The sequence below is a fragment of the Prevotella sp. AM34-19LB genome (genome assembly GCF_003468525.1).
Taxonomy (GTDB): Bacteria; Bacteroidota; Bacteroidia; order Bacteroidales; family Bacteroidaceae; genus Prevotella.
Window position 1 is genome coordinate 1 of sequence record NZ_QSIG01000019.1, and the last position, 57,671, is coordinate 57,671.

The following is a 57,671-nucleotide window of genomic DNA, read 5'->3' on the forward strand; positions in this document are numbered from 1 at the left end:
AGGGCAAAAGCTTTAAAAATATTAAGAAAGCTTTTGCCCTTACAGGGCGGTATTGTATATGTCCATAATACCCAGGGTGTTACCCTGGGCTGGGAGCTTCTGCCCTTTCAGGGCGTATGGGATGTGGCTTATGACACACCCTCTTGCTGTATCTGTTAGAAGCGGAAGCAGAACTCTGCATCTGCCATGGAGTAATTGTGCTTGGCGAGGGTCTTGTCATTCACCAATGCATACTCGGTGAGGATGCTGATTCGCTTGCCGATGTGGAAGTTCAAGCCAGCCTCATACTGGGTCTTCTGCATATTGTTCTTGCCGTTAGGCTGATACATGTCGTAACGTGCCTTGATGTCGATTCGGCTGTTCTTTGGCAGCTGAGCCAATGGGGCAATCACTAATCCGTAAACACCCTGTGCCTTATCGCCGATTTTTGCATTCAGATTGCAGTCCTTGGCGTTGGCATCGTTGAAATTAGTGATGCTCTTGGCAAAAGCTTTGCCGGTAGAGTGGATATACTCTGAACGTACGGTCCAGCCGTCTTTCTTATATTCGAAAGAGAAGGCATAGCGGTTCTGTGAGAGCTTGCGGGTGCCAGAGAAATTGCCGACAACAGGTTTGCCACCTTCTTCGCCTACAATAACTTGCTGTCCGTGTTCATCATCGTTCCAAGTTCCCTTTCTTGCGTAAGAACCGGTCCATCCGAAGGCTCCGATGCGCATGCCGCTTACTGGCATTACCCATACACCACCAATCACATTCTTCTGATTGTCAACGTCCTTGGTGTTGGTGCCCTGACCGTTGAACACTCCAATCTGATAATGCAGCAGGTTGCGGCCGTTGGCATTCTTGAGGAAATCACCCTGAAGCTGCAGACCGATGTCACGACCATTGGAAGCGTGTTCGCCGGCACGGTCGCTGAAACCCGCCAACTTGCTCACGTTCTGTGAATAACCCATGAAGCCCTGGTCGATAGGATGCATCGGATTCTCGAAGGTAAATGGGTTCTTGAACTGACCAATCTTCACCTTGAAATAGTCATACTTCTGCCATTCAGCAAACAGATCCACCATTCTTGGGCTTGAACCCAGGTTGGAAGTGTTGCCGTTAAACTGGATCTGGGTCTTCCAGTAGAAGTCGTCGGCAATGCGACCTTCCAGGGAGATACGCGCCATACGGATGTTGAACGAATTAGATTCCGCATTCTTTTGCCCGCTGTACTGATACTGGGTCATTCCATAACCCGACAATTTCACATTGCTCAACCATGAAGGCAATTCGATGGTCTGCTTTTTCTGGGCGCTGGCTGACACTGCAGTCAAAGCCATGAGCGCCAGGATGATACCTTTTTTCATCTTATTTCTATTTTGTTTTTAGGTTTATTTCTTGGCAGCGAGTTCCTCTGCTGTGAGGTCTTCTGCTTTGGCTGCTTCCTGGGCGAGCTTCTCTGCCTCCTTGGCAGCCTTGGCTTCTGCTATCGCCTTCTCTCGCTCTCTGCGCTCCTTCTTCTTCTGCTTGATTTCAGCATCACTGCGCTTCTCGAGCAAAACGACGTTCTCTACGTGAGGAGTATGAGGGAACATATCTACCGGCTGAACGGCAGCCACCTTGTAGTGGTCGTCCATCAGCTGCAGGTCGCGAGCTTGGGTAGCTGGGTTGCAGCTTACATATACGATGCGGTTAGGTGCTGCGTTCAGAATCACGTTCACTACATCAGGGTGCATGCCGGCACGTGGAGGGTCGGTGATGATGACGTCTGGACGACCGTGTTGGGCGATGAATTCGTTGGTCAGAATATCCTTCATGTCGCCTGCATAGAAGAGGGTGTTCTCGATGTTGTTTACCTGGGAATTCACCTTGGCATCCTCGATAGCCTCTGGTACGTACTCGATACCGATCACCTTCTTTGCCTTGTGAGCCACGAAGTTGGCGATGGTTCCGGTACCGGTGTAGAGGTCGTAAACCAACTCGTTTCCGGTGAGGTTGGCAAACTCGCGAGCCACGCAATAAAGGTGGTAAGCCTGCTCGGTGTTAGTCTGATAGAAACTCTTTGGACCCACCTTGAACTTCAAATCTTCCATCAGCTCGAAGATGTGGTCGTTGCCCTTGAAGAGGCTGAGCTCTAGATCGTTGATGGTATCATTTCCCTTCTGGTTATCTACATACATGAGTGAGGTAATCTGAGGGAACTTGTCTGCCACCTGCTGCATCAGTTCCAAGGCTCTCTGCTCATCTCCCTCCTCATCGTAGTGGAACTGGAATACGAGCATCCACTCGCCTGTGTTCGAATTGCGGATCATCATGTCGCGGAGCAATCCGTGCTGCTCACGAAGATCGTAGAAGGTATAGTTGTGAGAATCTGCGTATTCGAAGACGAAGTTGCGGATTTCGTTGCAGAGGTCATCCATCAGCCAGCACTTCTTGATAGGATAAATCTTGTCGAAGGCACCGGTGATATGGAAGCCGATGGCATTCTGGGCGTGGCGTTCCTTGAGCGAAGTTACGGTATCATCCTCTTTCTGAGGAAGTTGAGCCAACTCTTCTGAAGTAAACCAGCGCTTGTTACTGCATCCGAACTCAATCTTGTTACGGTACTCCTGGGTCTTCACGCTGCCCATGATAGGGCGGAATTCAGGGAGTTCGATCTTGCCGATGCGGGTGAGCTGGTCTTCCACCTGCTTCTGCTTCGCCTTGATCTGTTCCTCGTAAGGGAGGTTCTGCCATTTGCAACCGCCACAGATGCCGAAGTGCTCGCACATAGGCTCCTGTCTTACGTCGCTCTTCTTGATGAAGCGAACTACTTTCGCCTCGCAATACTTATGTTTTTTCTTAACTACCTGCAAATCTACCACATCGCCAGGTACGCAGAAAGGCACGAAGATGACCTGGTCATCTACGCGGGTGATGCACTTACCCTCGGCTGCTACGGCCTCGATGGTGATGTTCTCCAAGAGAGGTAATGGTTTACGTTTTCTTGCCATAATTCAAATTTGTTTTTTTATGGCTGCAAAGTTAATACATTTTTGCGAGAAACGAAAGAGTTGTCCCGGATTTTTTCAGTCTTTGTCCTGGATGTTGGGATGGTGAAGGTGGAAAAGGCAGAATAGTGGAAAGGCAAAAAGTGAAAAGGTGAAAGTGAAAAGGTGAATTTGGTGAATGGTGAATAAGTCAAAAGGTCAAAAGAAACTTTTCCCTAAAAGACGAGTTACTGATGCTTTGCTATTGTATATAGTATAGTTTGCTATTATAAAAAGTAGTACTTACGCGCGTACATTATTATATAAGATTTTTATCTTTCTTATCTTGTAATTTCAGTCTTCCATATCTTGAAATTTATAGCTTATATCTTATATCTTTTCAGTGCATTCACCAAAATCACCTTTTCACTTTCACTTTTTCACTTTTGTCAAATGTGACTTTTGACCTTTTGACCTTTCCGCTAGGCGTCCCGCCGGATTTGCAATCTGGCGTTAAAAAATGTCCTAACCTATTTCGGCTCTGCGGATTTGTAATCCGCAGCAAAGGAGTATGCTTTTTCTTTTATAGGGGGATTACAAATCCCCCGTTGTCTATAGGTCGAACCTTTTTTAACGACGGATTGCAAATCCGCCGGGACGCCTGCCGGGGTCAAATCCGCCGGGACGCCTGGCGGAAGACTTTCTTATGACACACCCTCACCTTTCCTCTCCCGATGCCCTTTTTCCTACGTCGCGACGTAGCAATTCCTGCGTCCCGACGTAATAATTCCCGCGTCGCGACGTAGGAAAAGGCAGTCTTGAAGGGAGCTCTGCCTCTCAGAGTGTCAGAATCTCTTTCTTCGCCAACTTATAATTTCTTCTCAATACGGTCATATTAGTAGGGGATTGTTAAAAATAGCCTAGTGTGTGCGACAACAGTGTGAAATGTAATCTCGAGATAGCAAAAAAGAGTATAAAAGTTTGGTAGTTTCAGAGAAATGTTGTATATTTGCATCATCAACAAAAAATTGATAATAACTAGAATTATATAATATTTTTGAACCTATAACAAAATGAACGAAAAAAGAGTTTATACGTTCGGCAATGGACAAGCCGAAGGAAATGCGAAGATGCGCGAAGTTCTTGGCGGTAAGGGTGCGAACCTCGCCGAGATGAACCTTATTGGTGTACCTGTTCCTCCAGGTTTCACCATCACAACTGATACCTGTAACGAGTATTATGAGGTAGGTGAGGAAAAAATCAAGGAACTTCTTCAGGATGAAGTAATGGCTGCTGTAGCTCATACAGAGGCTTTGATGAACAGCAAGTTCGGTTCCGTAGAGAATCCTCTCCTCGTTTCAGTACGTTCAGGTGCTCGCGCATCTATGCCAGGTATGATGGATACCATCCTCAACCTTGGTTTGAATGATGAGGTGGCTGAGGGTATGGTCAAGAAGACCGGTAATCCTCATTTCGTTTACGATTCATATCGTCGTTTCGTACAGATGTACGGTGATGTTGTTATGGGTCTTAAGCCAGTTAACAAGGAAGACATCGATCCATTCGAGGCTATCATCGAAAAGGTGAAGGAAGAGCAGGGGGTTACTCTCGACAAGGACCTCTCTGTAGAGTCTCTCAAGAAACTCGTTGAGCTCTTCAAGGCAGCTATCAAGGAGCAGACTGGTCAGGATTTCCCTACTAACCCAATCGAGCAGCTCTGGGGTGCTATCTGCGCTGTGTTCCGTTCTTGGATGAACGAGCGCGCTATCCTCTACCGTAAGATGGAAGGTATTCCTGATGAGTGGGGTACAGCTGTTTCTGTCATGGCGATGGTATTCGGTAACATGGGCGAGACTTCTGCTACTGGTGTTTGCTTCTCTCGTGATGCAGGTAATGGTGAGAACCTCTTCAATGGTGAGTATCTTATCAATGCACAGGGTGAGGACGTAGTAGCTGGTATCCGTACACCACAGCAGATTACAAAGATCGGTTCTCAGCGCTGGGCTGAGCGTGCTGGCATCTCTGAGGAGGAGCGCGCAGCTAAGTATCCTTCTATGGAAGAGGCTATGCCTGAGCTTTACAAGGAACTCGATGCTCTCCAGGATAAGCTGGAGCACCACTATCACGATATGCAGGACATGGAGTTCACCGTACAGGAAGGTAAGCTCTGGTTCCTCCAGACACGTAACGGTAAGCGTACAGGTACCGCTATGGTGAAGATTGCTATGGATCTCCTCCACGAGGGTATGATCGATGAGAAGACTGCTATCCTGCGCTGTGAGCCTCAGAAGCTCGATGAGCTTTTGCACCCAGTATTCGATAAGCTGGCGCTCTCTAAGGCTAAGGTCATCACTCAGGGTCTCCCTGCTTCTCCAGGTGCTGCCTGCGGTCAGATCGTATTCCACGCTGACGATGCTCAGGAGTGGCACGAGGATGGCAAGAAGGTCATCATGGTTCGTATTGAAACATCTCCTGAAGACCTCGCTGGTATGTCTGCTGCCGAGGGTATCCTTACCGCTCGTGGTGGTATGACTTCTCACGCTGCCGTTGTAGCTCGTGGTATGGGTAAGTGCTGCGTTTCTGGTGCTGGCTCTATCAACGTTGACTACAAGTCTAAGACTGTTGAGATCGAGGGCGTAGTTTACAAGGAGGGTGATTACATCTCTCTGAACGGTACTACTGGTCAGGTTTATGCAGGACAGATTGAGACAAAGGCTGCAGAGCTTTCAGGCGACTTCAAGGAGCTGATGGACCTCTGCGACAAATATACAAAGATGGAGATCCGTACCAATGCAGATACTCCACACGATGCTGAGGTAGCTCGTGCTTTCGGTGCAAAGGGTATCGGTTTGACACGTACAGAGCACATGTTCTTCGATGATCAGAAGATCGTTGCTATGCGTGAGATGATTCTGGCAGGTACTGTAGAGGGGCGCGAGAAGGCACTTGCCAAGCTCCTCCCTTATCAGAAGGCTGACTTCTACGGAATCCTCAAGGCTATGGATGGCTGCCACGTGAACATCCGCTTGCTCGACCCACCTCTCCACGAGTTCGTACCACACGATAAGGCTGGTCAGGAGACTATGGCTAAGGAGATGGGCGTAAGCGTAGAGGAAATCAAGAAGCGTGTGAACTCTCTGGCAGAGAACAACCCTATGCTCGGTCACCGTGGTTGCCGTCTCGGTATCACATTCCCTGAGATTACAGCTATGCAGACTCGTGCCATCCTTGGTGCAGCTTGCGAGTTGAAGAAGGAAGGTTACAACCCATGTCCAGAAATCATGGTTCCTCTTATCGGTACTGTTCAGGAGCTCAAGCAGCAGAAGGCTATCATCCTCGCTACTTCTAAGGAAGTATTCATCGAGTACGGTGTAGAGGTTGAGTTCGAGATCGGTACAATGATTGAGATTCCTCGTGCTGCCCTTACAGCAGGTCAGATTGCAGAAGAGGCTCAGTACTTCTCATTCGGTACTAACGACTTGACACAGATGACCTTCGGTTACTCTCGTGACGACATCGCTTCATTCCTCCCTGCATACATGGAGAAGAAGATCTTGAAGGTTGACCCATTCCAGGTTCTCGACCAGGAGGGTGTTGGTCAGCTCATCAAGATGGCAGTAGAGAATGGTCGTGCTACCCGTCCTAACCTCCGCACTGGTATCTGCGGTGAGCATGGTGGTGAGCCTTCATCAGTTAAGTTCTGCGCTAAGGTTGGTATGAACTATGCTTCATGCTCTCCATTCCGCGTGCCAATCGCACGTTTGGCTGCGGCACAGGCTGCTGTCGAAGAATAAAGAATATTTGTTGATTATCAGTTAATTAAGAGGAAAGTCCTTTAAACAGGGGCTTTCCTCTTAATTCGTTTTTAGCAATAGTAGCACTAAAATGCTAAAAATGAAACGAAATGTTTAGAAAAGTTTTAGAGTAATTTTGTTTAACGTTTAGAGCGTGTTTAGAAGTTTTATGGCTACATTTAAGGTAATTGTTCAGAAACAGAGAAATGATGGCTTTTGGCCAGTTTACATCCGTATCACTCACAATCGTGGAGTGAAATATATAAGGACGGATAAGATTGTTGATTCTAAAGGTGTGGACAAGAAAAACAGAGAGGTTAAGGATCCTTTTGTCCTTCAGTCTTGTTCTGCAAGAATCGCAAAGTTTGCAGAGTTGTTGAATAAGGTGGAGATTAGAAAGTGGAGCGTCCATGATGTTGTGGCATATTTGGAGAAAGGTACTGCGGACATATGTTTTTCTGACTACGCTAGAAAATATCATGATGAAATGTATAATGATGGGCATGAGCGAAATGCAAGAAACTACGAATTGGCTTATCAGCATTTGGAAAGATATGCCGGAAGCAACAAGGTTATGTTCTCCCAGCTTACTACCCAGTTTATCAATGGTTGGATAAAAACTCTATCTAAGACAGCTAGAGCCAAGGAGATGTACCCTGTTTGTGTGAGACAGATTTTCAAGCAAGCATTGGCTGAGTTCAATGATTATGATAATGGTATGATTCGAATCACTACAAATCCTTGGCTAAAGGTGAAAATACCAAGTTCTGATGTTCCTGAGAAGAAGGCCATCACCATGGAAGAAGTTCGGGCGTTCTTTGCTGCCCCACTTCCAGAGAGCGACAGAGTCTTTCCTTTGCCAGAATTAGGCAGGGATGTTGCTATGATGGTCATGTGCTTGGCTGGTATCAATACCGTTGATATTTACAGGTTGAAGAAAAAGGACTATCATGATGGAATAATTGGCTATGAGCGAGCAAAGACAAGAAATGCCCGACGAGATAATGCTTATATCGAGATGCGAGTGCCTGGAATCATCCTGCCTTTATTTGAGAAGTATTTGGATAAGACCGAGTCGCCTTACTTGTTTAATTTCCACCAAAGAATGACTTCCAGTGACTCTTTCGGTGCCAATGTCAACATTGGCATAAGAAAAGTTTGCGAGAAATCACTTGGTATGAAGCATGATGAAACTTATTGCGTCTATACTTTTCGCCATACGTGGGCTACTGTGGCTCAAAATGAATGTGGGGCTACGTTGGCAGAGGTTGGCTTTGCAATGAACCACTCTGATCGCTATAGAGTTACGAGAACTTATGTGAAGCTAGATTTTACGCCAGCCTGGGAACTCAATGAAAAGGTGGTGGAGAAGATTTTCTTCACGGAAGATCGCTCTACTACTCATGTTTCAGATGAGAAAGGTGACCATTTCGAAAGATTCTCATATAAGCAGCTCATCAAAGGTACGCTGTATTATAGAGGCAAGGCTCTAGTGAAGGTGGAAGATGTCGGCTTCAATAATGTAAATGATGTTATTGAATATCTTATGGCTAGAATGCCAGATACCATCCCTGCAAGAACGATGGTTCAAATCCGTATCGAAAACAAAGATAAGGGGCAAACTAAGGATTATTGTAGAATAGTGAAATAAATATTAGTAATAACTTGCAAGTTACGAAACTTTTTCGTAACTTTGCCAACAATTAAGAAAATGAAACAGAAAAATGAGAAAGAAAGGTTTATCAGAGAAACTGTAATCAAGTATTTCTTTGACATGAGCAAATTTACATACACTATTATGGTCTTGGGTGGATTGGCGGCACTTTTTAAAATAATAAAGACAGACCAAGATGGCACGGTATCGGCTATATACTTGGGGATTGTCTTGACAATAGTCTTGGCTATAATTGGATTAATAATATCAAAAAGATAAAATTATGAATGCTTTAGGATTAACTTTTGCTATTTGCTTAGTGCCAGCATTGGCTTTTTTAGCATGGCTTTATACCCCATGGGGTAAGAAATGGTCTAAAGAACTTTGAGTATTAAGACAAAGAGAGGTGGCAAAGTTGATTTGTTACCTCTTTTTGGTTTCGGCTGCTCCCTCTTCAGTCGTAGCCAACAAACGAACCGTTCAGCTTCGCCTGTAAAGCGGTATCGCCGATGGGTGTCTTGGCAAATGTTCCAAATAGTAGCTGTTTGGAACACTTGCGCTTTTCTTATGTCTATGGCTTCGCTTTATTCCCTTTCTCCTGACTTTCATCCATCCTCGGCTTCACTGAGTTCTCCTGAAAGCCTGAGAAACTGCACTGTGATGCCATAGAGCAGCAAGGGAGATAGGCCGAACTTTCATGTGGGGCTTTGGCCACCACACCCCTTGGCGGATGGCATACATGCGAGGAGGACTTTTCTTTCAGGGTAGGCTTGCTTCCGTTTTTGGCGAAGATGAACTTCCTTCCCATCTCCACCTATTTTGAAAGCCAGGCTACCCCTCTCTCCAAGCCACATGGCTATGCCATTCTCCCCACAAGTGTGCCATCCTCTATGCCCCAAGATTCTATAGCTGAAGCTGTGGAATCTTGTCCCCTGTCGGCATCGATGATGGTGCCATGGGACTAAAGGGAGAGCGGTTGGCTTGTCCAGGATGTCCTAAAGAATATGGTGGACAAACCGATTGTTACATTTTCTTATATGGTTCTATATTTATATTTTTATTTTCTTATTTGTTTATATAATTATATATCTATATAAGAACTTAACTCGCTCTTTATAAGCCTCTTTTCTATTGTATAGATTACCAATTGTTGTAGAACGTATATATTTGAATGTTTGTAGTCTTTTTTTATTTTTTGAGTTGTTTTATGGTAACAGTCTTCTTGATGGTGATACTTCTTGTTCTTGGTATAGTCGTCTAGATTAAATCCTTTCGATTTTGATATTACTCTTCTAGAACAAAATGGCGATGTTTGTTCTTTTATGCTTCATGTCAAGAAGCTGTTTGATTTCTTGCTTCCTTTTTCTGTGTTATATTTTGGCATCTTCGTGCAAATTTGATTTTGTGTATAGATGTTGCTCTGCATTATCTAAAACCAGTTGTGAAATCAGTAGTTCTGATGCGTTCAGCTAATTTTTATAATCCTGTTAACAACCATTTTACTTTGCAAAGTTAGCCCAAGCGGTGTTGGCAAGGGCGCACATCCTGTTTGTCTCAATATCTTTTTCAGACTTTTTGGGTGCAGTTGCTCCGGTTTCAAAAACTCCATGCCCTATGGGTGAAAAACATATTGGACATCTCTTGCCGCGACTCACCTTCTCCTTGGTTGCTGTTTTTATGCACGTAAAATTAGTATTAACATTTAAAAATTACAATTATGAACGCAATGAATAATTTCACAATCTCTGGTTTCGTAGTAAATAACGCAGAAGTACATAACTTTGAGAAATCAAGCATCGCACGCTTCGGAATCTCATATAGAACCTCAGTGAAAAAGGATGACCAGGAAATCAAGCTCTCGGCTATCCTTAACATCGAGACATGGATTAAGAATGATGACACCGCCACCTTGGATTTGCTCCAGAAGGGTAAGTTGATAAAGGTTGAAGGATTCTTCAAAGCTGATACCTATACCAAGGATGGAAAGGATTTCCATGTCACCAAGATGACTGCCACCAAGATTGAATTGGTGCGAAAAACAGCAAAGGAGGCTTAGACCTCCTTTTGTTTCTATGTTCTACTTTTATTGGCAATATCTAAAAGGCTATTTTTTGAATAGCCTTTTTGACTGCTCGTTACTAAGTTGCTTATATCTAGTAGTTTATGCTTTATATCTATATATTGTTATAGATGTATATATTTATATGTCTATATTTTTATATAAACATATAGTCCTATAAGGATATAGTGCTTTGTTTCTATGTTTATATAAGGCAATATCTATATGGCTATATTCTACTTTTCTTATATCTATGTTTTCATATTTGTTTCTATTGTTCGACCTCACTTTTTTATTGAAGCGGTAGCGTGCCATCTGCCTCCCTTGCTTTTTCCCGTGCAAAGTTATGGCGGCCCTGTCAGATGCCAAGTACCAGGAGAGGACTCCTTATTTGGCTAAAACTTTCCTGGAAGCCTTCCGCAAATAATTCTTATTTGGGTATTCCAGAAAAGTTTCTACCAAATTCCTTGGCGTTCTGACTCCTCTGGGCTGCTATCCTTTCTGCACGTAAAAAGGCTACAGGAGGCGAAGGACACGCCGAGGTATGATTAAAAAAAATATCGGATCGAACGAAACAAATAACTGTAAAAGGCTAGAAGGTTCCGGAAATCCAAAGTATAATTTTTAAAGTTGAACCAATAAAACATAGTGATTATGGCAAAAGTAATAGACGAAAACATTCAGCATCAGCTGGATAAGAAGATTAGTTTCTTCGTGAAATACTTTCCTGCTCGCATTCAGAACGTAGGTGAGGATGCCAAGGCTGCAAGGCAGTTGGTATGGGCTTTCAAAGATTCTCGTGATTCTGCTTATGAGAAAGTAGCTCAGATGACTGCCAAGCACTTGAAAGAGGAATATGGCGAGAAAGTAAAAAGTATGGTTTTGGTTTGTGTTCCGACGAGTAAGAAGGAGAATTACCAAAGCAGATACATGATGTTCTGTAATAGAGTCAGTGAACTTACCGGCATAGGCAATGGCTTTTCTCATGTGTGCGTGCTTCAAGACCGATTAGATGTTCATAACCATCGAAGAGGTAAGAAAAAGACGGAACGCCAAGCGCAACTTATTGACTTGGACACTTACTATTTCAAGGACAAGGAGATATGTGTGTTTGATGATGTTGTCACCACAGGCAAAAGCTATGCGGATTTTGCTAACAAATTGGAGGATAGCGGAGCACACGTTTTGGGTGGCATGTTCTTAGGTAAAACTTTTTATAGATATAATAGACAATGATTGAAAAGTATGAAAAATGGTGTTCCGTAGCATTTACGGGACACCGATTCATCTCTTCTGATAGAGTGGAAGAGGTGAGGGAGAGTGTTAGCAATGAGATTCGCTTGCTTTATTTCAAGGGATTTCGTAATTTCTTTTGTGGAATGGCTCTAGGCTTTGATATGCTTGCTGCTGAAGAGGTGCTGAAACTGAAGGAGGAACTTCCAGGCATCCTTCTTGTTGCCACTGTTCCATATCGGGAGCAAAATGAAAGATGGGGTGCCAATCAGAAAAAACGTTATCTGATGATTTTGGAGAAAGTGGATGATGTTATTGTGTTGAGTGAGCATTATTACAATGGCTGTTTTCTCAAACGCAATGATTTCATGTTGAACCACGTTGCGGCTTTGCTTGCATACTTTGATGGAAAGCCAAAGGGAGGAACTTTTTATACTGTAAGGAATGCAAAGCGGTTGAGCTTGCAAATTTGCAACCTGTTTTGATGGTTGCCTTTTGGATAGGTATTGCTAAAAAGGTAATGCCTATCCTTTATATCTAACTTGTTGATGTAATTGGATAATTCTTTTATATTCTCATTTACCTATTATGTGAGATAGCGTATCTGTGTCTTTTTGTGGGGATGAATATGCCATATAGTTGTTATTTGGAATATTATTGTTTTCTTTTTGTTCCTATAGTCTATAGGTGGATAGAAAAAGAATATGTTAAATAAAAAGGTATATCGTGATTATGCAGCCGTTTCTATCTAATTTATATACTTTTGCGATGAAATTTTCAATTAAAACAATGATTTATGAAATTTAAAAAGGTATTATTATTAGCGTTGCTTTGTTCCTCTGTCCTGGTGGGGTGCGAGGAACATCCTTCTTTCAAGACTTCCGTAGATGCTGTGGAAGGTTGCAAGAAGGAGCTAGCAGAGTTGAAGGAAATGGATGATGTATCTGTGGAGAATCTAGCAAAAGCTACCTCTGCATGGCTGGAAATACAAGATTCGGCTTATAGTGTATTCTCTCGTGACACTACCATCAATCTAAGAAGCCCTGTTGCCATGGCTTACTTTGTTGTGTCGGATTCTATACGTGGAGAACTCAAAAGACTGGCGTTTGCCAATCCTCGTTCTCTTCGTGATGTCATGTATCTTAAATTGAATACGGCAACGGCAAGAAAGAAGATAGAAAAGTCCGATGTGTATAAGGAGGCATTGGATTTCTATGACAAGCTCGATAAGCAAGATACTTATCCAAACTTGACAAAGACACTTATTGTGTATTCGGCTTTGCTGCATAATGCCAAGCCTTTCAAGCATGAAAGTGAACTTCTTGGATTCATCTCTGAAGAAGATAGATGCTTTCGTTCTTTGATGAAGTTTTTGAGTCAGGTTTCTAATGAGCAACTGCAGCAGCTTACTGATGCTACTGCTAGCATCTTCGATGGATTATATTCTTCAGTCGGCAGAAAAGTTGATGATGTCAATGATCGTACAATGCTTTATCTTACCATGCGTTTCAATCGCCGCATCGTTCAAAATGCCTTGGCTTGCAAGCAAGATGTGGAGAATGGAAAGAAGCTTAGTCATCTCCAGAGGGCTAACTACAGATGGATGCTCATTCAGCCGTTCATGGCTATTGATGACTATTCTACTGCTGCGCTAACAAGTAAGCAAAAGGAGGAACTTCTTGACATGTCAAATGAACTTCCTATGTTGCTGAACAAATTGGAGTTGGAAAAGCAGACTAAGGAGGAAGAAGATAAATTTACAAAAGTCCTTTCCGAATATTTCTTGAAATCGTATTTGTCAACATCTTTATAATAATAAAAACATGAACGAACTTATAGACTATACTCTCATCGAGAATGAGATTTTGAAAGATTCAATCTCTGATTTCCTCTCGGAAATTAGAGAAAAATCACCTGAATACTTCAATTCCCTTGGTGTGAAAACAGTATTGCACCGTGGCTATGCAGAAGTGTTTGTACTATTGAACAAGCAAGTGATGATGGAACATTTGGTGGATGAGCTGGCTAATGTGTTGGGCATCCATGTTCTGTATGCCGTCCGAGATAATAAAGGGCAGACATATAAGGCTGTGGCTTATTCCGTTCCTGTGGAAAACAAAATGTATGTCATTCATCTGGCTTCACAACAACATGGTGTCATAGAAAACATGACGGTCAACTTCTATGATAGCTTGGAGATCATGTACAAGCAGGTTTGTAAGGAATTTACCAACATGCCGAAGTTTGATATGTTTATCCTTGAAAAGAAAAAGTACTCGGATGTCATAAACAGTTTCTATTAAAAAGTGCTGAGGTATGTTTGCAATAACATTGAAGGTGATATTGGCTTTTGTGCTCACGGCCATTCCTTTTGCTTTTCATCTCTGGGTGAAGCCGAGACAAGCGTCCTCTACCAAGTGGGGGAACTTATACTCCGTGCTTTCTGCTATTTATGAAAGGATGAAACATAGTGACAATGTAAGAAAGTTCTTTACACGTGTTTTCTTGATAGTCCTCCTGTTTGTTCAGTACGTGGATTTTGAAGCAGCGAACGCTGCCAATCTTCTTAGTAATGAATTAGCTCAGGGAAGAGTAACGATGACAGGTCAGATTGTAAATGTAGCTGACCTGTCGTTGCTAGACAATATGTTTGATAGTGGGGAAGAGATAGCTGATTATTTCTATCCATTCCAAACACCAATTTTCCTTTCTGTGGGGTGCTTGATGGTAGTTAGTCTGATGTTCTATTATCGGATTTCGGATAAGGTTCTATCCTTTCTGCATGGCAACAATATGGCATTTTCTCTAGTAGCACAAACTGTCATTTTTGTCATGGCTGGCCATTGTGGACAATACTTGTGCGCAGCGGAAACTGTGTTCATCATATTGATGGCTGCTGCCGTTTATCCAGATAAAACAGGCGAGGGAGTGCCAGGAGGAAGAAAAGGAATAGAGTATTCAAAAAAGGAAGAATTGTTTTGGAAAAACGCAGAGAGAAAAGCTGCTTAGTTTTCTAACAATGGAAAAGATTGTGAAGGTATTGCACTTCACAGATTTTCCATATAAAATATGATGTAAAAAATAGTTATGAGTGACAATAAAAAAGTACAAGGTATAGATAGCAAGATATGGGAATTGTCTGATGAGATAGTTCTTCCGATTAATGTCTTCATCTATCTGGCCAATGACAGGGCTTACAACAACCCACAGCGTCTTTCAAAGATTCAAGCCTTTGTGGATTTGGTGGAGCATTATCTGGATTCTCTTCAGAATGAGCAGGACGCTGCACTTAATATAGCAAAACTGTCAAGGCGTTGGAATTGGACACGCCCAACGGTTATAGCTTATGTCAATAATCTCAAAGCAATGAATGCTTTTGAAGTGGAGGACTCGAAGGAAGGAAAGAACGTTTCGATTAATCCGAATATTCTTTCTTCTCTAAGGGGTGGCAAAACATCTGATAGCAGAGAAAGCGGAGACTCCCTACAGTCTCGACCAACCTAGCCACATCTCTCTTCCGATGAAACGGAGGAAAACTCTTTGACAGAAAAATAAAAATATTCACATAGAAAGGATTCTTTACAAATGCGCTTGCGCATGGGCGGATTTTTTTCTCTGCTCTAGTAGCCTAATACGGAGTTTCTGCAAAACTCACTGTAACCCCCAAAAATGAAAAGTAATTCATTTTGACATTCGTGCGGCAAGCCGTGGGGATTATTAGGCTCAGGGACTTCTTCCCTAAGAACCCTTCTTTAAAGCAAATAACATATGGCAGGAGCAAAAAATGTAATAGACATGAGACCGGGAAAGGGCTTTACCACTTCCCAAAGTAATGAACACCTCAGAGTTTTCTCTGATAAGGATAGAGCTAAAAAGGCTCAGTGGAATTATGACCCTTCTCGTGAACACCTTAACTTTGAGATTGGGAAAGGTGGGGTTGTTATGAAAGTCAACAAGATGAAATCAATACCCCAGAGGATTGCAGAGAACTTGGAGGCTCGTGGAATAAAAGACCCAAACTTGTCTTTGATAAATCAAGGCAAAAGGCCTTACTTTAAGACTGTTGCTAATTTTATTCTGGGAGGAAACCGAGAGGTCATGCGCAACTTGGCGTTTGGAAACCAAAATGTAAATTGGGAGCAAGGAGCTGACAATACCCAGTTGAAACGTATGCCTGAGATTGAGAATTGGGCGAAAGATGCTTATCGGTTTATGTGTAAAAAATATGGTGAAAAAAACATAGCAGCTTTTGTTGTGCATCTTGACGAGGCTAACCCACATATTCATTGTACAGTTTTGCCTATTACTCCAAAGGAAAAGTTTTCTTTCTTGGGCGTATTCCTAGATGGTCATGATGACAAGGAAGCTTTGTCTAGACATATGACTAATCTTCATACAGAGTTTGCCAACGAGGTTGGTATAAAGTATGGATTGGAACGTGGTGACAGCATCAAAGAAACTGGTGCCGAACATCGTACGACCGAAGAGTACCGTGAGCGACTTTGGAAGGAAGCGCAGCAAAAAGAAGCTGAGGTGGAGGAAAACAACAAGACCATCGAGGGCAATAAAAAGACTATCGATACTCAGAACAACATCATGGATTCTCAGAGTCGGGAAATCAAACATGCGGCTGCTCGTTTGAAGGCTTTGCAGACTATGATTAAGAATCTTCAAACCCATAAGATGGATTTGGAAGGTGAGGTGAAAAAGTTGGAGCGTGACTTGGAAAGCGGTAAGATTACCAAAGAAGAAGCAGACCGTAAACTTGCGCAAATCAATGCTGATATTGAAAAGACAAAAGAAAAAATTGCTGACAAAATAGAAAAGTTGAAAATCGCCCAACGTCAACTAGACATTATCGAAGAAAAGAAGAATAACTTTGAGGCGAAGGCTGCTATGGCAGAAGAGAAAGCGACGGAAGCTGAAAAGAAATATAATGAAGTGAAGGCAAAAATAGACAAGGAAACTCCTGCTCTCAACAAACAGGTGATGCGTGAGATGCAAGCTCTGGGTTACCACCTAGGTGCCATCGATACTCAAAATAGATTGGAAAAGTATAATGAGTTCAAGGCTCAATTACCTGATGAACAGCGTGAGTTCTTGGACAGTACTGTTGGCAAAATATGGGATGGTTCCTTTATGGAACAAATTGCCGAGAATACATCTGCTGTTTGCTCTGTCGCTACTGCTCTCTTCATGGGGTACCTTGATAGTGCAACGACCATTGCTGCTAGTCATGGTGGAGGCGGAAGTCCTGGCAGTGGTTGGGGTAAAAAGGATGACGAGGATGACCTCGCTTTCCGTCGCAGATGCTTTGGAATGGCTATGCACATGATGAGGTCTGGAAACAAGCAGCAGCGAAAACGTTGATGCGGTTCTTATGGAAGAATATAGAGATATACTTATATAAAGGTATGGTTATAGGAATCTTTCTTTATTTTGTTATTACCTTATATTCTTCTATAATACTATATGCATATAATGCAATAATTATAGATTTGTTTGTTTATATGCTTATATCTTTATTGTTTTATATAAAGTATTGTAATAAAGTAGAATAGGAAAGTAAAACTTATATACATTAACGGATAAGATGGCGTGATGGAAATATGAGATATTTTACATCCAAATTAAAAAGATTGCATGGTGTCAAATTATATAGTTAGAATAATGTAACAATGAAGGAACATAAGTAGGCGAAAAGTTCAAGTTCCAAGGTATGACCTTGGTGGCGGTTGAGACAAAGAAGCCAACCTGTACCGGCTGTTTCTTTGAGGGTAAAATCTTGGAAACTTTAAGATGTGCATCTTGTGAGCGTTCAGACCACAAGAATGTAATCTTCAAGAAAATTGAGGGGTAGAAACTGCAAATAGTAAGTCTTTCTTTCTCTAGTTTATAAAAAATGTTGTACCTTTGCGGTGCATCAAAAAGAAGATAGTATGGATAAAAATATGTTTTTTAATACAATACAGGAATATAAAGAACTGGGCATGTCTAATCTCATAGATTATGACAAGTTCTATTTATATTCCATCGTAACTCATTCCACCGCCATAGAAGGATCTACTATGACAGAGGTGGAGAACCAAGTGTTGTTGAAGAGGGCTTGGCAGCCAGGGGAAAGAGCATGGAAGAACTTAATATGAATCTCAAAGAGGAAATCAAAAACTATAATTTGTCTCTAGGGGATGATTCTATGGAAGAGACTGTTTCACAACATATGCATAGATAAAATGAAAGCATTGTTTCCTATAAAAAAGGAGTATGTCAAGAAAATCTTTGATGGCTCCAAGGCGTATGAATATAGAAAGTCCTTTTGCTCTTTGGAAGTAGATACTATTGTTATCTACGAATCAAGGGGAAAGGGACTTGTTGTTGGTGAGTTTGAGATAGCGGATAGGTTATGTGATACTCCAAGAAATATATGGGAAAGAACAAAGGGGTATGCTGGTATATCGGAAAGTGACTTCTTTTCATATTTCGAAGGGAGAGACAAGGCTTGTGCTTATGTTGTCGGGAATGTCAATGTGTTCTTGAAGCCCAAAACTCTCCAAGACTATGGAATTAATGTCGTGCCTCAGAATTTTTGTTATATCAGATAAACTTAAATTAAAAAAAGTTATAGAATGAGCGGAATGTTATATTCATATAACTTTATTTTGTATCTTTGTTGCGTATATATAACATTATAAGCATGACAAAGTTTACAAAAGCAAATTGGATGACCAGACAACTGGCGGAGAATCTTTGTGTAATGGGTGAGCAACTTAAAATGGCGAGAATGAGGAGAAACTTGACCATGGAAATTGTAGCAGCAAGAGCACAATGTAGTCGCCAAACTTTGGCAAGATTGGAAAGTGGCTCACCTGAAGTTTCAGTAGGGGTATTGGCACGTGTTTTGAATGCACTGCAGATGCCTGATGAGTTGTTGCTCATTGCTAAGAACGATGAGATGGGAAAGGTCATACAAGATATTGATCTAAAGAATAAAAAACGTGTAACAGGAAAATGACAATGGAAAAAATTAAGGTTGTTGCCGACTTTGATTGGCTTGAAAATGAGGAAACTATAGGACTTCTTGGGCATGAATCTCAGAGGGGGACAGATGTATATACCTTTGAGTATGATAAGGACTGGTTGAAAAGACATCCTTCTTTAAATCTAGGAAAGGAGCTGCAATCTTTTCCTGGGGTTCAATATAATCCTACAAGAAACAGAATATTTGGAACATTCTCTGATGCACTGCCTGACAGATGGGGACGAAGACTTATTGATTTGAGAATCCACCAGGAAATGAAAGACTCTGGAGAACGCAGGGTAAATATTTCTGATTGGGACTACTTGAAAGGAGTGGAGGATTCCTTAAGAATGGGTGCTTTTCGTTTCAAGGACATAGCTACAGATGCTTACATAAGTTATAATAAGTCATATTCAATTCCACCAATTTTGTTCTTGGATGAACTGTTGGAGGCTGCAGGTCAGATAGAGAAGAGTGAGTTGAACAGAATGGAACCTGAATCAAGATGGATTCAGCGAATATTCCAACCAGGTTCTTCTATGGGAGGAGCTAGACCTAAGGCTTGTGTGAAGGAAGGTGAAGATTTATATGTTGCGAAATTTCCTTCTGTAGGGGATGAGATAAACATTTCACGTTGGGAATATTTTGCTCATTCTATGGCTAAGGATTGTGGTATAAACGCTGCGGAGTGCAGAGTGGTTTCAAGCAAGGATAGTCGTGATGTCCTTTTGTCTAAAAGGTTTGACAGAACAGAGAATGGAAAGAGAATACACATGGCATCTTCTCTTACATTGTTGGGATTGAACGATGGTGATGGGGAAAGTACAGGAAAGGGGTATCTTGATATTGTGGATTTTATTGTGGCCAATGGAAGTGTTGATATGGAAAAAGAATTGGAGGAACTGTATCGCCGTGTGGCGTTCAATATTTGCATAGGCAATACTGATGACCATTTCAGAAATCATGCTTTCCTTTTGAAAAAGGATGGATGGCACCTGTCACCAGCTTATGATATGAACCCTACCAACAAATATTACCATTCCTTGCTAATCGATGGTTATACCAATGAATCTAGCTTGGATGTACTTTATGATGCCCATGAAAGCTATATGTTGGATGAGACAACTGCTAGAGGAATTATTAAGGATGTTACTCGCAATATGAAATATTGGGAGAGCATGGCTTTGAGATGCGGTTTGTCAAGAAGTGATCTGAAAGTTTTTCAAGAACGTATAGAAGAAGGGATGGAATGGAAATGTGGTTCTACACTACATAGATAGAATAAGTGAGTGTGTCATAAGTCCATGACACACAAAAAGCCGTATTGAGGTGCTACCCTAACACGGCTTAATCTTTGTGATTTCTCACCAAAATGCTTTTTTTACATTTCCGATTCTTCGATAATTCGTTTGGTTTCGTGCTCGTAGGCGAGGCGTGAATAGCTCTCGCCCTGGCACAATGGGCAGCTGCACGGTGTGCCAGTGGTCTTGTACACTTGCGCCCAGTGGCTCTTTATTAACTGTGTCCAATGTGGATGTTGCACATATGTGCCATCGTCCAACATAAAACTGCGGAAGCCATCGGCACGCTTAACGATTCTCGACTTAAGCAAACGATACTGTTGCTTTCTTCTCCATAACTTGTTTCTTTCTTCCATCGTCTCTTTCGATTAAAATTATCTTCTGCGATGATAAAAGAATAAAGTTATAGTTTGTGTCCATATCTAAATGTATTTTAGTTCGTTATTTATTTTTGTCCTATTCTGTAAACCTTTCTCATGTGTGCGTCAATAAATCCGCATGACGCAACAAGCGGCAAAACCTTTGCTTCGTCCTCTGCCGTGAGATGTCCAACACGCTCGGCTCTCACCGCCACGCTCTTTTTCGCCTTCATTGGAAACAACTGTGCACAATCCAAGCGGCTGTCTTTTGTCAACACGCCTTTGTAGTCTTCGGCTTTTAAAATGTACTGAAAGCGTTGCATGGCTGGAACGTTACGGTAAAAATCCAAGTCGGAGTTTATTAGGCAAAGCCTATGGCATCGCCTTAGAGTTTTTGCCAACGATTACAAAGTATTTCAGTCTGTCATCGTAACCTTTGTTAAGTACCAAACCATCGCTTCTGTCCATGTTCTGATAGACAATATCGCCCACGTTGAGGTCAGCACCCGACTTTATTCGCCTGTCTTCCTGCATCTCGGTTTTAAGTGCCGCCAATGCCCCTTTGACATCATCTATCAACATTCCATCGATTCCTTAATAATCTGCACTTGGCGAATGTGGTTTACCATCGCATCCGTCGCACCGCCGGCACGTGCTATGTCAATAAGCGTAAGCACATCTTTCTGTGGATCGTCTTTCATTCGCTCGCACACTGCTTTGTAGGCATTGTCGTGCGACATCTCCGAAAGTCGTTTTGAGTCAACGTTGCCGTACTTGGATATCGTCTTGTCCAATTCCTCTTTTTCCATATCGGCTATATAGTCCATATTTGGTGCCGCCGTGGCATAAACATTTTGGTTCTCGTCCACTCGAATAGAAGAAGTGAAGCCTTTGAGGTCTGTCGATTCGTCACCGTTCTCCGCCATCTTCACCACCTTGTAGGTGAGCGACGGAACAGGACCTAACTGACGTGCCTTAAAAGTGTCCTCGGCAATCGTCAAACCGTAGGTCGCCAAATACTCACGTTGTGCAAAATACATGATTTTAAACAGCTTGATATAGTCCAAACCTTCCTTGAAGTGCTGCAATATATACAACACAACCGCTTCTATCTTGTTTATCTGCTCCTGTGATTTCATATTGTTATAACGTTATATTCCGCTGCAAAAGTACGACAAATATTTCTAATCTCCAAACTTTTATGAGTTTTTATGGCTTACAAACAAAAAACTCCTGATTCTCTCGAACCAGGAGCGTTGAAATCGTCTAAACGAAAGAAAAATAGTATTTCTGCTATATTTATCTCTTTGAATATATAATACGAGAACCATCTCTGAAACGAATCCAAACTAAATCTGTTTCATACTCAAAAACATGTTTATATTTTGATATTGTTCTAAAAACAATAGTAGGCGCATCAAAGATTTTTGGAATCATCCTCCCTTTCACCATAGCCTGAATAAATTCTCCTGTTACTATAGAATCTGGTAAATCCTTGTAAAGTTCCAGCAAATCATTTGTAGCTTTATCCACTGTATCTTTTGGAAAAATATAATACTGATCTTCATATCCATATATATCTGACACAATATTAGAAAGACTATCTTGTCTGCCATTATGAAGGGAAAACCAAGATCCTTCATAATAAGTATATTCTACAGGTTTTTTACCCTTTGTCTCAATTGTTATTTTCGACAACCCTTTATCAATGATAGTCTTTACATCTTTCTCCCATACCACATCGTCAAACTTATCATACTTTTTGACCTTTGTATAGATTCCTTGTGCATTTGCTACAAATGCAATCAAAAAGAACAATGAACTTAATAAAATCTTCTTCATATTTTCTCTATTTTTTGGTTGTTTTACTTTCTTTTTTGCATTCTGTTTGAATATGCTTTATCATATCGTCAACTTCTTGATTGATTCTACTGAAGTTTTGTGAGAGCATTCGCTCCTTGGCATCAGGAGATTCAAAGACATAGAACTTTGGAAGAGGATAGTTAGCGTAGTCGGCTTCCTCTTTCTTTATCTCGTCCATGTCGAAGTTGGTCTTGCAGAAGAACTTGGAAGTCTTGAACTCCTCAGCTTTCTGGATATCCATGGCCCCCTTTCTACCTGTCTTTGTAACAGTGAAGTCTCTAGCTGTCTGACCGCAAATCCATCCAGATGCCATATCTGAAATTTTGGAGGCAGGAACCAGGCTATCCATATTCTCATTGAGATTGATGGATGTCCTGTCTCGGTCAATGGTGATACCTTTCTTCAACTGTACCACCTTTCCGAAAATATCTCCGGACAGCCAGTCTAAGGTATCTTTACTTCTCGCAGAACCACTGATTACATTACCAACGGTAGTGATAATCTTATCTTTTCCTACCTTACTATAGTCAGCTTCAAGCTGTGGAAGTTCCTGGAAACCTAATGTCACTGCTACCTTGTTGCTTCGGGCAGTTCCTATCAGACGGTCTATCTTATGGAAATATAAGGTTGGCAGCTCATCTACGATGATACTAACAGGAACATTCTTGCCCTGTCCACTGTTCACTCGTGTTACAAGACGGTTCAGAATCAATGCGTTCAATGCTCCCACGATGGATTCCATTTCTGGGTCATTGGCTATGAGAAGGTAGCTTGGACTCTTAGGGTCTGATACTTTTAGATCAAAATCATCGCCGCTGAATACCCAATAGCTTTCTTTTGTGGCCAATCGAGAGATTTGAACTCGAAGTGTACCAATCATACCTTCCAACTGTTCCATGGCCTTGTTCTCAAAGGCTGTTTGGAACGGACCAAGAAGTGGTGCCACCTCTGTATCTGTATTCAACACCTCAAAGATTTCCTTGTAGTCGTGGTTGAGGAAGGATAGGACATGAGGCATGTCGGAGTATTGCCCTTTCCAATAGGCTGGCTCCACAAGTTTGTCTGCTTGTCCCAGACATCCTTTTGCATAGACCCTACCTGTGAGTCGTTGGTGGAATGTTCCTTCAACTTGCTCGTATTGGGCATCAAGGATATTTCCATCTTTATCATAAGGCACTTTGTTGTAGTTCACAAAGAAGTAAATGCAAGCGGCGAGGAAGTTGGTTGCAGACTTCTGGAAGAAGTCATCACTACCGCCGCCTCCCTTTTGTCCTTTTTGCAAGGATTCTACCAAAGTCTCGGCTGTTTCCATTGCAGCAGCCAAGTTGCTGATGTACTTTTGCTGAATAGGATTTACTCTTCTGGAATACTCTACATTGACGAAGTTAATAATGTTGAACTTACAGTTCGCAGGAGTGTTTCCGGCAGCTTGGTTCTTCCTGTAATGGTAATAGAGCTTGGTTGCTAGGGTAGGGAACTTGTAGTCATATACTACCATGGCAAAGCCTTTCTTGGAGTGTTGTCTTATATATGGTTCTATCACAGAGAATGTCTTACCACTACCTGGTGTACCTACTACCCATGTTCCTCTGAAGGGATTGATGATGTTTATCCATCCATGGCGAAACTTGCCTCGGTAGTAGTAGCGCATAGGTATGTTTACGGAATACTTGTTCTCCACCAATTCTTCTGCTTGCTCGAAACTCTCGTTCTCGAAGTTGAAGCGGTCTTTCAACATACCATCCCTGAAGTATTTGGAAACATTGTCAAGTGCAACATGGATGAGCACTGTTCCTATGATGGATGCTGCCATGTAGAACCAAATGTTTGTTTTGAGAATCCAAATTCTACTATGCCAATCCCAGTTATATAAGAATACAGATAGAGTAACAAGTAACAATCCTATGGATATTGGCCAAAAGACCATCTTTCTGGCATCAAACTCCAACTGCTTCTTGTTCTTTGTTCCTATACAGGTGATGATGACCAACATTACGGTCACCAGTTTACTGAAAGGCAAATACTGATATACAGACATTCTGTGAAGACGAGAATGAATGTCTGTAATGAGACCTCCCAAGAAATCCAAAGCGGATGGATCGAGGGCATACATAAAAAACTCTAACACCAACGATACGTAGATGGCTACTCGAAATAGGGTGTAGAGACCTTGAAGTTCTTTCGATTCTTCCATTGTTTTGTTCTTATTTCTAATTCATTACACCACGAGCCTTTCTTGCCCATCTCTTTTGGCATTCTGTGCTGATGGTGTACATGCTCTTTGGTTTATAATATTTTCCTCTCAGTTCATACCATGAATCCATAAGGGTTGTATAGCGCAAGAGGCGATTCAGTTTTCTTATCTTATAATTCATGCTCTGAAGGCTTTTTCTGACTCTGCTAATGCAGTCAATTCTTTCTTTTTCTGTCATCTTGCTGTTCTTGTCCTCGTCCTTGCTGATAGGAAGAAGCTTTTCTACATCTGCAGCTATCTGGATGCCGTTGTCTATGATGTCGCTGTAGATATGGCTTCTTGATTTTGACAAGGCAACGGCAAGGGTGTTAGCTGGACAAGAGAACGTAAAGGATTTCAATTCCTTGATGTTCTTTACAGCGTGGTCAACCTCAAAATAGATGGCGTAAATCTCTGCTGCTATAGTGAGAATGTCATCGAAGCTTGTCAAGTATTTGTTGAACTGATTTTGAAAATTATTAATTTTGTCCACCTCTTCCTTGGACATGATATGTTCGCCAGCGTTCAAAGTCAAAACAGCATCTTGTGCAACTAAGGCTTTGGTTGCAGTCTTGGCATACAGCTTGAACATTCCTGCTCTCACTGGATCCGGACCATTTTGTGAATGGGCAGGATCGGGGAACATAAAAAATGCAGTGACTGCTAATATTAGAATATTACTTTTCTTCATAATGATGCTTTTTTTTGTTTTACCATCCCCAAGGTTTGCTGTTTTGTCGTTCTTTATAGAACTTGGCTACTATTTTCATGGCGCGAGACTGCCTTTTTCTGGCTTCCTCGGCAAGTGTCTTATTGCTTTTTTGTATCTTTCCTGCAATGGCACGATTCCAAACATCCTCGAAGGAATAGAGGCTGATGCTTAGTGCCAAGGCTCGGAACTTCTTGTTGAGCTGTTCAATCTCGCTATTCAGTTGCCATAATATTTTTGTTCTTTCTGCTCCATTGAGCATATGGCCTTCGCCTTCTCCTGCCACTACTTTCTTTAGCAACCTATAGGTTTTCACCAATTCCACGGCTGTTTCAGCATATAGGTTGTTCATGGAAATCGATGAAGCTATTCCTTGTGGATTGAGCTTGCAAGCTGTTTTTATCTCCCATAAGGCGGAGAGGGTTTGCATCCCTTCTGCATATAAGGTTGTTGCAGCCTTGATGGAAGAAGCAAATCCTTGTGCTGTCTTTAAATAAGAATTATACTTTTGCTCCCAATTCTTCATCTTCGTTTGTGAGTAAACTATGCCTCCCTGGAGAACAAACAATGTATCAAGACAGTGTTGTTGTTGCTTTATTTGTTTGCTTAACAATGCCTCTCCTTCTCCTATGGCTGTATATTCAATTGGATTGGAGGAGGACGCTCCTTGTCCGAACACTTGTACGTTGTACAAAATGACCAGCAAAATGAGGAACAAAATTTTACGAACGATTTGTGATTTCATATATTCCTTTGTTTTTCTTGTTAAACTCAACTCTACATCTTATCTCCGAAACAATGTCATTGCTAGCCTTGATGCCTATCATGTCAAGTTTGGCATTATTGCGGTCACCTGAGTATATGGTGACGGTTTTCAAACCGAAAAGTTGTTGGGGCAAGCTTCTACTTTGCTGGTAGTCAACAACTCTGTATAGCTCCACGTAATCAGTGGAGTGGGAGAACACCCCATGAAGGATAATGATTTGTTCTCCTGTGATGATATATTCCATTCTTGCAAGATAAACTAACTTGAAAAGAAGGTGGAACAATAGCAGGATGCAAGCATAGATAGCCCACTCATGATAGGCGAAACTACAAAACTTGTATATCCATATACTAGCAACAAGGAGGCACAAAGAACCTGTCTCATTGATTATGTATTGAAACCAATGAGGACGCAATGTAACCGTGCGAAACATAAATATGGTTTTGTTCATATCTCTTGTATATTTATATTTTATTAAAGGGATGGGAAGCGTTATCTTCCCATCCCCATACCTTCGTTCTGACCTCTACCTGGTTGCTCTGCCAAGCTTTCATATACGGCCGCAGACACTGCTTGTGGAGATACGACACCTGGTTTATGGAAAACTGGTGCTGACTCGTATATCTCTGGGCGAGGACGAGGTGGTGCGGACAAACCTGCCACTACATCCGCTCCAACAGTGACTGCTGCAAGGATGGCTGCGCCAAGATTGAAGCGGCTCTCAGGCTTGGTCTTCATCTCTACCTCTGGAAAAATCTTGTCGAAGAGCTTCATTCTTTGATAGTCGTTGATGGCAAGGAACTTGTCATACTGCTTTTGGGTAATCTCATGGGAAAAGACATTCCCATCTATTACTGCAGTCATCTTGTATTTCCCTTCAACGGCATTGCCATTGGCATCTTTGATTCTCTCTACTGCAATATCTCCGACTTCTGTAGCCCTGCCATGCTCTCCGCTTCGCTTCCATTCTTTGCTCGCCTTGATGTTATTGAGTGATTCACCGTTTATACTGCATCGCCAAGAAGGTTGATTTTCGTTTGTTCTCGAAGGTCGTTGAGGTTGATTACTTCCTTTCCATAGAGAACAGTTTCCTTGGTTCTGGTTTCTACGGAAGGTAGTTTGCGAGGATCGGGATTCTCTTTGAGCATTTGCCATATCTCGCTGTCAGACGGCATCTTTACATCCTTTCCCTTTGCCTGTCCATAGTCTTGAAGCTTTTGAAGACCTTTCTTTATGGCATCGAAACGCTCTTGTTCTGATGTGTTCGAAGAGTGATGATTTCATAGCCAAGTCCTGCTGCCTTTAAGTCTTTCAACACTTTTGCAAGTGAAGGAGGAATATTGGCATTTTGACCTCTAGTGTAACCACCCTGATAGAGGGTATTGCTTGCCACCACCTTCATCTTTTCCTTGTTCTCGTCTGTAAGTGGAATCATGTTGGTAAGCAACTTCGCACGTTCCTCGTCTGTGGAATATTTGAAGTTGTTGTACTGAGCTTCAGTAATCTTGAAAGACCACATGCCAACATCCTTGTTGGTTCTTACGTTCATCAGATAGTTGCCAGAAATCTCATCTTTCCACGCCGTGGCACTCGTGATTACTGCTGAGGACTTTTCACTGACAAGGCTGTAGTCACCATTTAAGGCAACAACTCCATTGGCTGTGGTGAGGTTTCCTGATTTCACGTTATCTTGCAACTCTCCGTTGGATGCATTCTTTATCTTTACCTCGTCAAACACTTTGTCAAAGAGTTGAAGACGGTATTTGTCTTCGTAATTGATGAACTTCAAGTAGTCTTCCTTGCTAATCTCATGGCTCATGACCTGCCCATTGATGACTGCTGTCATTCTGAAAGATGGTTTCACTCCATCATGGGTAGGATAGGCTTGGATTTCACCAACTGTAACTCTTCTGCCATCCTTCACTGGTAAATAGAACCCTTCGTTTGGGTTGAGTGTTCTACCATCCACAACCCCGATTGAGTTCCATTTGTCAATATATCCCGAATGGTAGTCCTCTCTCATGTTCTGTAGGTCGATGATGTCAGACGTTGTTGTCGTATAGTGTTGGGATGCAACTTCCTTTGCAAAGATTTCCTTTTCTTTCTCTGGTGTCAGATGAATGGAAACATAGTCCTTGGTGTTAAGCTGTTCACGAGTTATTTTGTCGCTAAAGTCAGCTTTAATGACATTGTTCAGGATGGCAAGACGCTCATCGATGCTTACTGCGTTCTTTGTGCTATTCTTCTTACCTGTGTTCTTAAACTTCTCTGTCATCAGTTTTTTTACCTCGTCATCCGTCAGCTTGTATTGCAAGTCTGCATTAACAGAGGATGACTTGATGGTGAGGGTCTTGTTTTTTTCATCTATCACAACGCCATGGGATGCCAACAGATGCTGAAAGGTCTCTGGGGTGAGCGTTAAGTCTGGACTATAGAGATCTGATAATCTTTCTGCCTGTCCTTTAGGACGCACCAACTCCTTAGGCTTGCTTTCTACCTTCATGTTGGCAAGGGCATCCTGCTGCTGGTTACCTTTGTCATAGAAGCCATAGCTTCCTGTCTTCAATTCTCCAGGCTTTAATCTACCATCTGGACGGTCTATGACAACTGGCGCACTATTGGCAAAGAAAGGTCGATCATTGATTCTGCGAACGTGATATCTGTCTCTTCCAAACAACATTCCAAAGATTGAGTTGTCGAATCTGCCAAAACCTGGCCCTGAAAATGGACGAAAACGTGGGTCGCCCATATAGCCGTATTCTCCTACGTTGAGTCGATGACCATTCAATCCCATGTTAACAGGAGAATTGGCATTTCTTGCTGCTACAAAGGAACCTGGAATGTAATAATCGTTCTTCACAATAGAAACAAAAGTGTTGTAGGCATTCTTGTCCCATACGGTTGTTCCTCCGTTCATCAAGGCTTCCAACTGCTTTTGGTTGATATTGTAATATCTTGGCTGCGAAGAGTTGTGTGACATGGTGACAAGCTGATAGGTGCCTGTCTCTGTCATTGAAATATGGGCTTGCATACCATTGGCATTCAATACGCTTTGCAGCTGTGGGGCTACATCCGTGGCTCGTGGATTTGTGTTTGTTCTTATGGTTCTCATACCTTATTATATTTATATAGGAAATTTTCCTCTTCCATAATTGCTTATGGAAAAGGAATGATGTATGTTATTTTGTTTCTTCTTTGTACACGATAACACAGGTGTGTCGATTGGCGGTGTATGGTTTGTAAAGGTTGATGCCGCCTCTGCTGATGCCTTGCATCTTGCTTTTATCTACTCCTGCCTTCATAAGTAGCTTGGCAATATACTTTGCACGCTTCACGCTGAGTGCTCTGTTGTGCTTCGGTGTGCCAGTCTTGCTGTCTGCAGCTCCTATAATCTTGACACTTAGATTGTTCTCCTTCACAGCTCCTGCTATTTCTCCTATGTTTACAAGTTGTTGCTTGTCAACAAGGTTGGTGGAGTTTATCTTGAAGAAGAATAGAATAGGTGCGTCCAGTTGAATGCCACTGTTCTCGACGGCTTGTTCTTCACTTGCCATTCTGTCTCTTAGCTTTCGAAGTCCATCAAAACTGTTCTTGGGATAGTTGGTCAAGTCTGTTACGCCTTGGTTGTCTGTGTCTAAGACCTCCAAAACAGGCTTACGTTCATATCCTTGTTTGCCGATACCGATGGTGAGTCCAACGGTAGCTTGGAAAAGGTTGTCACCGAAATGCTTGTTTTTCCCTAAACCATCAAACTTTTGGTAGGTACTGGTTCCTCCCAACTCGGCGGTAACGTGCAAGCGATTGGTTGCCCTGTAACTGCAGAGTAGGCCGTATGAGAGGGCAAACGGAATATGGTGTAGCTCTGAGTTGTGAATTACACCAGCTCCAATATATGGAACCAAGTCCCATCTTGGAAGTGGATCGTAGGTGGTTCTGTAGAAACTCGATACGTTGAGCATCAAGTCTCCATGGTAATTTTGGAACTTCATGGCTTCATCGATTGCATTTGTGAACTTGAACCCTTGGTACACCAGGCGTGTTCCAAAGAAACGTGAATGCCATTTACCCAAACTGAATACCATGGTAGGACGTGTATGGCCAAAGAAGTCTGTGCATCCTACTGGTGCTCCAGAGAAGGTGGACATACCAGCCTTGATGCTGCCAAACCAATTGCTACCTATACTGGATAACTTATATTTCTCTTGTCCGGAAAGGAATGGCTTGCTGTCTTTCTTTTCAGTTCTGCCATTGGAGAAAGAGGATGCCTTGATATATTCCTTCTCATTCTCTCCATAAACTACCTGTGCCTTGGCTGTGCTGCCTATTACCAATAAGGCTGCCAGCAAAATCTTTAATTTCTTCATTTTATTTATTATTATAGTTTTGTCTTATGTTACATTTTCTCAGCTTCTATATCGTATAGATAAAGCTTATGTTGAAGAATGATGCTCTCGCATTTCTTCACATAGTCTTTTCTAGTCGCATAGCCTCCTGCCTTGATTGCGACAAGCCAGTTGTGATAGTCGGTTGGCTTGTATCGCCAACAGCGAGCGTATCTGTCACTCATCAACAACCTGGAATGATACTCGATGCTTTCCTCTGCCGAGGAGAAATTGCAGAATTTCTCGTTTTTGCGGTCATCATCATGAATGCTGTAGGGTAGGCCTCTTCTGAGCCAGTTGCTATTGGCCTTTATTCCAAAGAAATTATAGCCTATTTGTGCCAGGCTGCTGTTTCCCCATCTGCTTTCAAACGCCATCTGTGCCAGTATAACAGAGGCTGGTATGCCGTATTTTCTTTGTTGGCGCATGGCCGCTTGGGCATAATGCTTGATGAAATCATCGGGCGTAAGCACTTTGTCTTCGTCTATCTTCAATGCCTTGATGGCTTTCTCTCTCGTCTCTTTTATGTAAAGAAGCAAGTCGTATGGGTCTTCCAAACGGCCCCGAAGCCTACAGGTGATATGCAGATGTGGCCCAGTGGAGCGTCCTGTAGTTCCGCTGATGCCTATTGGGTCTCCTGCATAGACCTTCTGGTTGTCGCTCACACAAATTTCAGATAAATGGCAATAGCTTACCGTGTAATCGCCATACTGCATGGTGATATATTTCCCAGAGCCACTGTCGTAGCCTACGCCTTTCACGTAGCCATCGAACATGGATAGTACTTCCTCGTATCTTGCCCTAAGGTCAAGTCCCTTGTGTTGCTTGTGCTTCCCTGTGAAAGGATCAACCCTACTGCCAAAGGTGGAGTTTATCCTTATGCTTTCCAAAGGAAAACTCACACTTAGGTATTTGTCTATCCAGTAGTCCTTCATGTCTTTCTTTCCTTGCGCCATCCCCATCGGGGAATGGCAACATAGGAGAAATAGTAAAAATGAAAGAAATCTAATCATGCCTTATTCTTTATATAATAATACTTCTTTAGCTTGCAAAAGTAATATGAATGGAAGAAATTATGGGCGTAAATATAAAATAGCTTTTTATTTAACATATTCTTTTTCTAAAGACTTTTGTGTAAATTATTATAAATGAGGCTGCTCGCCCCCTTTAACCCCTCGGTGTTTTCAGGTATAGATTATTAAGGTTGAAGGCTATTTGTAGCAAGAGCTTTGATTTGGATAGGGATAAAATCTATGTTAAATAAAAAGGTATATCGTATTTGTGGAAAGCCTTGATAAGAAAATGTGTACTTTTGCCGAAAACTTTAAACAAGAATAAGATTATGAACGAATTGAAATTTTCTGAAAGCGAAATTCCATACGAGGAGTTGGCTAACTTCGGACTCTCACAGGAAATGATAGACGACTTTCCTGAAAGTATTATGAATAAGTTCCTTTCTGGGCAAAGAACTCCCTTGCTCCCTATTGAGAGAGCTGATTTTGATGGAGTTGTCCACAAGGATTTTGCTCGAATCCGCTTACAGCAAACAGAGGATGGGCTTCATCCAGTGTTCTTGCCTCTCATCGCAAAGAACAATCTTGAGTATTTTACGGAGGAACAGAAAACCGCTTTGCAAAACGGACAAGTTCTGAAGGTGTTGCTACCGTCGAACAATTCCTGGAACTATGTGCAGCTCGATGGGGCTACAAATGCTACCATTTCTGTAAAGGCAGACATCATTGACCAGAACTTATCTACATTGGCTAACAAGGTGGGACTTTCTGAAAGTGAGCTTATGGAACTTGAAGAAGGAAAGGTTGTTACCAAGGGAGAGGAAGGCAAGATGTTTTCTGCCGGCATCGATTTGAACGAGGAAACTGGAGTCCGCAGTGTCAACGGTGATGCGCAAAAGTGGCAGGAGGAAAAAGATGGCAACGTGATGCTAGACAAGTATAACTTTGGCATCTATGGCTGTTGGACAAAGGATGACAAAGGTATGCTTTCTTATGTCCCGGAGGATGAATATTCCGAGGAGATGTGTGTGGCACAGGATGCTGCTATAGAAAAGGCTAAACAAAGTCGTGGAATACATATGTAATTAAGGCTAGATTATATGGAAATTGTAGGTTTTGTGGACGAGGAACGCCTGAATGGTATGTTCCTGTCGAGAGATATAACGGAATTGGATTACGTGAAGCATCATTCCCAAGGAATGTTGGATGCTTACTTTTCCTTCATTGCCGACAACAACCTTCCTGATAACAACACTTCTGCAACAAAATTCCTGGAGGAAGAAAATGTCAGCTATGGAAATGAGGAGGATGAAGGGAATGATAATCAACAAGAGGAAGTGGATGTGCCTTCTTATGTTGACATCTACCGAAAGTGGGTAGATGAAAATGAAAAGGTGAACATTCTCCTTGCAGGGTGCGAAGAGGCTGCTATTGTTACGCTTTGGAGATACAATAATCCAACTGCGAGCAAAACGGACTGTGCCGTTCAAACGCATCTACTAGAAGACAAGGTCATCGAATGGTGGGACACCATTGATTTTGTCAAGGGTGCAATGGGAGATGGACACTTTTCTTTGATAAATCCAACTTTGGCAAATATCAAAGAATTGATTTTTGATGCGGCCAATCAGGCTTGCATGGAATAGGTTTTACGATAACAGTAAATAGAGTTTTTCATAAATGTAAAGTTAAATGTCAGTCCCTCGCCGCTTGTGAAAGTAGCGAGGGATTTCTTTATCTGTGCATATGTCTCTTCTCTTGCCTAGGAACTTCGTCACTTTGCTCCTGGCTTTCGTTGGAGCTTTGCTTTTGGTCTGGGACAAGGTTTTCTTGGCTTTCAACAATGCCGTTACCGTCAATATCTACTTCTACAGGCGTGGAAGAACGGAGGTCAATGTCTTGGTTTCCTCCTTTTTTGAGAATGTCGATACGTTGCATGATAATCTGCGACGCAACATCTGCAGAAGATAATACTTGCTTGGTGTAGCTAGGGTCTTTTCTTAGACGCTCTTTCCACATGGATGTTTGCTGTGGCGTTGTTACATCAAAGTGATTCTTTTGACCAAGGATGACACTGCCAACCAAGGAAACCAATTCTTCTCTGGATAGTGACTCGAAGCTGGTCTTTCTTGCCTCTGCCTTTCTGGTGCTTCTTGTCAGTCCCATTCCTAAGTCTCGATAGAAATCTTGCTCTTTCTCATAGTGTTGAACAGGTGCCACATGGATGGTGTCGTTCTTCGCACTGTAGGAGGCAAGGCTAGGCTTGCCATCGAAGGCAATAGCGGTCTGCCATGCTCCTTTGCTGAGTAGTTGGCCCAGTTCGTTACTTTGCTTGTAACGATTGGATGCGATGCTATCTACTTTTAACTCCTCGTAATCCTTCGGGTGCAAGATTGGATAGTTGGTTTGCTCGATGTTATATAACTCTGTTACACCTACTTCTTCTATGATAGGGAAGGAGGTGGCATCTGACTTCACCAGCAAGTTGTTTGCCTGGATATCTTCCTTGCTTATATAAATAGGTAAGGTATAGGCGTTCTTTTCTGCGTCCAAGGCCAGCATGAAAGAATCCATTCCATGGTATGCCTTCTTGCTCAGGTCGCATGGAATCTGCTTGTCGCTCTTTATCCATGGCATATCGCCATAGGTGAGTTGAAGGGATAGCTTATCAGCCATCATCTCTCCATAACGCTGATAGGCCGCTCTTTGCTCTACTTCAGGACGATGCCATCGACCATTGTCTTTTTCCTCTACGGAAACATAATATGGCTTGGTCTTGCCCTTTTGTTGAGCGACTTCTTCATAATTGAGAGGGTAGAGACCTTTGGTGTATTCATACAAGACTCTATCTGCTACTTCTTCTGCGGATGTATAATGAATGTGCAAAAAGTCAGACATGACATTCCAGAACTTTGAAACGGCATTGTTCATTTGAGTGACGGCCTGGGTCTCTGCGGTCTTCTCGTCCATACTCTTGTTGCTAGCAACAATTTCCTTAAGCTTTGACTCCAAACGCTCTGCGCCTCTTCTTCCAGAATAGGTGGCAAGGACTTCCTCGGCAATGTCATCGGTGGCAATAAGCTCGGTGTGGAGGTCTCTTACTTTGTTCCAGAGGTTCGACTTTTTCATCATGCCTACGACATTCTTCCATTCTTTCCAGTTCCTGTCTTGCAGTGCTTCCGCCCACAAGTGGGTGTACTCATGTACTGGTGGCTCAAAGCCCTTTGCCTCAGGATAAAGGTAAATCTTTCCTTGATAGGTGAAGCCCAGTAGCTTGCCGTCAGGAGTGCGTAGTTCTTTATGCTGCCTTCCTCTAGGGGATATGTTTATCTCGTTGGCATTGGCCAAGTCGGTGTATTCTCCTCTGTCCAGGAGGTCGAAGATTCCTTTGCCAATGTTCAGAAGGCGTTGGCGGTCTGGATTGTCATAAACGTATTCCTTTACTTGGGAATGTTTGTTTGCCTTGAACTTTGTTTCGGGAGAATCTTCTACTTTTATAACGATAGAATATCCTTCGGCCGCTCTTCCTCCTTTTTTGATGATGCTGAGTGCGTTAGCTCGATGATCAGAAAGACGGACTGTTGTTTTTTCTCCTTTGTCGTTGGAAAAATTAATATATTCAGAAACTTGAACATCTTTACCGTGAGGGTGTAACCCTATGCCTTTATATAACTCTTTTGTAAAATTGCTGGCGTTAATGCCTATATTTGTATTAAAAGATGTTATAAAATGGGCTAAATTCCCAAGAAATAGATACTTAGATGGAAATTTTTTATTATCTTTGCCATCAGAAGGGGCAACGCTCTGTGCGCCATCAGGAGACGTTCCTGATGGGAGGTACCCACGACGGTGGGAGTCGGCTGAGTTTCAATATTGGATTTGAGAGATTGCTCCTTTCCTAGACGGTGCAGTTCTGCGATTCGCTTGTCGATTCGTGAGATTGCATCGTCTTTTTCTTTTTCCGTCAATCTGTGTGGCGCAACCTGTCTAGAACTCTCTTCCTTCACTTTCTTAGGTGCATAGTTTACATTGCCAAAGAAGGACTTAATGGCTTTTTGGTCAACTTCTTCGGCATTTATGTTCTTTACCTCTTTGAGGTCATTCTGTTTGGAAGCGGCTTCTGCATCCTGTAGTGATTCCTTTGGTGACTCTCTTTTTGTGGCTACAGGTACAGGTTTGACAGGAGTCTGACCTCTTGCCTCGATATTCAGAATTCTGTCAAGTTTTTCTAGCTTGCTCACTTTATTTGTGTCGATGACACCATCATGGTCTTTGTAAGCTTCAACCATATTTTGTAGTTCTTGCTTGAAGTTCATGAATGATGATTGAAGGTCTGCTATGAGTTCAGCTTTGTCTTCTGCAGCTAGTGGCAAGGTTCCTTGGGCGTAGCTTGAATATTCCTCCTCGGCACTATAATATGTACCGTAAAGGCTATCTACTTTGGAACCATGTGGAAGAAGCTCCTTGTTTCCGGACAGAATGTCCTCTTCGTCCTCCATAGATTCCACATAGTCCTTCATCTTGGGGATGCTCAACTCCTTTCGAAGGCGAGATTGCTCATCCAAACCCTCGAAAAGCAAGGCTTGCATTAATTCAACGCTTTCTTTTCCATGCAAAGGAATTTCCTTGTGGGTGTTGAGATTGAAAGCTATAACTCTGCCGTCGTTGGTAGCAGTAACGGCATTGACAGTTCCCTCTCTAGCTTCAAGCAAAGGTGTGTTGTTCTCCTTGGCAAAGATTTTGTCTTCACCAAGTTTGTTGCCCAGAACATTCACTAGCGAACGAGTTAAACCATTAACCTTCTCGTTATTTATTGCATGTGCAATGCTGTTGAGCAAACTCTTTGCTTTGTATGCGTTGTCCTCGTTGATGGTAATGCTACTTAAAGCGTTGCTGTGGTTGGTGTAAACGCTAACTTTAATATCCTTTTCACTGGTGAGTGACCATGAAACTGGAATAACTTTTCCATCGAAGAAATCTACAGGGTGGGCTGTGCGTAATTCCATAGGAATACTGCCACCTATTGTTGGGGGATAGGTTTGGCGCAAAAGATTGTGCATTCCTTTGTAAAGCTCCTTGCCGTCTTCGAAGTTGGCAAGTTTCTCTTGAAATTCCTTTTGTCGCTCTTCTTCCATGATGGTATATTTTTCATTCAGCGACTTATGAAAATCAGCGTAGGCAACTTTTTCTTCGTTTGAGGAAAGACTACCATCTTCCCATTTCTTCAGAACAAGACTTGGGGCATCAAAGATCAGTCTTCCTCTGTCATAGGAGTCAATCTTAATGATGCTTTTGTCATTATTGGACACAAAGTATTTGCCTACAAGGCTTTGTGCCTCGTAGTCTTGCGCCATGTTCTCGTATCGTTCTGGAAGTTCATATCCTCGCTCCTTCAGAAGTAATAATCTTCCAATCTGTCTGTCTTTTGTGTCAGGTGTGAGCTTTCCGTCTATCCATGTAGCCATCAATCCATTTTGCCATTTGACGGCGGCAAACTTTGTAGGGGATGATTTATCCTTTCCTTGTTCAAATGCCCATTTGCCAATGGAAACAGCCCATTGGTCAATAAGGGAACCCTCTTTGTTTTGTGAAAGATACTCTAGCTCTTCTGGGCTGTAGAAATGGTTCTTTGGGAAAGGCTTCACTTTTGGGGTGGTATGTTCTTTTGCTCCACCGAATAGCTTCTGCCATCCGCTCAGAAAATTGCTGATGATGTTTTGCTTTTCTTCTTTTGCCATTATTGCTTGTTTTGTCTTAAACAAACAGGAGGTAGAACCATCTTTTATGATGCCACTATTCCTGTTTGTGTTATTGTCATTTCTTTGGGAATATCATGTGTAGGATGCCAATGGCTCCTACTGCCAAAACTCCAAATATATAAATAAAGTGGAGAAGTCTATGACTGCGCTGTTCCATTTCCATCTGCAGTTTTGTTCAAGTCCCAAGCTGCGATGCTCTTTACCTTGCATTCTATCTGAAGCTCACCTTTGAAGATGCCTAGTTGCAAATCTCCATGAACTTCCACGTACTTCTCTGCAGCAAGGTAATCCTCACGGATAGGGGAGAAGTTTACAAAACTTACCCATGTAAACTCTCTGTTCTCTCCTTCTTTGTCAGAGGAGAACGCTGCGAACGACTGAAAGTCCTTGCCTTTCTTGTCTTTCAGCTCCTTGATGCCTTTCTTGCTTACCTTGCCTCGGAACTCCATGCTTCCCTCCAAACGGTCATTGGTGGTGGACTCGTTTACTTCGATGTTGGAGTCGGTGCGAAGGTTCAGATAAATGTTACCGTCATGCTTTCTGATATACATTACTCCGCTTACCGTTACCTTTCTACCTGCAGAGTAGGGGGCTACGGTATCTTTGTTGCCTGGGGCAGATACTGTTACCCACACTTCTTTTGCTGTTCCATCCTTGCCCAGCAAAGGAACTATCATGCCGAAGGAGATGAATTTCTCTCCATCCTTACTCTGCTTCTCTTCTGCGGAACTGCTGATGGTTCCACATGCTGTTACGTTACACTTAATCATATTTTTATTGTTTTATATGTTTATATAAGTATATAATTATTTCTTTATTTATGCAAGGCGTTGGCCTTGTTGCTGCTGTTGTTCTGGTGATTCCGCATCAAACTGCATAGATGCCGTTGCCTGTGCCTTTTCTACATCCTGACGAGTCATCTTTACCAGATTGCTGTTTTCCTCGTCTGGCGATTGCTGTTTAAGCTGACTTTGTGCTTCGTCCTCAGCTTCTATCTCCTCGCTGCTTCTCAACTGCATGGCTACTGTAAGGGCGGCAGAGAACAGACTTCCTATAAGTGAAGAGATTGGGTCTCTTCCAGAAAGGTCTTCTCCGTTGTTGCTCATTAGCAATGACAGCCATTTTGTGGGGTCGTTACTGTTGGTGATGGATGCCAGAAGTGCTTGTGTCGGGTCTGACGCTTGTTGCTGATAGGATGGGGCTTCGCCTCCTGCAAACAGCATTTGACTGCGGTAAGCGGCTAACGCATCGTTTCCATTCTTATCCAGGGCTGCCGCTTGATTACTTCTAACTTCCATTTCTGCAAGGTATAGCTTAGGGTCAAACTTCTCCCAATTTCCATTGGCATTGAGGTATTTTGTCTCAAAATGTAAGTGTGGCCCTGAAGAGCGGCCTGTGTTGCCTGAGACTCCTATTTGATGCCTTGCATTTACTATGTCGCCTGGTTTTACGCCAATTTGATTGAGATGCATATAGGTGGTCTGGATTTTTGTTCCATCTTGCCTGTCATACTCGATTACTACATAGTTTCCTGCTCCCTTGTCTTGTTTGCCAACGGTAACAACCTTTCCATTGTCTTCGGTTGCATATACAGGATAGTTTTTCCCTTGCGTGGAGAGGTCCAGCCCTCCATGCTTATGCCCTGGTCTCTGTACTCCAAACTCAGAACTGAGTTTTACGACAGATAAATCAATAGGCAAACCCCAATTGCCTTGCAAGGGTGTTAGGGTTATAACAGAGGTCGTTGACGACTGACCTCTAGCATATCCTGTTACCAATCCTTGGCTTTGGGCTTGCTGAATGCCTATCTGGTCATATTTTCCTAGCCCATACTTGTTAATCTCGGATATGAGCTTGGAAGCATAGTCTGGATCTGTGGCGTAGCCGCCAGCCTTGATGCCGTTTGCCCAAGAAACATAATCGGTGGGCGAATAGTTCTGGCAGTGGCTGTAGCGGGATTTCATCAAGACCTTGGAGTGGTCTTCGATGCTTTCCATCACATTGTTATATCTGCGGAACTTCTCGTTTGGACGGTCATCGCTGTAATAGTCGTAGGCTCCAGTCCAACTGCTGCCAACCTTTACACCGAAGAAGTTGTTGCTCCTTCTTGCAGGGGTAGATGTGCCAAAGCCGCTTTCCAAACCCATCTGTGCCAAGGTGATGGAGGCAGGAATGCCATATCTCTTCTGTTGCTCGATGGCTACCTGGGCATACTGGCTGTAAAACGCTTGCTTGTCTAATGCCATTTATGATAGTTTTATGAGGGCGCACCTTTAGATGCACCCTCGTGTATTACATATGTAGGCCTGTTCTGTGAGTTTCCGTAACAGTTTCCTGTACCTTGTTCTCAGGGGCAGGCTTTTCCTTAATCTCTACTTTTTCTGATTCGCTAACAGCCTGTTGAGATTGCTCTCCTCCCATGCCTTGTTTCAGCATAGGCTCGAAGATGACGGCGGCCAAAGCCCTCTTGTAGGCTCCCATATCTTCGGCAAGCCACATCTTTTGCCATTGTTGCTTGTTGATAGGAGCTTGTACACGCTGCCCATTGATGGTGGCAAAGATGAGCTTCTGCTTGGCATCCTGTGCGCTCGATGTTATGGAAGGACGCTCTATGAGCTTCATATCCACATCAACCTTCTTAGGGGTGATAAGGTCTAGCTTGGTGTCAGGATGCTTGGTGGCCATCTCGTAATATCTTTGTGCCAGGGCATTGTGGACTATTGCCTGTTTGTCCGTCTTGATTACGTTGTAGAACGTGTTCAAGTGCTCCTTGGCAGGATATACAGAGAAAGAAGGCTCGTTCTCTGGCTTGATGAAGAAGGCATATCTACCGTTGTCATCCTTGATGGCTTGGAAGTTCTTGATGATTACTTCTTTCTTTGGGGCGGCTTGTTTCTCTACATCAAGTGTATGATGGGGAACCAACTCATACTGCTTCAAGTTGTTGAGCGTGACTTCTTTCCCTTGGAAATAGGAGTTCGGCTTATTCAACCCAAGTGAACCACCGGCATTATAGAACCTCACATCGTCAATGCCTTCTTTCTTCAAGGCAATGGTGATTCTGTCCTTTCTCATGCCAGGAACCTCGTTGTTCACTTCCAAGGATGCTCCTGCAGGAAGAATGACATCTGCTTCTTTTCGCAAGATGTCTTTTACCACTACTATTTCCTTGGTCTCTATGTTTGGCAGCTTGGCCAAGTCTTGGGAGATGGAATATTTTGATGGTTTCTCCATCGTCTTTCCTGGAAGCTGTCCACGGATGGATTCATAGTCAACCTTTCGCTTTGCCACAAGGTTGTCGATGGTCTCTACAGCATTGTTCACATCTCTTTCTACTATTCCCAAGAGTTTTGGATTTTCCTTTATCTCTCGTTCCCAATAAGGAATAAGTTTCTCATTCTCCTTTGAGAGAATGGCTGGAAGTCCCTGGCGAGCCATCATAACTCCTGCTGCAAGTTCTCTCACCAGTTGCTCATGCTTGGCATCGTCCTCTGGGAGGAGGTTGTTTCTGCCCGAACGGTCAAGACGGTTCTCTGTACCTGTGGCTGCAACCACGGCTCTGTAGATGTCGTTTGCTTTGTAAAGGGCAGCCATCTTTTCATTTCCAACTTCGCCTTTCATGCCGCTTACGACAATCTTGTCTTCCTTGGAATCGTATTTGGCATCTTGCAAAACCATCACTCGCTCATATTGCATACCGCTTTGCTTGGCCACTTCCTTGGCAGTGGCGTATGCTTTGTTCAGTATTGCTTTTGCGTCGAAGCTTTGGCTGACTGTCTTCTTTGATTCCAACTGGTCGCATATGGCTACTCGTTCTCCTGCTCGGATGAGTTTTGGAAGGTAGGTGTCAAGTGCTTGATGTGGAAATCCTGCAAGATGGAAGTCTTTACTTTCATTCATCTTGGTCAGGGTGATTCCCAACACTTCCGAACCTCGCTTGGCATCCTGCTTGTACATCTCATAGAAATCGCCAATGCGGAACAATAGAAGTGCATCGGGATGCTTGCCCTTCAACTCTTTCCATTGTTTCATAATAGAAGAGTATTTCCCTTTTTGCTCTTTCTCGTTTTGTGAAAGCTGCGCTCCCTTGTTCTTCAGAATTTCCACGTAAGCGTCATGGTTGTTGGCGTTCATGGTGGTTTGCTCCACATTGTAGATGTTCTGCATAACTCGTGTGGCATGTTTGGTATAGAAAGACTTCTCGTCATCAGGAAGTTTGTCAAACTGCTTGCTGGTGATGACTTCGTCTTTATCCATGGCGTTCTGATACCCCCAACTAGTCCAATGGAACTCCATGCCTTTCTCGTTCTGCTTCACTGGCATGTTATTCTCCTTGGCAGGATTATAATAAGTATAGACATTCGTCTTATACTTGTTGGCATCCGAATTGAGGTTCATCATAATGTTGTTGTAGGCCGTGATAGGGGTGTGGGTGTTGATGAACTCTGCATTACCTTTCTGGGATTTGTTCATCCAAATTCCCTCATTCTGCTTGGCAGCAGATAATGCTCCAACGAGAAGGGCTGCATGGGTAAGGGCTTTGGCTGTCGCCTCGCTGGCCTCTTTTGATTCCTCTTTTTTCTCTTGTTGCTCTTTCTTCTCTTCTGCTGCGGCTTGATTTGCCTTGTCCTTTTCCTGCTTGTCTTTCTCGGCTTCTTGCTTATGGTGTTCCTTGTGAACCTCTTCTTTCACAATGGATGAAGCCTTTTTCTCTGCTTCTTCCATAGGAACACCTGTGGATGCTATCTGTTTGGCCTTACCTACGACATCTGTCTGGATATAGCTGTCTTCACGAGGAGTTTTCTTTTCCTCGCTCGCCTTTTTTGCTTGATATTCAGTTGACAACTCTTTGTATATGGCAGACATGTTTTCTGCCTTGCTGAGAGCAAAGTCGTAATCGTGGACATAAGTTTCTATGAAAGAACCATCATTTAACTTTTCTCCTACTATGACTTTGTTGTCGCTAGCGTCATAGTGGTAATCTAGAACCTTCCCATTCGGCATGGTGAATTGAGGTGTCAAGTCTTCTCGAAAGCTCTTGGCTACAGCCTTTGCCTCTGGGGATGGAATCTCTACTAAAGCTTTACGCCTTTTTCCAAGCCCATCTGCTGGTCAATGAACTTCACTGCATAGCTTGGAGTCTTTGGCATACCGTAACGCTCGATGGCCTCTCGGATGTCATTCTCACTGTACTTTCTCAACAAGTTGTAGGTTCCACCTACTGAATTGTTATATACAACAGCATAGTTCTCATCATCAATGAGAACATCATCACCATAGTCTGGTGTCATGCTGGTCTCTACATGCTCCAAGTCCATGCTGTCACCTTGATCATATTCTTTCGCCAGGGCAAGGATGCCTTCATAGTTCTCGGCATCCTTTAGTTTGTCAAACTCGGCGGTCTCGGATTCCATCTGAAAGTAGTTGTAGGACGAGAAATATTTCTTCTCATCCTTTGGGTCAAGCTGTATGGTCTGACCTTGCTCCTGGTAGTCATTTCGAGAAAGAACCTTGTTCATATTTTCTTTTTCCATGAGAAATTCTTTTCCAAATTTTTCCTCGATGTTGTTATGGTAGGAGGTTACCACCTCCTCGGCTTGTTTGATTCGATGAACAATTTGGCGTTTTGCGTCATTGTCCACAACATCGGGATATAATGCGTTGATGTTTGAATACGCTGCCTCTATGTTGTAGAGGCTTCTGCCTTCCTTGTGGCTATAGCGGAGGTTAGGCAAGAAGTCTGCTCCTGCTTCTATGATTTCCTTGTTGGATGCTTGATTTATCCAAGCTCCTACATTGGGATTCCCCTTGTAATAGTCTCGTAGCTCGGGAAGAGTCTTCACAGACAAAACTGTATGCTCACTGTTGGGAGTGGAAGTTATAGTTTCCATCAATGAAGTGAAGTAGTCCTTTCCTTGTGAAAGGATTTCAGTCTTTGTCTCTTTTTCCTGGAATTGCTTCATGTTTGAAAGCTCTTCCCACACATAGCCTAAGTTCTGGTTTATGCCCTGGCTGTGGTCATAGTTAGTGCAGTGAACTTTTTCCTCACCTTCTGATGTTTTATATGCAACTTCAAGAGTGTCTTTCTCTTTGTTGTAGTCAACGGTGAGAATGTCGCCAGAGGGCATTGTAATCTTGTTGTTGACGGAAGGCCATACCTTGGCTATGCCCTCTTTCTTAGCATCTTCCTCCTTCAGGTCTTGAAGTTGTTGCTCATTCTTGTTTTTTTCTTCCACACCATCAAGAGAACCATCCAACAGGGCCTTTTCTCCTAATTTTCGGCGTTGCTCGTCGATGTGTTCTAAAACCATCTTGGATGATTTGTTCACATCTGACATCACCGACTTCAAGAACTTCGGGTCTTTCTTCAACGAACCTATCCAATTTTGGAGATAAGCTATGTTGTTCTCTCGTATTCTGCTATCAAAACCCATGGCATTGCCTATGAGGGCTGATGTAAGCTCCGCAACAAGTTCTTCCTTGGCGTATTGGTCTGAGCCAAATTGGTCTATCTTTACGATGCCATCACGACCAAGGCGTGACTCGTGACCTGTGGAGTGAGCCATCTCATGAATGGTGGTGCCGTAAAACTCCATTCCGTCCTTGAAAACATCCTCTGGGGTATTGCTGATATTGAACTGCTTTTTGGAAGGAACTACTATCTGGTCTCTTTTGGGACTATAGAAAGCGGATTCATTGAACTTCTCGTATTCTATAGGACACACCCAAGACTGTTCTTTCAGGAGGTTGTCGAAGGCCTCGTTCTTGTACATTCCTACCTCGTCCTTGATAGGCTCTGACTTGAAACGCTTCAAGATGGCATCGTATTTTTCTTTGTTGACCTCTTCCAGGTTGGTTTGGTCTATGTTCCATTCGTTATATACCTTCAGATAAGGGCGAACGGTGCATTCGGCTTGCTCCTCCTTTGTCATGTTACGATAGTCGCTTTCTGACAGTTTCTTGCCGTCCTTGCCCTTGATTCGCAAGTCCCACTTGAAGATAGGAATACTGTGCTCGCCTTTCTTGATCATGGCTCCTGCATCCCTTATCTGTTTGATGGTAAGGTAAACTGGCATTCTGTAATGCTCCATCGTGGTGTGGATTTGGCACAGGAAAGCATTGCTGCCTGTATAAGGGCGACCCACGAGATTCTGAGGCAAGCCGAACTGGGCTGTGCGCCCATCCGTCCAACCTTTCTTCCATTTGCTTTCCTTCATTTGCTCCATTCTTGCGATGAGCATGTCGGAAAACTTCTGAAGGGCGTTGTCTATTCGGTCAACTTTCCCTTCCTGCTGCTCCGAGGCTTGTTGAGATGATTCTTTTTTTGCCATTGTATTTTTTTATTTATTGGGTTGTTTTTTATTTCCAATGGCAAAGTAACTGATTAAATACAAGATAGGTGGTATAAAAACGATATACCTTTTTATTTAACATATTCTTTTTCTATAGATATTTATGTAAACGATTATAAATGAGGCTGCTCGCCCCCTTTAACCCCTCGGTGTTAATGCAAGGGTATAGATTATTGAGGTAGATGTAAAACAAAAGCGATACTCCGACTTGGAAATACCGCTCTAACTTAATGACAAACTAAAACCTCCCGATTCTCTCGAACCAGGAGGTATTTCTAAAATTAATATAACTGGCACTTAACACCTATTTAATACCCATTGATTGGGTTGTTGTTTCTTCTTGGCTCATATGCTGCTCATAATTCTGCGATGCCAATGCCTTGTTCTCATCATACTTGCGAAGGACAGCATTCGCCAATGTGTTGATAGGGATGGCTCCCTTGTTGTAAGCGTCTGCAGCATCTCTTGATATGTTGATGACGCTAGGCACGCCGTCGATAGTGGCTATCATACTGCTTCCCTTCATCGCTGGATTCACTATTCTTGAATTCAAAGGCTCGTCAGGATAAACCTTGTAGGTCTTTGCTACATTGTTACTTTTTGCTAAACCATCGCTGATGGCAGCATGACCTGCTTTATTCAAGATGTTTGCACCGCCAAATCCTATGAGCAGCAGCTTCAGGAGAGGACTCTTTACGAACATTCCTCCCACTATGGCAGCCAATGGCATCAGGTTGTCCTGAAGCTTTAGGTTTGGAGTCTTTCCTGTGAACATTCCTATAATCATATCAGGAAGCATGGCCAATACATAGCCTAGATTCTTGCCGATGTCCCCAAATCCATTAAGGCCTAAGCTCTCAAAGGCATTGCCCCAACCATCTATATTTGGCTTTTGCGCAGTATTCTGTGTTGTACCGTTTGCTTCTGTTCCCATTACGCCGTTTTGCGCATAAGGCCCCGAAGCGTAAGGGGATGCCACTGGAGTTGCTTGAGAAGAGGAAGTTGCACGTTTACGAATAGATGACTTGCCAGGAGTGTTTATCTGGTCATTGAGCGCAGACATGTTTTTGTCCCATGTTCCCTTTTGGGCATGAGCTGCATTCTTGGAGGATCGTTGCTCTACGGCAACTGCTGCCCTTGCATAGTCATAGGCTCGTTGACTCACTTCCTTCAAGGTCATCTTCTTGCCTCCAAACATCCTTACTTGTTTTTGCTCTCTAGACATTTCCAGGGCACAGGCGTAGAAAGAGGATGCCAACGCCCTGTTTTGCTTGCTGCTGTTGCTCAACATCCAAGCAGGAAATTTGCTGTTCCCGTTGAATGGCACACACTGTTTGGAGAGATTGCTCTTGATGGTGGAGAGAAGCTTTTGAGAATTACCCTTGTGTTCCGCCAATAGGGCGTTGCTTTCTTTCTTTATAGTTAAAGATGTGTTTGGAGGTGGCAACTTTATCTTTTTTGCAAGTCCACTATTGATGTTCATCATCAATTCCGTACCATTCTTTTTATATCTCTTTGCTCCGGCCTGTATCTTTGTGGAAGCATTCTCATCACCAAAGATGGTACGGTTATCCTTCTTCTCTTCATCCTCAGTTCCCCATAGCTTGCCATAAATATGGAGACCTCCTTGGCAAATCTTGTCGGTTATCCACCAACCTGCAGCTTTTTGACTTACCTTTACCACACCCTTGACTACGGAAGAAGTTGCTTTCCCTACACCTCCTGGGGTGAGTGCTGCATCTATTCCGTAACCAGCAATTGTTCCTGCAGTTTTTGAAACAACGGATGGATTGTAATATTTCTCCGCTTGTTCATCAACCTTTTGCCCAATGGCTCCTTTCTTTAGGCTACCAAAGTTGCCCATACCAAGAATGCTCTCCGAAAAGGCTTTCTTGGCTATGTATGTTGCGGTGTTGGCAGGAACTTGTTCCCTAGCTAATTGTTCTACCATCAATTTTTGAAGGCGATTGGCGCAGTAGTTGTTGGCGTAGTTTTCCAACGCCTTGGAGTCTCTACCGCCATTTTTCGCAACAAGGCTTGTATAGAAAGATGTAACGAAAACGCTGTAGTCTTTCACTATCTTGGGGTCTTTGAACCAACGTTCAGAAGTCCTTGCTGCCAATTCGTCGAGCGACTTCTTGGTAAGTTGCTCTGCATCGTTCAACTTGGTGAACGAATTTGAAGCGGCACCAAAGTTAGGCAGTCTCTGAAGAGATTCATTAAGTTTTATGGCAGCGTTCTTCTGCTCTTGAAGGATTTTCTTTCGCTCCTGAAGAAGAGTGGCTGCCATATACTTGCTATAGTATTGCTGAAGACAATAGTCTATTTGGGATAAATCCTGTAAATTATTACCTTTTGCCATATTGTTTGTTGTTTACATTCCAAGAAGTTGACTGCGCGCCTGACTGATGGCTTTATGATATACCGTCATTTGCTTAGGGTAGAAACGTGACAGCCATTCATCCATGGACATCTCGTCATTGAAGAACTTCATGGCGAGTTGTCTGGTTATCTCGATGGCATTCTCGCCTTTTTCTCTTCCGTTAAACCAAGCTTTTGTCCAACAACGGATTCCTTGGTTGTCATAGTAAACGGAGGCGGTGCGTTCAACATCGTAGCTTTGTATGTCTATCTTAAGGTCTTTCAAAGGATCGGCGGTCAATCCGTCTTCTGAAGCTTGTGAAAGAAGTTTTTTTTTCATTTTCGTCCCATGTCTCAGGATATATGTTGTGGTTCAGTGCCAGATAGCTGAGAAAATCATGGATAAGGATATCCTGAATTTTCTCGGCTAGGGGAACACTTCTTTCTGATAATCCGAGAGGGTTGGCTACGGATGGTATGCTCTCAAAGAAATAATTCTTGGAGGCTGCCTGGGCAAAGATGTTGCGTAGGGATGCTTCTGCCCTTGGAGGAGGATTGTAAGCCCTGTTCCTTAAGTCGTTCATGTAGCTTGGAAGCCATCTGAGCATGAGCATCAAGATGGAAACATAGTCCTTGTCGAAACTGTTTTTTATGTTTTTTGTTCCCAAGGATTCTTCAGTAGGCTGTTTTTGGATTCCCATGGCGGCGAGTTGCTGGATGTTAGCCCATATCATGGAAAGAAAAACCATCGGGTCAATGTCTTGTCCATTGAATCGTATGCCGACATGAAGGAAATCGCCACTTTTGGCAATTTTATCACCTGCGGAAACGCTTTCACCATATCCTGTATATGCTTCTGCTAGATGCCCATAAGTAACTTCGTACTTCCCATATTTGGCTACGATGTAATTGTCATGAAGCGCATCGTTTCCTGCGCCAACAATCATACCAGAGGCTACTGCGTACAAATCTCTGTTCTTAATGGCGAAGTCAACACCTAGATGGTTAAATTCCTCGCCTGTCATGGGGTGACGCTGTTTGCCATATCCTAGTGTGGTTGGAAGCTCTTCTTTCTCCTCCAAGGCGAATGGCATCATGTAACCACTTCCGGATTCGAGGAGCATATCTTTAAAATTTTCTTTCATCTTATCTGTGATTTTTAATAGGAGATTGCTCTCCTGTATCTAATTATAGTCTTCTCATGCGAACAACAGTGTTCTCTTCTTCAACAGGCATCTCTGCTGTCTGAAGAGGTATTTGTTCGGTAACGTTCGCACGTGATTGCTGTTGTTGCTGATTTTGGTGTTGAGAAGCTGCCTGTTTTCCGTTTATGTTGTGTAAGGTCATTCCTCCCAGCAATAAACTGGCAGCTTTTCCCATCCAACCAAATCTACCGAACATCATATAGGCAGAAAGCAACAAACTGGCAATGTTCATCTTGCTCACGTTTCCACCGGACACTTGGCTTACTGCATTGTTCATGCCGTTCATCAAGGCATTCATTGAACCACCGCCTTGTTGATTGGTCATCTGCATCTGTGCCATAGATGGATAGGATTGCGCTGTTGGATCGTAATAGCCACCGTTGCCATTGGAAACCATACCGTTGCCTGAAAAGAAATTTCCAGCAAACTGCTTTCCGTCTTGGTACAGGCCGATTGCTTCATTGCCTATTCCTACCACCCCGTTTTTAATATTATGGTAGAGCTCCTGCCCCTCGTCGATGGTGGCTCCTCCTGCTCTTTTGACTGAATCATAGGAACCTTCGCCAAAAAGAACGTTGACTGCTTTCTCCGAGATTGACTTTTCGTTTCCGTAAGCATCCTTTTGGTCGCCGAATGCTAATCTTGATGCTGTGTCAACAAGTCCTTTTTCCTTGGAGTCATCCCCCAGTAACTTTTCTTTCGCAAAAGTTAATGCACCTTTGTTGTAACCGAAATAGGGGAGGGACACAGCACCTGCTACAAGGGAGGCCTTAGGATGCTTGGCGACGAACTCTGCTGTTCCTTTTACTGCGTGCGCGCCTGTTTTTACCGCACTCTTCACATAAGGGGCTGCTACCTTTGCTCCTGTAAGAATATGTGGGGCAGCGGTCTTGGCTCCTTTTAAGGCTGTTTCCAACAATGTTTTCCAATTTGCCATAATTTTGTGTTTGAAGATTAATATTCTGGATAATTCATCTCAATGATGGCTCTGACCTTATGGCTCTCTGCCTTTGGTGTTGGCATGATGCCACCATTCACTGCGCTGCATAGCCAGGCTTGTGTGCCTGGGTTCTCCTGTACTTCCGTAGAAGTCCAATACCAACAGTCTGCATCCAAGCTGATAGGTTGTCCTCCGCATCTCTTTATGATGGGATTGATGGTCTTGGCTGCACTTTGCAGCAATCGTTGTTCTGCCACGCTTGGGATGTGGTCGCTTTGCCCATACTCGTGGAAGTTCATCATCCTCATGGCTATCGGAGAGCCATGGCCAGTTTCATTGTCATAGCTTTGATACATGGCAACGGTATTGGAGAAGCCATCGAACTTGGTGATGTCACCGCTCGTTCCGTTCTCCATTCCTATGGAGTCACAGAACATGCCGCTTGTTTCCTCCAGGTTTACCGCCAACACAGGATGATCTTTCGTCTTTTCGGCAAAGACTACTCCCACGGCTTTGCGCTTGCTTTGGTTGAAATAGGTTGCCGTGTCCATGCAGGTATGGTCATCGCAAAGGACATATCCTATATGCAAGTCCGGGTCGTATGGCTCATGATTGTCGCAGGAGGTCATGAAGGATGCCATCATAAGCATCCCCATGACAAAAGTTGTTATCTTTGTTTTCATTTTACACCTTATTATATTATAGGGGAACTTTCACGCCAAAGGATGCTCCTGTTCTGAACGTGTCCTTTCCTCTGATTACTACATCTTCCTTCACTTGGAAGAACAGGCTCCAACCGTTGTAGAGGTTATAGGTATGCTCGTAACCTACATGTCCTGCGGTTATCACTTTGTCCAGGTCGCTGCCACAGCTAACACCTATTCTTACACTTCCGTGGTGGTTTCTGCCTCTTGTAACACATGGCTTGTAGGCTGCACCCACAGTCCATGTGTTATAGTTGTGCCAGAAGGAGTCGCTTGTGACATGTCCTGCCTCCTCGTCTTTCTTGTATTTCAAGTAGGCTGTGGCGAAATATTCCCAGGCGTTGTGATACTCGGTTTCGTGCTCGTAGGCGAGGGTGGCCTCTACTCCTTGCGGATAGCTGCCGCCAACGCCTACCATGATATGGTTGCCGTGACTCTGGGCGAATGCGCTTGCTGTCAGTAGTATGGCGAATATCGTTGAAAGTATTCTTCTCATATCTGTCTTTTTATTGTTCACGTAAAAGAAGGGTGTCGAAGGCATCGGCGGCCAACACATCCTCGTAATCGAGGTTCATGGAGATTGTTCTTCCGGAAATCTGCTTTTCGCTGAGTTCGATGGATAGTACCTTGTCGTTAGGAAAAGTCATTTTCTTCAGAACAATGATGTTTCTGTAGCCTTTCTTGAATCTTACGGAACGATCCAATACCAGGCTGGCTTCAGCTCGATGGTCTGCACATTGGTGGCTTTCTGCTGCTTCTTGTCCTGCAGCTTTACCCTTAGCTCGTCGATATCAAACGGAAGGTTGGTCTTGTTGTCCACGGAGAAGTCTATGAAGAAGTATTCTCCTACCACATAGATGTTGTTCAGACGCATGGTCATCTTGTTCTGGGTGGTGAATGTGCTTCTATATCGGGCAGGGGAGTTCCACACCTTCATGGCGTAACTCACCATGTCCACCGTTGACATGCTTACATCTGGGTTATGGAAGGCATTGCGCTCCACTAGCTCAACTTCCTTGTCAGTCACTGCCTCTTCCAGCTTGCTTGTGTATATCAAGGCATATTGCACTCGATAGCGTTCTGTGATGATGGTGACAACTCCCATCACCTCGCCGTCTTTGTGGTTGCCTGTCTTTGGCTTCAAGCGGATTACATTCTCCAATGGCTTGTCGCCAGCGATGCTGTCTGTGGATATATCTACCAAGCGAATAGGCTCTGATGCCGTGATGATGGATGAAACATTCTCGTTGACAGTGAGCTGCTCCATGTCGTTATATCCTTTCTGAGCGAATGCTCCAAGTGTGGCTCCTAAGCACACCGCAAGGAGTGATAGGAACTTCTTTCTTATTTCTTTCATTTCTATCTGATTAATAATTGTTTCTATTTCTGTTGCTTCTTTCCTTCTGACTGCCGTCAACAAGGTAAACTCGTGTGCCGTACTTCAGGCGGACACGGTTCTTCTTGGCTGCTGTTCCCAAGGCGTTCATCACTCGTTGTGAGGCATTTTGCGCTGCTTGGGTCGCCCATCCCTTGATGCCGCTGCTGCTGGTCGTGGTGTTGTCCATGATGTTGCCGCCTTGCATGGCACTGCTTGCGACTTCCTTGGTGGTTTCCCTGAAACTGCTCAGAGGTACATACAGGCCTTGCATGCCGTCCGTGTCATAGATGGATAGGCTTACCTTGATGATGTCATCTTCATAGAAGATGCTTTCTACCTTTCCTTGGACTCTTTGCTTGCCGAAGCCACTCATGGTGGCATATAGGTAGGTGCCTTTCTTGATGGTCTCGTCGCCTATCTCTATGTCATCCAACAGGCGGAGACGGACCCTGCTGCCGTCAACGGCCTTTACGTTCTCGTCGATGATGGCCATGATGAGCTTGTCTTTTTCCTTGTCCTTGCCTACGGTGTTGAAGTAGTCGGAGACTTCCTTGGTCTTCTTTGTCACCTTTTCTGGTTGCTCTCCATCTTGCTGTACGCCTCCTTGGTACTGATGGTTGCCGTTAGCGGTATTTGGAGCGTTGTAAGAATTGTCGGTGTCATTGTTCATGGCTCCAGGAATACCGCTGTTCGTGGTGTTTCCTGTTGTGGTTGAAGAGGAAAGGGAAGAGGACGAGTTTTCTTCATTGTCTGCCAGATAGTTGTCGCCACCTCCCAGGTTGCGGTTCATTTCTTCCCAGTTGCGTTGGCGACGGCGACGTTGCGCCTTGGCTATCTCGGAGCTGCTTATCGGGTCAACAAAGTCGTCATTGTTGGATTGGCTGCGATTTTGTCTCACTCGCTCTTGCATCTCTTGGAGCTTGCGCTTCTCCTCGGCTTGCTGTTGCTTGACCTTCTTGGCTTCCTCTTCGTTATACTTTGACTCGTAATCCTGTTTCTTGTTTACGGAGTCGTTGTCGTTCTCTACGTTTTGGACTCCCGAAAGGTCGGAAATCTTTCCGTATTCCCTTTGGGTGTTGTCCATTTTGTCGCCTAGGACGCTGTCGGTGTAGGCTTCCGGTAACTCGCTCGACAAATAGTCGGTGGTCTTCAGCTTGCTGTTGCCTGGCCCTGATGTTTCGACGTTGAATGTGTCTATCAAGAAGTAGCCTGTGAACAACAGCGGTATGTATATGATGGCTGGTATCATATACTTGGGCTGCTTGAAGTTGATTTTCTTTATATCCATCTTTATTGTGCTTTGTGTGAATTACGTTGCTCCTGAAGGGCTTTCTCTACTCGCTCCACTGCCGTGTGGCGTTTTTGCTCCTTGCTCGCATTGTAATATCTTATCATGTTGATGACATTCCAGGCGAACAGGGAGATTACCAAGCCGAACACGATGCCCAGAAAGGCCTTTCTGTGGTCGTTTGCCCATTCTTGGATTTTCAAAAACAGAATGTTGAGCTTGGTCTTCTCAGCGAACTTTTGCCCTGCTCTCACCTCTCGCTCGTATTGCTCTCGATACTGGGGATCGTTCTTGTCGGGCATCTTCTCGCCCATGAGTACTTTCTTTATGTCCATTGTTGCTTGATTTAATAGTCTGACTTCTTGGTTTCCTCCAAGTCTTGGTTCTTCAGTGTTCGCCAGTTGGTGATGAGGATTCCGTGAGGGTTGTTCTCTGTTCTCGGCACTCTTCTGAGCTTGCCGGCGGTTACTAACTGACGCATCAGGATGCTTGTCCTTCGCTCGATGCGCTGTCTGCCGTAGTAGGTGAAGGTGAGGGAATCGGTGTTGAGCTTGATGCTGTCACAATAGATACTGCAGATGGTGCTCGTACCTATTATATTATTATAGAAGCCTTTTTCCTTCAGGGCATTGTACTGGGCTAGTCCTGTCTCGTCCACCAGATACATGGCTTTCTTCATGGTGTATTGGATATACTTGTCATCAGGTGCCAACGTGAAGAAGAACTGATGGAACATCTCGATGTCGCTCTTGGCTTCCACATCGAAGGTTTCTTCTTGGGTGGTCTGCTTTACCAAAATAGGAACGGTTCCGTCCAATACGTAAACTTTCTTGTGGGCTTCGTCCACCATGCCCTTGGCGATGATGATGCTGCCTAGGCTCACAATGACGCAGCCTACCAGAAATAGGCTGCTCACTATCATTACGAGCTTGATTTTATTCTCTACATTCTTTAATACTGCCATATTGTTGTATTTTTATCTATTCTTTATATTCTCATCACTGAAGCCGCACTTGCCTTCACAGAGGATGCTACTCCCTCGCCGAAGTTTCGGGTGGAGAATGCGGTGTCGCCCTCTGGTATCATCCACGCTGCCAAGTCTGGAACTAGGTTCAAGCACTTCAAGGCTACTACGGATGCTGCCAACAGGTAGCCGCAGGTCATGAAGGCGTTCTGGATGTAGGCGGCCATGGCTCCCTCGCCTTGGGTGATAGCAGTAAGGTTCTCTACTTGAACACTTAGTACGATGTCGAAAAGTAACAATACATAGAAACCAACGAAGTATAACATCGCTCCGTAGAAGTGTACCGTGAGATACCTCGTTATCCACTTAGCCCAGGCTCCTTCCCATTTTGGTAGGACGCTGAATGCCCATTGAATCGGTCCGAATATCGTGAGCATTCCTAACAGTATCTGCTGACAGAAAATCGTGCTCCACCAACCAATTCGGTAGATGACCAAGGCAAAGAACATGACAACTTTGTCCAGACCTATCATTAAACCTGCAAAGGTGGACTTTGTTTCTGCGCTTTTTGCTTTTGAAAGTCCTTCTGAAACACTTTTAGTTCCTGTTGCTTCAGTTTGAACATCTGATGTTTGCACATTTTGTAATTCCCCAGCGGCACTTTTAATAGGGGAGGATATTGAATCACAAAGCTTATCTCTTTTCTGTATAAGAGGCATAAGTTCATTGTATTTATCACTTACTTGTGTAGCTTCGGCTTCATATAAGTCATGTGTGTAGCTGCCTATGCAATTAGGAATGTAAGCCAAAGCGTCAAGGATGCAAGCGTTGCTGGCACCTTTGAATCCACTCATACTTGGTGGGTACCAAAAGCACATCACGATAGCAATGCCTAACACCTTCATTATCTTGAAGACATCTATAGGCTCATTCTTCACCATCATCTTGTAGGCCATGCCTCCAGCCACGATGATAGAGAACAATGCTCCCAAAGCCATGCTCATCTGCAAAATCCACCAAAAAGGACCTTGCGAACCGATAAAATCGCTGTTGCATAAAAACTCGTTTGTTTGAAAAACGACATTATCTATGTCTTCTTCAAACAAATCAACACCTATGGTTTGCGAAAGATCGCTAACCATGTCTTTTATTCCATCCATCGTATCATTACTGGATGAAGCTTCTAAGAATAATGTACTAAATGCCATTTTTATATCAATTTTAAAATTTTCGCACAAAAGTAATGGAAAAACATAAAAATGGCCGCATAAATACGATATACCTTTTTATTTAACATATTCTTTTTCTAAGGTGTATCGTGTAAACTGTTATAAATGAGGCTGCTCGCCCCCTTTAACCCCTCGGTGTTAATGCAAGGGTATAGATTATTGAGGTGAATATACAACAAAGCCCCTTGCTAACGCAAGAGGCTTATGATTATTTGAATAAAGAATCAAGATTTTTATCCTTTTCAGTTTTGTTGAGTAGTTCTGATTTTGCAGTTTCCAAATTAAGAGCATCGATTAAACTCTGTATTTGTTGTTCGCTGTTGAAATTAAAACAAACTTGCGACACAGAAAAAGTTTCTTTGATAGGATAGGATGTAAGCATTCCTTCGTTGTAACCTTTGGTTCTTATAAAAGGAATTCCATTCCACCCCATAAAAACATTACACTCTCCTTTTTCATCTACATTAAACATGGCATGTACTTCATGTATAGCTGCGATTTTCATGTCTTGATAGTATTCAAAACCGTTTTTAGTAGCTTGAAGAAATAATGCAGGATTGTTTTTGTAATAACCGATTTCCTTGGAATATTTCTTCACACCATTTTCCTTTGCTATAGATGACCACTCTATATATTTTTCTTTTATAAATTTTAATTCATTAATAAAGTCAGTCAAACAATTAGGTCTATTTTTTGTTTCTAATCCAGCCTTAATTTTTACTCCTTTATCGAAGCAGGAAAGAGTTAGATTAAGTCCAGAAAAACTGCCATCATTTATAAATAAAGTAGTGAGGCACGTATCTGGATGGTTGTTGTATCCTTTCATATAAAATTTACGTGTTACCGTCCCAGTCTGTGCCATCACATTTAGCATTCCTATCAAACTAAGGAATACTACTGCTATTGTTTTCTTTGCTTTGCTATAATTGTTGTAATTTTTGTTGCTCATATCATTTACTCTTTGGTTTGACATTATTGCCGTTTTACCTATTTTTGGCTGTAAAGATACAGCTTTTTCTTGAATTGAGCAACATTATTAACTAAAAGTTTAGTTTTCACATATATTTTATTGTACTTTTGAGTAAAACGACTGATTTATATCCTTATTTTTCTGTTTCTTTATTGTTTTATTGCATTATTGGCTTATTTCTTTGTTGCTATATTTCTTTATTTTCTTATATAATTATATTTTTATATGGTTATATAATTATGCGAATATAGGTGTATTTGTTTGCTTATTTGGAGAAACCATCCACGGCCATGGCGTTCTGCCATCTTCGCATGGCATTGTTTGCTATCACCGTATTGCTTGATTGCCTGTCTATTTTCGTTGCTTTCTGCTGGGCTTGTTTGACAGTCTTTAGACTTTTCCAATATCTTAGTTGCCCTGTGAGGGAGAGGTTGCGCTTCACTATGTCTTGGTAGATGGCCAAATATTCCTTCTTTCGACTGCCTAGGTCTAGATAGGACTTCCTGATGAGCTTGATGGCACAGTCGAGACTGTTGTAGATGTCTTTCCAGTTCTTGAAGTCATCGCTGCTGCCTCCATAGCTTACTATCTTGTTGATGTTGCTTTCGAAGGTGTTCATCTTACTCTCTATCTTTCCCTTTTCCATCATCCAGGCGACATCGCCTGCGCCTGGTGTTCTTGTAGCGATGTTGGTGGCTTCTACCTTCTCTCTCTTTACCAAGTCGGAATCCACTTTCTCCGCCAAAGGAACTTCCTTGTTGGTCAATACTTGATTTTCCAAGCGAAAACTCAACTTGTTGGTGGCTGCTGCTGTTTTTTGGTAACTCTTGTGCATAAGTTGATAGTATTCTCTTGGTTTAAGACTGCCAGCACCAGTTTCCATTACTGTAAACTGATTCATGATGTCATCTTCATGAATATAGGTAACCTCGGCTCCTTGCGCTCTTGATGTCGTGGAGATGAATAACATTGCCACTAATGAAAATAAAATTCTTATATGTTTCATTGATTATTGCTTAATATAATTATATTTTTATATACTTATATGTTTGTTTCTTTATTGTTTTATATAAGCCTATACTTATATATGCCTTTTATCCATTGGAACTAAATGTCTTCTCTTGACCTGCCTCCAAGGATGCCGCCTCCTCCCAATGCCTTATGTTTCTCGGTGGAAGGGTTTTGAAGGTTGTTGTAGGCAATATACTGGGATTTCTTCCATGTGTCGTATGCCTCCAACGCCATCTCCCTGATGGTCTTGGCTCTGAATATCTCTTTCTTCCAGAACCCCAGGCGAATGGTCATATAGCTCCAAAGGGTTAGGTAGGCGTTCCTGACAGATGCGTCAATGGCATCCATGTTCTCATTGATACATTGCAAGCAGAGCATCATGGATTCTGTCTTGCACTCTGCCGTTCCTGTGAGGTAGGCTGACAAATCTATATAGGATTTATAGATGCTGGAAGCGGAACTTTTTATATCCTCTATGGTTTGCTTGCTTGTTGTATAGATGATGGTGTCCGATGACCATATCTTGCCCTTCAAGAGTATCTTTTCCTCATACTCGTTCAGAAGCTGTAGGTAGCTCTTGATGTTGCTACTGCAGCTTTGATAGGTTCTTACTCCATGAAAAGCCGTGGCTGTTCCATTCAAAATGAGGTCGATGATGTCAAAGCAGCGTTTGTATTTATCAAGCCTCTTGCTGGATTCCTGATATCCCTCGATGCTTTTCTGCGAGCCTTCATGTGCCTGTTCTACTCCTAGCTCAGCTATCATTCTTATATCCAAGGCTGTTCTTACAGTCTTGTGGTTGGAAATCATCGCTTCTATGGATGGCATGTCGTTGATGCCAAACTGGGCGTGGCTTTTTGTTGGAAGCCATGCCAGTAATGCCACTATTATATAATAGGTATAGTACCTATGGTTCTTTTTTCTCATACCGTTCGTTTTTAATTGTTACTTTTTATTTTTTCAATGAGCATATCTGGGGATAGTATGTCTAACTTGGAAAAGGCAAACCACTTTTTACCTAAGTCTTTGATGGAGGCTCCAATGTGATATACATCATCGTCTATACAAAGGAAGCGGTCATGTGATAAACGGAATGTCTCAACATCAATCGGTGCATATTGAGCATTATGACGGTCTATGTCGAGTTGGAACTGACGGTTTATCTGCTGAGTGTA

52 protein-coding genes and 3 pseudogenes (1 of these 55 running past the window's edge) are annotated in these 57,671 nt (G+C 43.0%); 18 read left to right on the plus strand and 37 right to left on the minus strand.

What is annotated here, in order from left to right; translation table 11 throughout:
* Positions 1-155 precede the first annotated feature (155 nt).
* Positions 156-1,349: a porin gene (locus DW830_RS07450; protein WP_119249445.1), complete on the minus strand. Its 1,194-nt coding sequence runs from the start codon at positions 1,347-1,349 to the stop codon at positions 156-158.
* A gap of 177 nt (positions 1,350-1,526) precedes the next feature.
* Positions 1,527-2,975, minus strand: a pseudogene (rlmD, locus tag DW830_RS07455) (23S rRNA (uracil(1939)-C(5))-methyltransferase RlmD); the annotation flags it as partial.
* A 1,049-nt stretch (positions 2,976-4,024) separates the two neighbouring features.
* Here rlmD and ppdK point away from each other — a divergent pair.
* The 16 genes and pseudogenes from ppdK to DW830_RS07540 all read left to right on the plus strand — a co-directional run bounded on the left by ppdK (position 4,025) and on the right by DW830_RS07540 (position 19,989).
* Complete coding sequence (gene ppdK / locus DW830_RS07460) at positions 4,025-6,745, plus strand: pyruvate, phosphate dikinase (RefSeq protein ID WP_119249446.1); 2,721 nt, start codon at positions 4,025-4,027, stop codon at positions 6,743-6,745.
* 169 nt (positions 6,746-6,914) lie between these two features.
* The gene (locus tag DW830_RS07465) at positions 6,915-8,396 is read left to right on the plus strand and encodes a phage integrase SAM-like domain-containing protein (RefSeq protein WP_119249447.1); all 1,482 of its coding nucleotides are present in this window, start codon (positions 6,915-6,917) and stop codon (positions 8,394-8,396) included.
* A 60-nt stretch (positions 8,397-8,456) separates the two neighbouring features.
* Positions 8,457-8,678, plus strand: coding sequence for a hypothetical protein (locus DW830_RS07470; RefSeq protein WP_117587336.1), 222 nt, complete (start codon positions 8,457-8,459; stop codon positions 8,676-8,678).
* A 512-nt stretch (positions 8,679-9,190) separates the two neighbouring features.
* The gene (locus tag DW830_RS15665; RefSeq protein ID WP_158573454.1) at positions 9,191-9,364 is read left to right on the plus strand and encodes a hypothetical protein; all 174 of its coding nucleotides are present in this window, start codon (positions 9,191-9,193) and stop codon (positions 9,362-9,364) included.
* 752 nt (positions 9,365-10,116) lie between these two features.
* Entirely contained in the window at positions 10,117-10,455 is a 339-nt protein-coding gene (locus DW830_RS07480) for a single-stranded DNA-binding protein (RefSeq protein ID WP_117588259.1), read from the plus strand.
* Positions 10,456-11,112: 657 nt separating this feature from the next.
* Entirely contained in the window at positions 11,113-11,694 is a 582-nt protein-coding gene (locus tag DW830_RS07485; protein ID WP_119249450.1) for a phosphoribosyltransferase, read from the plus strand.
* Entirely contained in the window at positions 11,691-12,176 is a 486-nt protein-coding gene (locus DW830_RS07490) for an SLOG family protein (protein ID WP_317125384.1), read from the plus strand. The genes DW830_RS07485 and DW830_RS07490 overlap by 4 nt, the downstream gene beginning before the upstream one ends.
* 311 nt (positions 12,177-12,487) lie before the next feature.
* Positions 12,488-13,504 (plus strand): hypothetical protein, encoded by a 1,017-nt coding sequence (locus tag DW830_RS07495; protein WP_117588025.1) that lies wholly within the window; start codon positions 12,488-12,490, stop codon positions 13,502-13,504.
* Positions 13,505-13,514: 10 nt separating this feature from the next.
* Complete coding sequence (locus DW830_RS07500; protein ID WP_118085903.1) at positions 13,515-13,994, plus strand: hypothetical protein; 480 nt, start codon at positions 13,515-13,517, stop codon at positions 13,992-13,994.
* Between the two features lie 13 nt (positions 13,995-14,007).
* On the plus strand, positions 14,008-14,700 hold the full coding sequence (locus tag DW830_RS07505) for a hypothetical protein (protein ID WP_117588023.1): 693 nt from the start codon (positions 14,008-14,010) through the stop codon (positions 14,698-14,700).
* A gap of 78 nt (positions 14,701-14,778) precedes the next feature.
* Positions 14,779-15,195 carry a hypothetical protein gene (locus tag DW830_RS07510; RefSeq protein ID WP_119249451.1) on the plus strand — a complete coding sequence of 139 codons (417 nt, stop codon included), beginning with the start codon at positions 14,779-14,781 and terminating at the stop codon, positions 15,193-15,195.
* A 264-nt stretch (positions 15,196-15,459) separates the two neighbouring features.
* Entirely contained in the window at positions 15,460-17,061 is a 1,602-nt protein-coding gene (gene mobV, locus DW830_RS07515; RefSeq protein ID WP_153083329.1) for a MobV family relaxase, read from the plus strand.
* A gap of 569 nt (positions 17,062-17,630) precedes the next feature.
* A pseudogene (locus DW830_RS16430) lies at positions 17,631-17,842 on the plus strand (cell filamentation protein Fic); the annotation flags it as partial.
* A gap of 82 nt (positions 17,843-17,924) precedes the next feature.
* Positions 17,925-18,293 carry a hypothetical protein gene (locus DW830_RS07530; RefSeq protein ID WP_117586797.1) on the plus strand — a complete coding sequence of 123 codons (369 nt, stop codon included), beginning with the start codon at positions 17,925-17,927 and terminating at the stop codon, positions 18,291-18,293.
* 92 nt (positions 18,294-18,385) lie between these two features.
* Positions 18,386-18,703: a helix-turn-helix domain-containing protein gene (locus DW830_RS07535; RefSeq protein WP_117586804.1), complete on the plus strand. Its 318-nt coding sequence runs from the start codon at positions 18,386-18,388 to the stop codon at positions 18,701-18,703.
* 2 nt (positions 18,704-18,705) lie between these two features.
* Positions 18,706-19,989 (plus strand): type II toxin-antitoxin system HipA family toxin, encoded by a 1,284-nt coding sequence (locus DW830_RS07540; RefSeq protein WP_118313345.1) that lies wholly within the window; start codon positions 18,706-18,708, stop codon positions 19,987-19,989.
* Positions 19,990-20,090: 101 nt separating this feature from the next.
* Here the strand turns inward: DW830_RS07540 and DW830_RS07545 are convergent, their stop codons facing one another.
* The 14 genes from DW830_RS07545 to DW830_RS07605 form a co-directional block, all read right to left on the minus strand.
* On the minus strand, positions 20,091-20,366 hold the full coding sequence (locus DW830_RS07545; protein WP_119249455.1) for a hypothetical protein: 276 nt from the start codon (positions 20,364-20,366) through the stop codon (positions 20,091-20,093).
* Positions 20,367-20,455: 89 nt separating this feature from the next.
* The gene (locus DW830_RS07550; RefSeq protein WP_117586806.1) at positions 20,456-20,719 is read right to left on the minus strand and encodes a hypothetical protein; all 264 of its coding nucleotides are present in this window, start codon (positions 20,717-20,719) and stop codon (positions 20,456-20,458) included.
* 22 nt (positions 20,720-20,741) lie between these two features.
* Positions 20,742-20,951 carry a hypothetical protein gene (locus DW830_RS07555; protein WP_119249456.1) on the minus strand — a complete coding sequence of 70 codons (210 nt, stop codon included), beginning with the start codon at positions 20,949-20,951 and terminating at the stop codon, positions 20,742-20,744.
* Positions 20,945-21,508: a Panacea domain-containing protein gene (locus DW830_RS07560; RefSeq protein WP_119249457.1), complete on the minus strand. Its 564-nt coding sequence runs from the start codon at positions 21,506-21,508 to the stop codon at positions 20,945-20,947. The genes DW830_RS07555 and DW830_RS07560 overlap by 7 nt, the downstream gene beginning before the upstream one ends.
* A 160-nt stretch (positions 21,509-21,668) precedes the next feature.
* Positions 21,669-22,211, minus strand: a complete 543-nt coding sequence (locus DW830_RS07565) for a hypothetical protein (protein ID WP_119249458.1) — start codon at positions 22,209-22,211, stop codon at positions 21,669-21,671.
* 7 nt (positions 22,212-22,218) lie between these two features.
* On the minus strand, positions 22,219-24,426 hold the full coding sequence (locus DW830_RS07570; protein ID WP_119249459.1) for a type IV secretory system conjugative DNA transfer family protein: 2,208 nt from the start codon (positions 24,424-24,426) through the stop codon (positions 22,219-22,221).
* Between the two features lie 16 nt (positions 24,427-24,442).
* Positions 24,443-25,156 carry a hypothetical protein gene (locus DW830_RS07575; protein ID WP_147337090.1) on the minus strand — a complete coding sequence of 238 codons (714 nt, stop codon included), beginning with the start codon at positions 25,154-25,156 and terminating at the stop codon, positions 24,443-24,445.
* A gap of 19 nt (positions 25,157-25,175) precedes the next feature.
* Positions 25,176-25,919 carry a hypothetical protein gene (locus DW830_RS07580; protein WP_118312245.1) on the minus strand — a complete coding sequence of 248 codons (744 nt, stop codon included), beginning with the start codon at positions 25,917-25,919 and terminating at the stop codon, positions 25,176-25,178.
* Positions 25,897-26,184: a PH domain-containing protein gene (locus tag DW830_RS16435; RefSeq protein ID WP_228113328.1), complete on the minus strand. Its 288-nt coding sequence runs from the start codon at positions 26,182-26,184 to the stop codon at positions 25,897-25,899. The genes DW830_RS07580 and DW830_RS16435 overlap by 23 nt, the downstream gene beginning before the upstream one ends.
* A 248-nt stretch (positions 26,185-26,432) precedes the next feature.
* Entirely contained in the window at positions 26,433-26,804 is a 372-nt protein-coding gene (locus DW830_RS07590; RefSeq protein ID WP_233544424.1) for a hypothetical protein, read from the minus strand.
* Positions 26,805-26,944: 140 nt separating this feature from the next.
* On the minus strand, positions 26,945-27,088 hold the full coding sequence (locus tag DW830_RS16440; RefSeq protein WP_233544425.1) for a hypothetical protein: 144 nt from the start codon (positions 27,086-27,088) through the stop codon (positions 26,945-26,947).
* A gap of 83 nt (positions 27,089-27,171) precedes the next feature.
* Positions 27,172-29,052: a hypothetical protein gene (locus DW830_RS07595; protein WP_147487235.1), complete on the minus strand. Its 1,881-nt coding sequence runs from the start codon at positions 29,050-29,052 to the stop codon at positions 27,172-27,174.
* Between the two features lie 67 nt (positions 29,053-29,119).
* A complete protein-coding gene (locus DW830_RS07600) occupies positions 29,120-30,304 on the minus strand; it encodes an OmpA family protein (protein WP_117586817.1) in 1,185 nt (394 codons plus the stop codon).
* 29 nt (positions 30,305-30,333) lie between these two features.
* Positions 30,334-31,278 (minus strand): glucosaminidase domain-containing protein, encoded by a 945-nt coding sequence (locus tag DW830_RS07605; RefSeq protein ID WP_233544426.1) that lies wholly within the window; start codon positions 31,276-31,278, stop codon positions 30,334-30,336.
* A 386-nt stretch (positions 31,279-31,664) separates the two neighbouring features.
* On the opposite strand from DW830_RS07605, the gene DW830_RS07610 reads away from it, so the two are divergent.
* Entirely contained in the window at positions 31,665-32,420 is a 756-nt protein-coding gene (locus DW830_RS07610) for a DUF4099 domain-containing protein (RefSeq protein ID WP_119249462.1), read from the plus strand.
* 15 nt (positions 32,421-32,435) lie between these two features.
* On the plus strand, positions 32,436-32,981 hold the full coding sequence (locus tag DW830_RS07615; protein WP_119229282.1) for a hypothetical protein: 546 nt from the start codon (positions 32,436-32,438) through the stop codon (positions 32,979-32,981).
* A gap of 88 nt (positions 32,982-33,069) precedes the next feature.
* Here DW830_RS07615 and DW830_RS07620 read toward each other — a convergent pair whose 3' ends face one another.
* From DW830_RS07620 to DW830_RS07720, 21 genes and pseudogenes are all read right to left on the minus strand, one after another.
* Positions 33,070-34,683: an ArdC-like ssDNA-binding domain-containing protein gene (locus DW830_RS07620; RefSeq protein WP_119249463.1), complete on the minus strand. Its 1,614-nt coding sequence runs from the start codon at positions 34,681-34,683 to the stop codon at positions 33,070-33,072.
* 386 nt (positions 34,684-35,069) lie between these two features.
* The gene (locus tag DW830_RS07625) at positions 35,070-37,073 is read right to left on the minus strand and encodes a hypothetical protein (RefSeq protein WP_119249464.1); all 2,004 of its coding nucleotides are present in this window, start codon (positions 37,071-37,073) and stop codon (positions 35,070-35,072) included.
* 158 nt (positions 37,074-37,231) lie between these two features.
* Positions 37,232-37,864, minus strand: a complete 633-nt coding sequence (locus tag DW830_RS07630) for a hypothetical protein (RefSeq protein WP_119229286.1) — start codon at positions 37,862-37,864, stop codon at positions 37,232-37,234.
* A 48-nt stretch (positions 37,865-37,912) separates the two neighbouring features.
* Complete coding sequence (locus tag DW830_RS07635; protein WP_119249465.1) at positions 37,913-39,340, minus strand: glucosaminidase domain-containing protein; 1,428 nt, start codon at positions 39,338-39,340, stop codon at positions 37,913-37,915.
* Positions 39,341-39,386: 46 nt separating this feature from the next.
* Positions 39,387-42,116, minus strand: coding sequence for an ArdC-like ssDNA-binding domain-containing protein (locus tag DW830_RS07640; RefSeq protein WP_233544427.1), 2,730 nt, complete (start codon positions 42,114-42,116; stop codon positions 39,387-39,389).
* Between the two features lie 53 nt (positions 42,117-42,169).
* Positions 42,170-44,425: an ArdC family protein gene (locus DW830_RS07645; RefSeq protein ID WP_119249467.1), complete on the minus strand. Its 2,256-nt coding sequence runs from the start codon at positions 44,423-44,425 to the stop codon at positions 42,170-42,172.
* A 325-nt stretch (positions 44,426-44,750) separates the two neighbouring features.
* The gene (locus DW830_RS07650) at positions 44,751-46,808 is read right to left on the minus strand and encodes a hypothetical protein (RefSeq protein WP_119249468.1); all 2,058 of its coding nucleotides are present in this window, start codon (positions 46,806-46,808) and stop codon (positions 44,751-44,753) included.
* A gap of 12 nt (positions 46,809-46,820) precedes the next feature.
* Positions 46,821-47,093, minus strand: a complete 273-nt coding sequence (locus DW830_RS07655; RefSeq protein ID WP_233544428.1) for a hypothetical protein — start codon at positions 47,091-47,093, stop codon at positions 46,821-46,823.
* Positions 47,080-47,952, minus strand: coding sequence for a M23 family metallopeptidase (locus tag DW830_RS07660; protein WP_119249470.1), 873 nt, complete (start codon positions 47,950-47,952; stop codon positions 47,080-47,082). The genes DW830_RS07655 and DW830_RS07660 overlap by 14 nt, the downstream gene beginning before the upstream one ends.
* A gap of 43 nt (positions 47,953-47,995) precedes the next feature.
* Positions 47,996-48,949 carry a hypothetical protein gene (locus tag DW830_RS07665; RefSeq protein WP_119249471.1) on the minus strand — a complete coding sequence of 318 codons (954 nt, stop codon included), beginning with the start codon at positions 48,947-48,949 and terminating at the stop codon, positions 47,996-47,998.
* A 17-nt stretch (positions 48,950-48,966) separates the two neighbouring features.
* Entirely contained in the window at positions 48,967-49,635 is a 669-nt protein-coding gene (locus DW830_RS07670) for a DUF1566 domain-containing protein (protein WP_147487236.1), read from the minus strand.
* Positions 49,636-49,651: 16 nt separating this feature from the next.
* A complete protein-coding gene (locus DW830_RS07675; protein WP_118312258.1) occupies positions 49,652-50,152 on the minus strand; it encodes a hypothetical protein in 501 nt (166 codons plus the stop codon).
* 10 nt (positions 50,153-50,162) lie between these two features.
* Positions 50,163-51,013: pseudogene (gene traN / locus DW830_RS07680) on the minus strand (conjugative transposon protein TraN).
* Positions 51,014-51,023: 10 nt separating this feature from the next.
* Positions 51,024-52,322, minus strand: coding sequence for a conjugative transposon protein TraM (gene traM, locus DW830_RS07685; protein WP_119249473.1), 1,299 nt, complete (start codon positions 52,320-52,322; stop codon positions 51,024-51,026).
* A gap of 2 nt (positions 52,323-52,324) precedes the next feature.
* Positions 52,325-52,657 carry a hypothetical protein gene (locus DW830_RS07690; protein ID WP_117586836.1) on the minus strand — a complete coding sequence of 111 codons (333 nt, stop codon included), beginning with the start codon at positions 52,655-52,657 and terminating at the stop codon, positions 52,325-52,327.
* A gap of 11 nt (positions 52,658-52,668) precedes the next feature.
* Positions 52,669-53,286 carry a conjugative transposon protein TraK gene (traK, locus tag DW830_RS07695; protein ID WP_117586837.1) on the minus strand — a complete coding sequence of 206 codons (618 nt, stop codon included), beginning with the start codon at positions 53,284-53,286 and terminating at the stop codon, positions 52,669-52,671.
* Positions 53,287-53,309: 23 nt separating this feature from the next.
* On the minus strand, positions 53,310-54,428 hold the full coding sequence (locus DW830_RS07700) for a hypothetical protein (RefSeq protein WP_118312266.1): 1,119 nt from the start codon (positions 54,426-54,428) through the stop codon (positions 53,310-53,312).
* A 295-nt stretch (positions 54,429-54,723) separates the two neighbouring features.
* Positions 54,724-55,464: a hypothetical protein gene (locus DW830_RS07705; protein ID WP_147487237.1), complete on the minus strand. Its 741-nt coding sequence runs from the start codon at positions 55,462-55,464 to the stop codon at positions 54,724-54,726.
* A gap of 286 nt (positions 55,465-55,750) precedes the next feature.
* A complete protein-coding gene (locus DW830_RS07710) occupies positions 55,751-56,455 on the minus strand; it encodes a DUF5045 domain-containing protein (RefSeq protein WP_117587977.1) in 705 nt (234 codons plus the stop codon).
* Between the two features lie 137 nt (positions 56,456-56,592).
* Complete coding sequence (locus DW830_RS07715) at positions 56,593-57,423, minus strand: hypothetical protein (RefSeq protein WP_119249475.1); 831 nt, start codon at positions 57,421-57,423, stop codon at positions 56,593-56,595.
* Positions 57,424-57,434: 11 nt separating this feature from the next.
* Positions 57,435-57,671 carry the final stretch of an ORF6N domain-containing protein gene (locus DW830_RS07720; protein ID WP_119249476.1) on the minus strand. Its footprint extends 723 nt past the window's final position, so the window shows 237 of its 960 coding nt (coding positions 724-960); the start codon falls outside the window, past its right edge — the gene reads right to left on this strand; its stop codon occupies positions 57,435-57,437.

What these genes read in the sequence shown, in the direction of transcription:
- DW830_RS07450 (WP_119249445.1), bottom strand. Translation starts at nt 1,349, where the DNA reads ATGAAAAAAGGTATCATCCTGGCGCTCATGGCTTTGACTGCAGTGTCA.
- ppdK (WP_119249446.1), top strand. Translation starts at nt 4,025, where the DNA reads ATGAACGAAAAAAGAGTTTATACGTTCGGCAATGGACAAGCCGAAGGA.
- DW830_RS07465 (WP_119249447.1), top strand. Translation starts at nt 6,915, where the DNA reads ATGGCTACATTTAAGGTAATTGTTCAGAAACAGAGAAATGATGGCTTT.
- DW830_RS07470 (WP_117587336.1), top strand. Translation starts at nt 8,457, where the DNA reads ATGAAACAGAAAAATGAGAAAGAAAGGTTTATCAGAGAAACTGTAATC.
- DW830_RS15665 (WP_158573454.1), top strand. Translation starts at nt 9,191, where the DNA reads ATGAACTTCCTTCCCATCTCCACCTATTTTGAAAGCCAGGCTACCCCT.
- DW830_RS07480 (WP_117588259.1), top strand. Translation starts at nt 10,117, where the DNA reads ATGAACGCAATGAATAATTTCACAATCTCTGGTTTCGTAGTAAATAAC.
- DW830_RS07485 (WP_119249450.1), top strand. Translation starts at nt 11,113, where the DNA reads ATGGCAAAAGTAATAGACGAAAACATTCAGCATCAGCTGGATAAGAAG.
- DW830_RS07490 (WP_317125384.1), top strand. Translation starts at nt 11,691, where the DNA reads ATGATTGAAAAGTATGAAAAATGGTGTTCCGTAGCATTTACGGGACAC.
- DW830_RS07495 (WP_117588025.1), top strand. Translation starts at nt 12,488, where the DNA reads ATGAAATTTAAAAAGGTATTATTATTAGCGTTGCTTTGTTCCTCTGTC.
- DW830_RS07500 (WP_118085903.1), top strand. Translation starts at nt 13,515, where the DNA reads ATGAACGAACTTATAGACTATACTCTCATCGAGAATGAGATTTTGAAA.
- DW830_RS07505 (WP_117588023.1), top strand. Translation starts at nt 14,008, where the DNA reads ATGTTTGCAATAACATTGAAGGTGATATTGGCTTTTGTGCTCACGGCC.
- DW830_RS07510 (WP_119249451.1), top strand. Translation starts at nt 14,779, where the DNA reads ATGAGTGACAATAAAAAAGTACAAGGTATAGATAGCAAGATATGGGAA.
- mobV (WP_153083329.1), top strand. Translation starts at nt 15,460, where the DNA reads ATGGCAGGAGCAAAAAATGTAATAGACATGAGACCGGGAAAGGGCTTT.
- DW830_RS07530 (WP_117586797.1), top strand. Translation starts at nt 17,925, where the DNA reads ATGAAAGCATTGTTTCCTATAAAAAAGGAGTATGTCAAGAAAATCTTT.
- DW830_RS07535 (WP_117586804.1), top strand. Translation starts at nt 18,386, where the DNA reads ATGACAAAGTTTACAAAAGCAAATTGGATGACCAGACAACTGGCGGAG.
- DW830_RS07540 (WP_118313345.1), top strand. Translation starts at nt 18,706, where the DNA reads ATGGAAAAAATTAAGGTTGTTGCCGACTTTGATTGGCTTGAAAATGAG.
- DW830_RS07545 (WP_119249455.1), bottom strand. Translation starts at nt 20,366, where the DNA reads ATGGAAGAAAGAAACAAGTTATGGAGAAGAAAGCAACAGTATCGTTTG.
- DW830_RS07555 (WP_119249456.1), bottom strand. Translation starts at nt 20,951, where the DNA reads ATGTTGATAGATGATGTCAAAGGGGCATTGGCGGCACTTAAAACCGAG.
- DW830_RS07560 (WP_119249457.1), bottom strand. Translation starts at nt 21,508, where the DNA reads ATGAAATCACAGGAGCAGATAAACAAGATAGAAGCGGTTGTGTTGTAT.
- DW830_RS07565 (WP_119249458.1), bottom strand. Translation starts at nt 22,211, where the DNA reads ATGAAGAAGATTTTATTAAGTTCATTGTTCTTTTTGATTGCATTTGTA.
- DW830_RS07570 (WP_119249459.1), bottom strand. Translation starts at nt 24,426, where the DNA reads ATGGAAGAATCGAAAGAACTTCAAGGTCTCTACACCCTATTTCGAGTA.
- DW830_RS07575 (WP_147337090.1), bottom strand. Translation starts at nt 25,156, where the DNA reads ATGAAGAAAAGTAATATTCTAATATTAGCAGTCACTGCATTTTTTATG.
- DW830_RS07580 (WP_118312245.1), bottom strand. Translation starts at nt 25,919, where the DNA reads ATGAAATCACAAATCGTTCGTAAAATTTTGTTCCTCATTTTGCTGGTC.
- DW830_RS16435 (WP_228113328.1), bottom strand. Translation starts at nt 26,184, where the DNA reads ATGGAATATATCATCACAGGAGAACAAATCATTATCCTTCATGGGGTG.
- DW830_RS07590 (WP_233544424.1), bottom strand. Translation starts at nt 26,804, where the DNA reads ATGACTGCAGTAATAGATGGGAATGTCTTTTCCCATGAGATTACCCAA.
- DW830_RS16440 (WP_233544425.1), bottom strand. Translation starts at nt 27,088, where the DNA reads ATGCTCAAAGAGAATCCCGATCCTCGCAAACTACCTTCCGTAGAAACC.
- DW830_RS07595 (WP_147487235.1), bottom strand. Translation starts at nt 29,052, where the DNA reads ATGAGAACCATAAGAACAAACACAAATCCACGAGCCACGGATGTAGCC.
- DW830_RS07600 (WP_117586817.1), bottom strand. Translation starts at nt 30,304, where the DNA reads ATGAAGAAATTAAAGATTTTGCTGGCAGCCTTATTGGTAATAGGCAGC.
- DW830_RS07605 (WP_233544426.1), bottom strand. Translation starts at nt 31,278, where the DNA reads ATGGCGCAAGGAAAGAAAGACATGAAGGACTACTGGATAGACAAATAC.
- DW830_RS07610 (WP_119249462.1), top strand. Translation starts at nt 31,665, where the DNA reads ATGAACGAATTGAAATTTTCTGAAAGCGAAATTCCATACGAGGAGTTG.
- DW830_RS07615 (WP_119229282.1), top strand. Translation starts at nt 32,436, where the DNA reads ATGGAAATTGTAGGTTTTGTGGACGAGGAACGCCTGAATGGTATGTTC.
- DW830_RS07625 (WP_119249464.1), bottom strand. Translation starts at nt 37,073, where the DNA reads ATGGCAAAAGAAGAAAAGCAAAACATCATCAGCAATTTTCTGAGCGGA.
- DW830_RS07630 (WP_119229286.1), bottom strand. Translation starts at nt 37,864, where the DNA reads ATGATTAAGTGTAACGTAACAGCATGTGGAACCATCAGCAGTTCCGCA.
- DW830_RS07635 (WP_119249465.1), bottom strand. Translation starts at nt 39,340, where the DNA reads ATGGCATTAGACAAGCAAGCGTTTTACAGCCAGTATGCCCAGGTAGCC.
- DW830_RS07645 (WP_119249467.1), bottom strand. Translation starts at nt 44,425, where the DNA reads ATGGCAAAAAAAGAATCATCTCAACAAGCCTCGGAGCAGCAGGAAGGG.
- DW830_RS07650 (WP_119249468.1), bottom strand. Translation starts at nt 46,808, where the DNA reads ATGGCAAAAGGTAATAATTTACAGGATTTATCCCAAATAGACTATTGT.
- DW830_RS07660 (WP_119249470.1), bottom strand. Translation starts at nt 47,952, where the DNA reads ATGAAAGAAAATTTTAAAGATATGCTCCTCGAATCCGGAAGTGGTTAC.
- DW830_RS07665 (WP_119249471.1), bottom strand. Translation starts at nt 48,949, where the DNA reads ATGGCAAATTGGAAAACATTGTTGGAAACAGCCTTAAAAGGAGCCAAG.
- DW830_RS07670 (WP_147487236.1), bottom strand. Translation starts at nt 49,635, where the DNA reads ATGAAAACAAAGATAACAACTTTTGTCATGGGGATGCTTATGATGGCA.
- DW830_RS07675 (WP_118312258.1), bottom strand. Translation starts at nt 50,152, where the DNA reads ATGAGAAGAATACTTTCAACGATATTCGCCATACTACTGACAGCAAGC.
- traM (WP_119249473.1), bottom strand. Translation starts at nt 52,322, where the DNA reads ATGGATATAAAGAAAATCAACTTCAAGCAGCCCAAGTATATGATACCA.
- DW830_RS07690 (WP_117586836.1), bottom strand. Translation starts at nt 52,657, where the DNA reads ATGGACATAAAGAAAGTACTCATGGGCGAGAAGATGCCCGACAAGAAC.
- traK (WP_117586837.1), bottom strand. Translation starts at nt 53,286, where the DNA reads ATGGCAGTATTAAAGAATGTAGAGAATAAAATCAAGCTCGTAATGATA.
- DW830_RS07700 (WP_118312266.1), bottom strand. Translation starts at nt 54,428, where the DNA reads ATGGTTAGCGATCTTTCGCAAACCATAGGTGTTGATTTGTTTGAAGAA.
- DW830_RS07705 (WP_147487237.1), bottom strand. Translation starts at nt 55,464, where the DNA reads ATGAGCAACAAAAATTACAACAATTATAGCAAAGCAAAGAAAACAATA.
- DW830_RS07710 (WP_117587977.1), bottom strand. Translation starts at nt 56,455, where the DNA reads ATGTTATTCATCTCCACGACATCAAGAGCGCAAGGAGCCGAGGTTACC.
- DW830_RS07715 (WP_119249475.1), bottom strand. Translation starts at nt 57,423, where the DNA reads ATGAGAAAAAAGAACCATAGGTACTATACCTATTATATAATAGTGGCA.